The organism is Abyssisolibacter fermentans, from assembly GCF_001559865.1.
Taxonomy (GTDB): domain Bacteria; phylum Bacillota; class Clostridia; order Tissierellales; family MCWD3; genus Abyssisolibacter; species Abyssisolibacter fermentans.
The window spans coordinates 1-52,633 of record NZ_LOHE01000071.1 but is presented as its reverse complement, the minus strand read 5'-3'; the positions used below and the strand labels follow the sequence as shown (position 1 = coordinate 52,633).

31 protein-coding genes are annotated in these 52,633 nt (G+C 29.5%); 27 read left to right on the top strand and 4 right to left on the bottom strand.

Translation table 11 applies throughout. The features are described 5' to 3' along the window. The 20 genes from AYC61_RS13665 to AYC61_RS13580 form a co-directional block, all read left to right on the top strand. Positions 1-421 (top strand): IS3 family transposase (locus tag AYC61_RS13665; RefSeq protein ID WP_156456470.1); only part of this gene is annotated, 421 nt, incomplete at its 5' end. 330 nt (positions 422-751) lie between these two features. Then, positions 752-1,738 (top strand): phosphotransferase enzyme family protein, encoded by a 987-nt coding sequence (locus AYC61_RS13660; RefSeq protein ID WP_066503491.1) that lies wholly within the window; start codon positions 752-754, stop codon positions 1,736-1,738. 700 nt (positions 1,739-2,438) lie between these two features. Continuing rightward, the gene (locus AYC61_RS21890; protein ID WP_242866800.1) at positions 2,439-2,612 is read left to right on the top strand and encodes a hypothetical protein; all 174 of its coding nucleotides are present in this window, start codon (positions 2,439-2,441) and stop codon (positions 2,610-2,612) included. A gap of 18 nt (positions 2,613-2,630) precedes the next feature. Continuing rightward, positions 2,631-4,820, top strand: coding sequence for an accessory Sec system translocase SecA2 (gene secA2 / locus AYC61_RS13655; protein WP_338026055.1), 2,190 nt, complete (start codon positions 2,631-2,633; stop codon positions 4,818-4,820). Positions 4,821-5,378: 558 nt separating this feature from the next. Further along, on the top strand, positions 5,379-5,816 hold the full coding sequence (locus AYC61_RS13650; protein ID WP_066503488.1) for a phage tail terminator family protein: 438 nt from the start codon (positions 5,379-5,381) through the stop codon (positions 5,814-5,816). Next, positions 5,816-6,883: a phage tail sheath C-terminal domain-containing protein gene (locus AYC61_RS13645; protein WP_066503482.1), complete on the top strand. Its 1,068-nt coding sequence runs from the start codon at positions 5,816-5,818 to the stop codon at positions 6,881-6,883. The genes AYC61_RS13650 and AYC61_RS13645 overlap by 1 nt, the downstream gene beginning before the upstream one ends. Positions 6,884-6,895: 12 nt before the next feature. Then, complete coding sequence (locus tag AYC61_RS13640; protein ID WP_066503480.1) at positions 6,896-7,339, top strand: phage tail tube protein; 444 nt, start codon at positions 6,896-6,898, stop codon at positions 7,337-7,339. Between the two features lie 11 nt (positions 7,340-7,350). After that, a complete protein-coding gene (locus AYC61_RS13635; RefSeq protein WP_066503479.1) occupies positions 7,351-7,749 on the top strand; it encodes a phage tail assembly chaperone in 399 nt (132 codons plus the stop codon). A gap of 20 nt (positions 7,750-7,769) precedes the next feature. After that, on the top strand, positions 7,770-7,916 hold the full coding sequence (locus AYC61_RS21595; RefSeq protein ID WP_162265468.1) for a hypothetical protein: 147 nt from the start codon (positions 7,770-7,772) through the stop codon (positions 7,914-7,916). 92 nt (positions 7,917-8,008) lie between these two features. Further along, on the top strand, positions 8,009-9,334 hold the full coding sequence (locus AYC61_RS13630) for a hypothetical protein (RefSeq protein ID WP_066503477.1): 1,326 nt from the start codon (positions 8,009-8,011) through the stop codon (positions 9,332-9,334). A gap of 12 nt (positions 9,335-9,346) precedes the next feature. Further along, entirely contained in the window at positions 9,347-9,766 is a 420-nt protein-coding gene (locus AYC61_RS13625) for a hypothetical protein (protein WP_066503470.1), read from the top strand. Between the two features lie 3 nt (positions 9,767-9,769). After that, complete coding sequence (locus tag AYC61_RS13620) at positions 9,770-10,738, top strand: XkdQ/YqbQ family protein (RefSeq protein WP_066503468.1); 969 nt, start codon at positions 9,770-9,772, stop codon at positions 10,736-10,738. Next, positions 10,738-11,067, top strand: coding sequence for a DUF2577 domain-containing protein (locus tag AYC61_RS13615; protein ID WP_066503466.1), 330 nt, complete (start codon positions 10,738-10,740; stop codon positions 11,065-11,067). The genes AYC61_RS13620 and AYC61_RS13615 overlap by 1 nt, the downstream gene beginning before the upstream one ends. Continuing rightward, on the top strand, positions 11,067-11,510 hold the full coding sequence (locus tag AYC61_RS13610) for a DUF2634 domain-containing protein (RefSeq protein ID WP_066503460.1): 444 nt from the start codon (positions 11,067-11,069) through the stop codon (positions 11,508-11,510). The genes AYC61_RS13615 and AYC61_RS13610 overlap by 1 nt, the downstream gene beginning before the upstream one ends. A gap of 25 nt (positions 11,511-11,535) precedes the next feature. Next, entirely contained in the window at positions 11,536-12,576 is a 1,041-nt protein-coding gene (locus AYC61_RS13605; RefSeq protein WP_066503458.1) for a baseplate J/gp47 family protein, read from the top strand. Continuing rightward, a complete protein-coding gene (locus tag AYC61_RS13600; protein WP_202906843.1) occupies positions 12,569-13,102 on the top strand; it encodes a YmfQ family protein in 534 nt (177 codons plus the stop codon). Before AYC61_RS13605 ends, AYC61_RS13600 begins: the two co-directional genes overlap by 8 nt. A gap of 10 nt (positions 13,103-13,112) precedes the next feature. Further along, positions 13,113-14,999, top strand: coding sequence for a hypothetical protein (locus AYC61_RS13595; RefSeq protein ID WP_156456469.1), 1,887 nt, complete (start codon positions 13,113-13,115; stop codon positions 14,997-14,999). Positions 15,000-15,112: 113 nt separating this feature from the next. Further along, positions 15,113-15,766: a peptidoglycan recognition protein family protein gene (locus tag AYC61_RS13590; RefSeq protein WP_066503454.1), complete on the top strand. Its 654-nt coding sequence runs from the start codon at positions 15,113-15,115 to the stop codon at positions 15,764-15,766. A 1,547-nt stretch (positions 15,767-17,313) separates the two neighbouring features. Continuing rightward, positions 17,314-18,144, top strand: coding sequence for a VanW family protein (locus AYC61_RS13585; RefSeq protein WP_066503447.1), 831 nt, complete (start codon positions 17,314-17,316; stop codon positions 18,142-18,144). Between the two features lie 33 nt (positions 18,145-18,177). Beyond that, positions 18,178-19,002: a GNAT family N-acetyltransferase gene (locus tag AYC61_RS13580; RefSeq protein ID WP_066503445.1), complete on the top strand. Its 825-nt coding sequence runs from the start codon at positions 18,178-18,180 to the stop codon at positions 19,000-19,002. A 1,137-nt stretch (positions 19,003-20,139) separates the two neighbouring features. On the opposite strand, the gene AYC61_RS13575 is transcribed toward AYC61_RS13580, so the two are convergent. Further along, a complete protein-coding gene (locus AYC61_RS13575; protein ID WP_066503441.1) occupies positions 20,140-20,691 on the bottom strand; it encodes a 2'-5' RNA ligase family protein in 552 nt (183 codons plus the stop codon). A gap of 345 nt (positions 20,692-21,036) precedes the next feature. On the opposite strand from AYC61_RS13575, the gene AYC61_RS13570 reads away from it, so the two are divergent. The 7 genes from AYC61_RS13570 to AYC61_RS13540 all read left to right on the top strand — a co-directional run bounded on the left by AYC61_RS13570 (position 21,037) and on the right by AYC61_RS13540 (position 48,524). After that, positions 21,037-31,779 (top strand): amino acid adenylation domain-containing protein, encoded by a 10,743-nt coding sequence (locus AYC61_RS13570; RefSeq protein ID WP_066503439.1) that lies wholly within the window; start codon positions 21,037-21,039, stop codon positions 31,777-31,779. A 12-nt stretch (positions 31,780-31,791) separates the two neighbouring features. Next, positions 31,792-40,452 (top strand): non-ribosomal peptide synthetase, encoded by an 8,661-nt coding sequence (locus tag AYC61_RS13565; protein ID WP_066503438.1) that lies wholly within the window; start codon positions 31,792-31,794, stop codon positions 40,450-40,452. After that, positions 40,445-41,161: a thioesterase II family protein gene (locus tag AYC61_RS13560; RefSeq protein WP_066503437.1), complete on the top strand. Its 717-nt coding sequence runs from the start codon at positions 40,445-40,447 to the stop codon at positions 41,159-41,161. The genes AYC61_RS13565 and AYC61_RS13560 overlap by 8 nt, the downstream gene beginning before the upstream one ends. 10 nt (positions 41,162-41,171) lie before the next feature. Next, positions 41,172-45,593, top strand: coding sequence for a non-ribosomal peptide synthetase (locus AYC61_RS13555; protein ID WP_066503435.1), 4,422 nt, complete (start codon positions 41,172-41,174; stop codon positions 45,591-45,593). 95 nt (positions 45,594-45,688) lie between these two features. Further along, positions 45,689-47,164: a serine hydrolase domain-containing protein gene (locus AYC61_RS13550; RefSeq protein ID WP_066503433.1), complete on the top strand. Its 1,476-nt coding sequence runs from the start codon at positions 45,689-45,691 to the stop codon at positions 47,162-47,164. Then, a complete protein-coding gene (locus tag AYC61_RS13545) occupies positions 47,139-47,834 on the top strand; it encodes a 4'-phosphopantetheinyl transferase family protein (protein WP_066503432.1) in 696 nt (231 codons plus the stop codon). Before AYC61_RS13550 ends, AYC61_RS13545 begins: the two co-directional genes overlap by 26 nt. 45 nt (positions 47,835-47,879) lie before the next feature. Next, positions 47,880-48,524, top strand: coding sequence for a hypothetical protein (locus AYC61_RS13540; RefSeq protein ID WP_066503431.1), 645 nt, complete (start codon positions 47,880-47,882; stop codon positions 48,522-48,524). A 104-nt stretch (positions 48,525-48,628) separates the two neighbouring features. On the opposite strand, the gene AYC61_RS21340 is transcribed toward AYC61_RS13540, so the two are convergent. From AYC61_RS21340 to AYC61_RS13530, 3 genes are all read right to left on the bottom strand, one after another. After that, positions 48,629-48,778, bottom strand: a complete 150-nt coding sequence (locus tag AYC61_RS21340) for a hypothetical protein (RefSeq protein ID WP_156456468.1) — start codon at positions 48,776-48,778, stop codon at positions 48,629-48,631. 354 nt (positions 48,779-49,132) lie between these two features. Next, entirely contained in the window at positions 49,133-50,953 is a 1,821-nt protein-coding gene (typA, locus tag AYC61_RS13535; RefSeq protein WP_242866798.1) for a translational GTPase TypA, read from the bottom strand. Between the two features lie 162 nt (positions 50,954-51,115). After that, positions 51,116-52,246, bottom strand: a complete 1,131-nt coding sequence (locus tag AYC61_RS13530) for an AI-2E family transporter (protein ID WP_066503427.1) — start codon at positions 52,244-52,246, stop codon at positions 51,116-51,118. Positions 52,247-52,633 lie beyond the last annotated feature (387 nt).

Below are 52,633 nucleotides of genomic sequence, written 5' to 3'. Positions count from 1 at the left end.
AAGTCCAATATTAGATTTATTAGATAACAGTATAATAGAGTATGAATTATCATACAGAAATACTAATCAGCTTGTATTTAAAATGTTTGATAGAGCTGTAAAAAATAACCCCGATGCAAAGCCAATATTCCATAGTGACAGAGGTTTCTCGTACACTAATAGTGTCTTTAAAAGCAAAATTGATTTTGCAGAAATGACACAAAGCATGTCAAGAATTGGTAAATGCATAGATAATGGTCCAATGGAAGGTTTTTTTGGAATACTAAAATCTGAAATGTTCTATGGCAAGCAATTTGAATCTATGGATAAACTAATTCAAGATATTCATAAGTATATAAAATTCTATAACGAGGAAAGATTTCAAAAGCGATTAGGGTGTTTATCTCCAATTGAATATCGGACTCAAGCACAGTGTACATAAATAAAAACGGTGCTTCATACAGAAACACCGAAAAATATTAATATTCATTTTTATTAAATTAATTGTCTACTTGACATAGGTCAGTTCAATTTTGGCTAGCTTTTTTAGTAGAGAACACAAATATTTACTCGAAAGGGACGGTTTATTTTGAACAAAATGTTTTGCATATATTTGTAGTTAATAAAAATAGTTATATTAAATTAACTATCAATTTCAAAAAAATACCTATATAATAAATATAACAAGGCGCAAAATGTTCTCCACCTTTATAGGTGAAGAGTACCGATTAGATTTAATATTTATGTGTACAATAATTTATGGAGGTGTATGATGGATTATAAAAAAATAGCAAATGAAGTACTTTTGATGTATAAGTTACATAATGCAGAAATTGAATTTATAAGACATAATGAGAATATAACATTTAAAATTTCTGATAGGTTGAATAATAAAAATTATTTATTACGTATACATAAGCCTGCAACAGAAGGTTTGTTCGGGAAGCAGCACACTCGCGTAGGGTTAGAGTCAGAAATTAAGATACTGCAAGAATTAAGTTTAAACAATGAATTTAAAGTTCAAAAACCAATAGCTAATTCTTTAAGTAAATATGTCACTGAATTTTATAACAGTGACTTAGGAGATTCATGTTGCGCTACATTGTTAGAATGGATAGATGGAACGATTCTTAGCAATAGAAATTATAATAATGACAAAATAGCATTATCATTGGGTAAAAAGGTAGGTCTATTACATAAATTTTTTAGTGAATTTAAACCAAACGAAAAATTCGAGAGACCATGTTATGGGTTGGATAGGATAGATTATGCAGTTAGCCAGCTTAAATATGGAGTAGAAGTTAAGATATTCACAGAGTATCAATATGATCTTATAAAAGAAGTGTTAACTTTGGTAAAGAGCCAGCTTAGGGAATTAAAAAGACAAGAGGGTTCATGGGGACTTATACATGCAGATTTACTGCCTGGCAACATAATTATTAATGATGAAGAACTTAATTTTATTGATTTTTGCTTATCAGGATTTGGATTTTACTTGTTTGATGTAGGTAGCATTGCTACTGAATTTGAAAGAAAGTATAGAGATGTATTTTTAGAAGGATATTCCTCAAAATTTGATTTTTCGCATAAAAGTTTAAGATACATTGAAGGACTAGTATTTATGGATATTTTTATAAGTTATGTGTTTTTTATAAGAGACAATAACAAAAATAAATGGATTAAAGACCATGCTAAAAATGTATGTGATACATTGTGCAAAGACTTTTTAAAGGGTAAAGAAGTGTTTTATGATTTGTAAGTTTAGTTTAGTGATATATAAATAATCTATAAAAAGTAAGATTATTTATATAAAATTTAAAATAAATATAAACACCTACTTGGAAAATGTCACCAACCTATATAAAGGCTTGTAAATAATTTTGTGTATGCTTTCTGTAATAGCAAATATTGAAATTCTTTTTTTAGATAAAAAATGTGTTATAATTAAACAAATTTTAACTGTCAAATAGATTACTGCATTAGCAGTTGAAAAAATATGTGTAAAGGAACAAGTGAACTATGAATATTGTAACGTTTACATTACTTATCATGACATGTAGTTTTATAGCTTGTATTTTCTGCTTTACTATTAACTTGTTATCAGGTTCTAATAAAGTTTTATCTGCATGTTCAATGTTATTTCTTTTACAATATCCGAATATAAGAGGAATATATAGCATTTTTTTATTGAAAATGCTACTTAATGTCTGTATAGCATCTTTTTTTAGTTTTTTAACATCTTCAAATCATTTTGTAATTTCATTAGATATAGTTTTTTTCTTTTGTATTTTAATCCCTATATATTTCCATAATTTAAAACTATGTAAAAATTTCCTGTAAAGTAAACAATGTAATCAATGATTTGTTATAACCAGAAAACGCTCGTTAAAAACAGAGTGGATGTTGTTGTGCTTATAATGAGTTTGATTTTAAATTGCTTATTTATGGGAGGAATTTCTATGTTCAAAAAACTGTTAAAATTTAAAAATATAGTCCAAAATATTCATAATATAATTGAATATGATATAGAGCCTTATAGAAAGATTTTAGAGAAAATTAGAGCTATTAAACTTGAATCAGTAAGTGATATTAGGCTTAAAGAAATGTCTCAGGAGCTTATGAACCGAGCTTGAAATGAAGTTTCACTAGATATAATTCTTGTAAAAGCCTTTGCAATTGTTTGTGAAGCATCTCGTCGTGTCTTGAATATGAAACCTTATGATGTTCAGATAATTGCAGCGATTGCTTTACACCAAGGTAAAATAGTTGAAATGAAAACAGGAGAAGGTAAGACTCTAGCGGGTGTAATGCCAGCATACCTTAATGCATTGACTGGTAAAGGAGTTCATATACTTACCTTTAACGATTATCTAGCCAGAAGAGATGCTCAATGGATGGGTCCTGTATATGAGTTTTTAGGACTTTCTGTAGGATATGTAAATGAAGGCATGAGTATAACTGAAAGACAAAAGGCATATTCTTGTGATATAACATATGTTACTGCAAAGGAAGTAGGTTTTGACTACCTGCGTGATTTTTTGTGTTATGAGAAAGACAGGCTTGTTCTTCGTAAGTTCAATTATGCAATAGTAGATGAGGCCGACTCTGTCTTTATTGATGAAGCGAGGATACCTCTTGTTATTGCTGGAGATGTAGCTGAAGAAGAGGAAGAACTTTTTCGTTTATCTAAGATAGTTAAGGAACTTAAACTAGGTGAGGATTATGAGCTTGATGAATACGAAAAAAATATTGCTCTCACTGATGCTGGGTTGATACGTGTCGAAAAAATCCTTGGATGTGATAATCTATATGTCCCAGAAAACTTGGGATTGCTTACTAGAATTAATAGTGCGTTACATGCGGAGGTACTGATAGAAAGAGATAAAGACTATATTGTAAGAAATGGAAGGATTGAAATTATTGATGAATTTACTGGTCGTATTGCAGATAAACGTCATTGGCCAGATAATCTTCAGTCGGCAGTAGAAACCAAAGAGGGATTAAAATCGCAGTCTAAGGGTAAAATTATGGGTTCTATTCCATTACAGTATTTTTTAAGCTTATATCAGAAAATTTCAGGAATGACAAGAACAGCTTGTATTGCTGCAGAAGAATTTAGAGAATTTTACTGCTTAGATGTAGTTGTAGTACCGACAAACAATCCTTGTATACGTAAAGATTATCCTGATGTGATATTTGCAAATAAGGAAGCAAAGCATAAGGTTCTTATTTCGGAGATTGAAAGAATACATGAAACTGGTCAACCTATCCTTATTGGGACTAACAGTGTACAAGAGTCAGAAATGCTTGCAGATGAATTAAATATAATCGGCATTAAGTGTAAGGTACTCAATGCAAAGAACGATGAAATGGAAGCAAAAATAATAGCTAGGGCAGGAGAAGTTGGAGCTGTGACAGTCTCCACTAACATGGCTGGACGTGGAGTTGATATAAAGCTAGGTGGTGAAAGAGAGCAGGAGCGAGATAAAGTGGTTGCTTTAGGAGGACTCTATGTTATTGGAACAAATAAATTCGAAAGCAAAAGAATAGATAACCAATTGAAGGGTAGGGCTGGTCGTCAAGGTGATCCTGGAGAAAGTAGATTTTTTATTAGTATAGAGGATGAAATATTCAAAAAATATAGTTTTAAAAAAATGCTTCCTAAGCTTAACATGCCACAAAAACAAGATGAACGGATTGACGATCCAATATTTAGACGGGAAATGGAAAGTGCACAGAGAGTTTTGGAGGGATATAATTCAGATATTAGGAGACAGCTATGGAAATATTCTTTCATAATGGAACAGCAGCGTAGAATTATCCACAGTAGACGTCAGAATATATTGATGGATAAAGAACCTTTACAGCTTTTATCAACCAAAGCTGAAGAACGGTATTTTTTCCTGCAGAATCAACTGGATGATAAGGTTTTAAGAGATATAGAAAAACAGCTAACCTTATACTATATAAATAGAAGCTGGGCTGAGTATCTAGATTATATGTCTTATGTACGTGAAAGCATACATTTGGTTGCTATTGGAAAGAAAAATCCATTGGATGAATTTCACAAGATTGCTATAGAAGTGTTTGACAATATGATGGATAGAATAGAATGTGAAATAATAAATAAATTCAATACCATTGAAATTAAAGAAAATAGCATAGATGTGGATAAGGAAGGGCTCAAAGGACCTTCATCAACTTGGACCTATCTTATAAACGATAATCCAAATCAGTTTAGTAGTATGAATTTACTAATTAAAGGCACTTCAAGTGCTATAAAGGGAACTCTTTTTTCATTAAAATCTATTTACAATCGCATCTTGAAAAAAAGTATGTGATACTGTACAAAGATCTTCTGAAAGGTAAAGAAGTGTTTTATGATTTGTAAGTTCAGTTTCTAGTATTTTTTAATCTAAAAAAAGTAAGATTATAATTAAATTCAAAATAAATATAGTTAATTAAGGGTGTAACAAAAAGATGGGAGTTCAAAGTATTGAAAATTCATCATTTTGTTACACCTTTTCATTTTTATAAAAAAATTTTTATATTTTTGGTTGTATATTCTTCGAGTTATCGACCTATAGGTATGAAAGCCTTAATAAAAATCAATAGTATACTAATTGTTTAACGCTGCACGTTAGAATTTATTAAAGGAGGGAAATATGGAAACAAAATACTCAACCAGATTAATCATAGAAAATTAAATACTCTATTGTATCTTTCTGTTTATAAGATGTCCATTAAATTCTCGACATACCAACTCGGTATGCCTTCGCATTCACTGGAATCTTTAATTCAGAAACTTACAGCATATTATTCAAAGTTATATGAATAATCAGGGTTAAAGACATCAAAAAAAGATATACAAATATTACAGTTATAAGGGAGTGGTGTAATTGAAGCTAATAGCAATAAAAAATGCTGTAATATACAAACTTACTACAAGTTTTCCAGAGCATAATATTTATGGAGAAGATCCAGGAACTGATATAAATAAACCAGCTTTATTGGTACAATTAAATCCAATTTATATGAATGTGGAAAGCAGGTATCAACGAAGAAAGAATATAAACATAAGTATCAAATTTCACTCTGTAAATGGAACAAATGATGAAAACATAGATATGATAGACAAACTGTATGAAACATTTGATTCTGTTTTAGCTGTGGAAGACAGAGTATTTAATATTCGTACTGCAAGAACCATTGTAAAAGATAATATTCTAAGATATTCTTTTAATTTAGATTTAATAGATAATCTAAAACCATCTGAAGAATATGAACTAATGAAGGAATTAGAAATAAAAGAATTACAGTTGAAGGAGGAAATATAATGGGTTTACCAGATATACAGATTAATTTTAAGACAAAAGGAACATCATTAATTGAGCGAAGTGCAAAAGGGATAGTAGCATTGATTTTAAAGGATGATACTAATCAAGATTTTGAAACAAGAGAATATAAATCTATAGATCAAATTATAGAAAGTGATTGGACACCTGAAAATATAGATTATATAGAAAATACATTTATGGGTATTCCAAACAAAGTTATAGTAGAAAGAATTGCGGTAGCTGATACAGATTATTCTAATGGACTATTGAGACTTAAAAATAAGAAATGGAACTATCTTGCAATACCTGAAATTAAAGATGCTGAGGTTCAGGAAATTGTAACATGGATTAAGAATGAAAGGGAAGTTAACAAAAAAACTTTCAAAGCAGTACTTCCAAATGCAGAAGCTGACAATGAAGGCATAATTAACTTCTGTGCAAGCAATATATACGTAGGAGCTACAGATACAACATATACTGCAAGTCAATATACAGGAAGAATAGCAGGAATATTAGCAGGATTACCATTTACACGCAGTGCCACTTATTATGAGTTAAGTGAAGTAGATAAAATTGATGAGTCATCTGATCCAAATGCTGAAATAGATAGTGGAAAATTAATATTAATAAATGATGGAACTAAAATCAAAATAGGTAGAGGAGTTAACTCTCTTACAACTTTAGCAGGATCTAAAGGAGAAGAATTTAAGAAAATCAAAATAGTAGATGCAGTTGATTTAGTTAAAGATGATATTAGAGATACTTTTGATGGTTCATATGTTGGTAAAATAACAAACACTTATGATCATAAAATATTATTCTTATCAGCAGTGAATGCATACTTTGAAGCTTTAGAAAAACTTGAAGTTTTAGACGAAGCTTTTGATAATAAAGCAGTAATAGATGTACAAGCTCAAAAAACATATTTAATGGCTTGTGGAGTAGATGTAGATGCTTTGAAAGAGCAGGAAATAAAAGAATATAACACTGGCAGTAAAGTTTTTGCAAGTGCTAAAGTTAAATTCCTGGATGCTATGGAAGATTTAACTATGGAAATATTTATGTAGGAGGTAGTGATTATGAATAGACTAAGTGGAAATAGAGTAATAAACGGTACATGGGGAGAAATTTGGTTAGATGGCGACAAAGTTAGTGAATTAACAGGTCTTGAAGCTAAGATAGTCCTAAAAAAAGAAGACGTAAATATGTGTGGAGTATTAGCTAAAGATACAAAGATAACAGGCTGGGAAGGGAAAGGAACTATAAAGCTTCATAAAGTAAACTCAAGAATGGCAAAAATATTGGGCGATAACATCAAAAAAGGAAAAGATGTAAGATGTACTATACTTGCTAAGTTAGCTGATCCTGATACTATTGATGCACAAGCTGAAAGAGTTGTACTAAAAGGTGTAAGCTTTGATGACCTTACTGTCATGAATTTTGAGATGAAAGCATTAGGCAAGGTAGAATGTCCATTTACTTTTACTGATTATGATTTTATTGATTTAATTAAACCGGAATAGGAGGGGTATAAATGAATACTTTGGATTTATTATTACAGTTAGATGAAAGCAAACTAAAAAAGCCTAGTAAAGAAGTGGAAATGAAGAGATTATCAGAGCTGATAGGGGAAAAAGTTATTTTTAAGGTAGAAGCATTAACACCTATTAAGATGGAAGAAATACAAGAGATGTGTATGAATGATGATATGGAGAATATAAATATTACAGAATTACAGCTATTAACATCCATAGAAGGTGTTAAAGAACCAAATCTTAAATCAAAAGAACTTATGGATAAATTTGAAGTATACAGCCCTAAAGATTTAATCAGAAAGATACTACTTCCGGGAGAGATAATTACTCTTTATAACATAATAGGTGACTTAAGCGGCTTTGATGGAGGAGCAGTCGAAGAAGTAAAAAACTCTTAAGTACAGATGGGTTAACCCAGATGATGTATTACTACTGGAACACAAAAGGAATAAGACCGTCTGTACTGTATAACATGCCAAAAGGAGAACTTTTATTAATAATGGCATTTTATGAACAAGAGTTGAAGGATAGAGAAAAAATGATGAAAGCTGAGCTTTCAGAGTAATGATATAAAATGGGGACTTAACTAAAATGCTTAAAGCATTGGTTTTGTCCCTATTTCTGTTTATGGGTATCTGATGAAGGTGGTGATAATTAATGAACAGAAAATTTGAAGAAATATTGGCTGATGCTGAGAAGGTTGAGGCTATAAAAAATGATACAGCAATTGCAGATGAAGACAAGAGTTTAGTGGAAAAAGTAGGAGGAGTATATAATGATTTGTATACACATATTACTAGAAGAACCAAAATACCAAATTATTTTTTTGGAAAAGCAATAAATTTGAATTTAGTTAAGAACAAAAGTGCACAATCATTTGCAAAAAAATTAGGTAATGCAGCTGAGAAAAGTATGAAGTTTGTAGGAAATATACTTAATAAAGACTTTAATAAAGATGCTAATTGGCTTAATAAGTCAATAAACTATAAACTACAAGAACATTATGATGTTATTTCAAATAAAGGAAAAGGTAAGCTTGCCAGATTAAGAAAAGGTACAGATTCTTCAATATTCAAAATGATTAAAAAATCAAAGGACTTAATAAAAAATAAAGCTAATAGTTTAAAAGGATTTGCTGCAAAACCTTTTAAATGGTTTGGCAGCAAGATGTTTGCTAATAAAGGCTTAATAAATAAAATAGCTAAATCACCAATTGCTAAAAAGGCTGGTAATTTGCTTAAACCATTAAAGAACTTTGGTAAGAAAAGTTTAGCCAACTTTTCAAAAGCTTTTTCACCATTAGGGTTAGCAGCTAATCTTTATACATTAAAATATGATGATAGTATTTTTAAAAAAGCATTAGCTGGAATTGATATAGTTGGAGATTTTATACCTGGGGTTTCTCAAATTACATCAACACTAAATTTTGCTGGGTCATTAGCGTATGACATGATTAAGTCCACAGATATTGGTAAGGCAGTAATTAATAAAGCTAATAATGGTTTGAAGTTTGTGGGCGGCGAAGTAGTAAAAGGCTACAAGTTTCTAGAAAATAAATCTCAAGAAATAGTGAAGAGTACAACGACTAGTCTTAAAAAAGCAGGTAGTTTTTTAAGTAAAACATTCAATAAAACAGTAGATGGAATAAAAAGAATGGGTAAGTCCATAAGTCCAGTGATTGGCTATAGAAATAATAAAAAATTGAGTTTTCCTAATATAAAAAGAATTAACCCAAATTTAAATCATCCATCTAATTTTATTCAATCAGAAATAAAGAATGGCACAATTGACCTATATAATAACCTATATAATAATAGATCATTTAACATTAAACCTAATTATAAAAATCAAGGAACAAGCAATCACAATTCAAACAAAAACAACTTTACAATAAATATAAGCGGAAGCAGTCTATCAGTTGATGAAATTGCAAATCAACTTGCTTCAAGAATACAAACAACAATGGAAAATGTTTATGCATAGGAGGGTTAGGTAATGGACATATTTTTATCAATAAACAATAGAGAACAAGTGATAAAGCTGCCTGTCCTTCCAACTGAGTTTAAAATTAATTCAGCTATGAAAAACGAGACTTATGATACTATCTCTCAGGGAGAAATAAAATTAATAGGTATGGAAGCACTAGACAGCATAACTATACAATCTTTCTTTCCAAGTAAGGAATATGCCTTTTTGAGAGATAATGAATATAAAGGCTGGCAGTATGTAGATATTATTGAAAATTGGAAGCTTAGGAGAGTGCCTATAAGATTAACTATAACAGATTCTTCTATAAATATGGCTTGTGCCATAGAAAGCTTTGAATACGGTATGCAGGATGGTTCGGGGGACATATATTATACGCTGACATTAAGTGAATTCAAATTTATAAAGCTCAAACAGAAGGGGGTATAGCTTATGCACAAGTTTTACTGCATTACTAATGGCATACAAACTGATATTACTCCCTTAGTAAGAAGTATTAAATGGAGAAGCAATATAAATGAACTAGGAAATCAACTAGATTTTGAAATAGCATTTAATGACAGCAGATATTTTCCAAGCATTCCTGTAGAGCTTGGAAGTGTAGTTATAATAAAAAATGAAGAAGAGATATTCAGAGGAATAGTTATCTCAAAACAAAATAGTGGTAGAAATGTTGTAAGCTATACCTGTTTTGACTATGCAATTTACTTAAATAAGAGCAAGGAAGTATATCAATTTAACAAAACATCTGCAAAAAAGGCTATAGAAACGATATTAAATGACTTTAAAATTCCTATAGGGAAAATAGCACCTATAAGCACTGTAATTAACAAAATATACAACAATAAATTAGTAAGTGATATTATCAGAGATATAATAAGCACAGCAGAGAAAGAAAAAGGGATTAAATACAGGATGGAAATGAGACAGGGTAAGCTTTTTATAGAAAATCAAGAGGATTTAGTTATAAAAGCAACATTTAAATTAGCACAGAATATACAGGATTATGATGTAACAAGCTCTATATCTAATCCAAGCAGGAAGCAAACTATAGAGAATATGAAAAATAGCATAAAAGTAATAGATACTAATAACAAAGTAATAGAACAAAGAGACCAGAAGTTAATAGATAAGTATGGATTACTCCAAGATGTAATGCTTACAGAACATAAAGATACTGCAAAAGCAAAAAACCTTGCTGAAAAAATGTTAAAGGATTTAGGTAAAGTGATGGAAGAAAACTCTGTAGAAATGATAGGAAATGACAGCGTAAGAGCAGGAAGGCTAATAGAGATAAGAGAACCAATAACAGGTATGAGTGGTCAATATTTGATTAAAGATGTTAACCATACATTAACAAACGGCATACATCGTATGCAGGTAGGATTAGGGGTGAAATAATGGAAGGAATAAGCGAACTTGCAAAACTTTTTAAAGAAAGAGATAATAAACCGTATTTAGGTCCTCAGCTAGGTAAAGTTATTAATCCTCCTCCTGAAATAAAAGTATCTTTAGGCGAAAAAATAATACTTACAAAAGAGCATCTTGTATTGTCAGCACATATTTCAAAGGATTATGAAAGAGAATTTGAAATCGAGAGTGTAGATGCAGAGTGTAGTAAAGGAAAAATAAAATTTACAGATACATTAAAGATAGGAGATCAAGTGATGCTCATTCCTACCACAGATGAACAGAAATATTATGTAATAGATAAGGTGGTGAATATCTAATGCTGCCCAAAATAGCAGAGCTTGAGTTTAAGACAGCTGTAGAAGAAGATTTCAATGATTCAGGGAAATCTTTTTTATTTGACTTTGATAAAGGTGATTTTGTCATAAAAGACGGAAGACTTGTTGAAATAAGTGGAGTACAGGCACTAAAAGTATGGGTAGAGAAAATACTTAGAACAGAAAAATACAGATACAAGGTATATGAAAGAAACGATAAAAATGAGTATGGAGTAGTATTGGAGGATTTAATCATAGGTAATAATTTTCCGCAGGCGTTTATAGAAGCTGAGCTGAAAAGAGAGATAACAGAAGCACTTACCAAAAATCCAATGATACAGTCACTGTCAAATTTTAAAATAGTAAAAAGAAATCCAAGGCTGATAGTATCTTTTAAGGTAAATTTAGCTGATGGAAATAGTTTTACAAGCAATATGACTCTTTAAAGCTTAATTTAGGAGGTGAGTATGGATGAACAGTAGAGAAAAGATACAAGATAGAATGTTAAATAATATAAGTGATACATTTGATAAGAGCAGAGGCTCTTTTTTTTATGATGCACTAATGCCTGTTTCAATAGAACTCGAAGACGCATATAAAAAACAAGAAGAAATATTAAACAAAGGCTTTGCAGCTACAGCAGTAGGTAGTGATTTGGATAAAAAGGTATTAGAGCAGGGATTAACAAGAAAACAAGCGACAAAAGCGACAACAACAGTGACAATAACAGGTACAAAAGGAGCAGCAATTAATAAGGGAGATAAAGTAGCAAGTGATACAGTCAACTTTATAATACTTGACAGCTTAGTGATAGATGAAACAGGAAAGGCACAAGTATCAGTAGAGTGTGAAGAAAGCGGAAGCATAGGAAATGTTCCAAGAGAAGCAATAAAATATTTTCCTATTACAATATCAGGACTAAGCAGTGTAATAAATGAAAATGAAGTAACAAACGGATATGATGGAGAAACTGACGAAGAATTAAGGCAGAGATACTTTGACAAAGTACAAACACCAGCAACAAGTGGAAACAAACGACACTATAGAAATTGGGCAAAAGAGGTAATAGGAGTAGGAGATGTAAAAGTGTTCCCGCTTTGGAACGGCAATGGAACAGTAAAAGTAGTGATAATTGACAGCAACAAGACAGGAGCAGAGCAAGAATTAATAGATGAAGTAATTAAATATATAGAAGATAGCAGACCAATAGGAGCATCAGTTACAGTAGAGAGTGCAAAAGAGGTATTAATCAATATCAATGTAAAACTGTCTATAGACACAAATAATTACACTCAAGATGAAGTAATAAAAAATATAAAAACCAGTATCACAGAGTATTTAAAAGGACTTGCATTTACAGAAAATCAAGTTAGTTATGCAAAAATAGGAAGTCTAATATTAGCAAGTATTGGTGTATTGGATTATTCAAATTTAACAGTGAATAACAGCACATCAAACATAATAACAGCAGAGCAGGAAGTCGCAGTATTGGGGGCGGTAACAGTTGGCTAATAGATTAATGAGTTATCTGCCCAATTCCTACAAAACTTCTCATGTAATGGTAAGCATTGCTGATACAGAAAACAATGAATTACAGGATTTCAAAGCTAATCTAGAAGGTGTGCTAAATCAATTTTTCATAGAAACAGCAGATTTTACACTAGAAAGATGGGAAAAAGACCTCGGTATTCCAGTAAACAACAGCAAAGACTTAGAATACAGAAGAAGCGTAATAAAATCAAAGCTAAGAGGAAAAGGAACAATAACAATAAATCTTATCAAAAACGTTGCAGAAAGTTATTCAAATGGAGAAGTAGAAGTTACAGAGGATAATAAGAACTATAATTTCATAATAAAATTTGTTGGGATAAAAGGAATACCACCTAATATGGATGATTTAAAAAAAGCAATAGAAGAAATAAAACCCGCACATTTAGGCTTTGACTTTGAGTACACCTACAACACATGGGACATGGTATCAGACTTAACATGGGAAAGTGCCTTTGTTAATACATGGGAAGAATATAAAACTATATAGAGGTGATATAATGCAGGAAACAATTAATTACAAATTAAAAAAGCCTGATGTTACTGATAATGTTAACATTAATGATATTAATACAAATATGGATGTAATAGATGAAGAAATAAAAAGAAATGTTGATATCTTGGCAAGTAAAGTGGATAAGGTAGAGGGTAAAGGGCTTAGTGCGAATGATTTTACAGATGTAGAAAAAAATAAGCTTCAATATATAGAACCAGAAGCAAATAATTATGTGCATCCTGAGAAACATTTAGCAAGTATTATTATAGAAGATAGTGAGCATAGATTTGTTACAGATGAAGAAAAGGAAAATTGGAATGGAAAGGGAGATGCTTCTGAATTAAATAAGATACAACAGAGAATTGCAGAATCATATACACAAATAACTGAACTAGAGCAGATTATTTATAATATAAATACAAATGTGCAGAAACAAAAAGATGAGATTAATGCAATAACTGACACTGTAGCTAATAATTTAGGTTCTATTTGGCAATTACAATCTAATGCGTTACGAAATATGGAGAACATGAAATATTCCTATGGAGGATTATTTAATGATTCATTTATTGCAGAATCAGATGGTGGGATTGGTGTTAATAGTAATGCTAGTTCAATAGGCACTTTTACTCAATGGGTAAGTGATGAACATTCAGTTTATTCGGGGAGATATGATGTATCATTGGATGGGGAATATATAGTTTCGTTATCAGGTAGTAATAAAAATACTGTAAATATTATTAGGGTTTCTGATGGTGTTGTAGTAGCTACATTTTCTTTTGATATGTCATATTCTTTTGATCATGATTGTATAAAGTGGAGTGCGGGAGATACTATTATTGGTACTTGCTGGGATAGCAATAGTAATAGTAGTTTAATATTTGCATATAAATTTGATAGAAATAAATTAAATGTAACTAATATTAAAAATATTGATATAAATGATGTTAGATTTACCTGTATTGATATAAGTAGAAATTCCCAGACCAATGTAAATATAATTGCTGGAGACCATAATGGTAATTATGTTTATTATTATAAACTAGATTTATTAAATTCTTCCATAGTATATATATCTAAGTGTTATGTTTTTTCTAATCAATATGCTGTATTTATAAATTATGATGCTACAAAGGCTTATGTTTCTTCCAGGTTTAATGGTTTATCTGGCTGGACATATTGGATTATTTCACTTGATATTACTTCTAGTGATATAAAAATCCATAAATATTTAAAATTTGATGAAGCAAGCGATTTAGAATGGATGGGTATTTTAGCAACTAACAAGGCAGGTGATAAAGTAGTTACTCAATATCACTATCAAGATGATCGTTATTATATTGAATTAAGAGATTTTAATACTTTATCTGTTATTGATTCAAGTATTATACGAAGTTATAATGGTAGTCCTGAGTTTGGAAGATATGTTATTACTGATATTTCTAGCGGTTATGATTTATTATCATTTTCCACAAATGATAGATCAAGGTTATATGATATTTCTGATAATAATTTGACTGAAATAGTTTCTACTCCACAACAAGGTGATGCTTTATTTAGTGTATATAGCAATACGGTTATTTCTAATACTTCAAAAGCAACTTTTTACCTTTGCCCTAGACATAAGTTTGTAAATACTTTTAAAAACAAAATTTTAAACTTTACACCAACTCAATTATATGTCTTACGAGAAGAAATACCTATAACTTCATTGCTTAAATTAGAAATATCATTTGATGGAGGTGATAATTGGTTTGTAGTTAATACATTTGAAGAAAAAATCGATATACCAGAAAATAAAAGGGGAACAAATGTTGTAGCTAGAGTTACTGTTAATGGACAATCTTGGTCAGATACTCACATGAATTATCTAGTTATATTATTAGATTAGGGTATTTATAGCAAACTACTTGGTACACTTTTTTGATGACATATCAGTTAATATGATTATTACTTAATATTAATAGGTTAAAATTCAATAACTGAATCAAAACAAAAAAGAAGGTGATTAAAATAAAAATAATACAAGATTTCATAGACAAAAGATACAACAAAATGCTTCCAAAGTATATAACAATACATGAAACAGGAAGCTATAATATTGGAGCTGATGCTAAAAGACATAACAGGTATCTGCACAGCATAGATACTGATAATAAATGTTGGCATTTTACTGTTGATTGTACAAGCATATATCAGCATATGCCTATTGATTATAACTGCTGGCATGCAGGTGACGGGCTTCGTGGGAAAGGCAATAGAGAGAGTATATCTATTGAGATGTGTGTTAATGAGAATGGAGATTATGAAAAGACCCTTGAAAACACAATATGGCTTTGTAGAAAATTGATTGCTGAAAATCCATCTATAAAGGATGTTGTCCAGCATAATTACTGGAAAAGCTCAAAATACCCAAACGGCAAAGACTGTCCTCATATTCTCAGAAGTACTGACAGATGGGGAGAATTTAAAAGAGTTATCTATGAGGATAAGAAGCATTGGGCAGAGGTGCATTATGAAAGTTTATTAGATAAAGGAATAAAAATACACGAAAAGCGTTTTGATGATTATATGACAAGAGGTGAGGTTTTTGCCTTATTAGATAGGATACTTGAAAGTAAATCTTTAGGGAGTAGTAACTCAAAGTTTTTGTATTGAAGCTTTATAAGACATTTTTTACTTAGAGCTGCCTATATTTTTCTGATTTTATGAAGATGAAAAAATATAGGCAGTAATTATGTAATTCAAAAACGTGATGTGTTCTAAGGCAAAGCTTTACATGAGATAAATTTGTTAAACAATTTGTTTTGGCTCTTTACTATATTGTGAGGAAGCCATGCAGGAATCTTTCTCGTAACGGTAGTGTACGTGTATTTTCTGATTTGAAGTGAGAGGAAAAAACACGCGCACCAATGTTCCTTAGAAAGATACTCTCCATGTCTCCTAGTATATGAAAGTTTTATTTTACAACAAGGGTTAGAAAATTGTTAAAATAGCTAGGGTAAACCTTTGAGGGAAGTGTAACTCAATGTTTTTGTGTTGAAGCATTCAAGACATTTTTTTTACTCGGAGATGCTTATATTTTTCTGATTATATAAAGATGAAAAAATATAGGCATCAATGGCGTGATCAAAAAATGTCATGTAGCTTCTATTAGGTTTATTGGTAGTACTCTTTAGAGTAATGCTTTGTGAGTGTTAAAAAGAAAGAGTTAGGTAATTTTCACTCAATGGTGAGGGTAACTATCTGAGAATCTTTGCTGGGTTCCCATAAGGAGCAGTTTTTTTATTATATAAAAGCGTTGAAAAAACTGCTTCTTAAAGTCACCTTACAAAGAAACCTCAGATAGTTACCTAGTGACTATATTGGTTGTATTTGTAGCTGTTTTTCTAGGGTTATTTGCAGTAAAAATAGCGAAATAGCGATAAAATATTTATTGAAATTAATTGTAATGGCAATGCAACAGAAATTAATCCTAAAAACATATTAGTATTGATTAAGGTCTTAATTTTTATTTTAAGCATTAATCAACAGCTATAAAAATATAACCAATATGTAACTAGGAAATCTCTAAGGTTTCTTCGGTAGGTGACTTTCAAGAGCTTGTTTCTCAACGTTTTTAAGTAGAGAACCAAAATCTAAGATTTTGAGTGAATCACTTACTCATAGGAACGTAGTGAGTAGTGAGTTTCTTATTTATTTAGAAACAAGCTCTTGTCGGAACCGTAGAAGATTCTTAGAGAGTTCCAATACCAATGAGTTATGGAATACAACTATTTAGTTACATTGAAATTCCTACAACGCTTGACAATAAAGAAAATACCAAAAAGTAAATAGAAGCGGGTAAGAGATTTTTTGTAAACGACATTGAAGGGGATATTTTAGCATTATTAAAATCGGAAAAATATGCCCTTCTCCGAGTTAGAAAAATCTCTTATACTGCTGAACCAAAGAGTAACAAGCTACACGACCTACAAAGGATAGCAGTAGAAAATATATATAAGTAATAAACATCAACGTGAAAAGTTACTCTTATGCATATCCTAAATATTCAAAATATCCTAACTCAAAGGATAATACTCATCCAACAAAACTCTTATCATGGAATTAAACTCCAAACCCATTCCCATAATATGATATAATATAATAAATATGCAATTATCTTAAATTGGTTTATGTATTACTGTGTTGAAAAGAGGAATTTTATGTATAGAAAACCATTTTGTGAATTTAATCCTTTTACCTATAGATTATCAGTTACAAAAGGCATTTTATTAAGAAAAGCTAAGTATTTATTTGATGGGAATAAATATGTTAGTACATTTGAAACTAAAAAACTACCAGTAACCATATATAAACATAAATCATTGATTAGAAGACGTCTTGGTAATGTGGATATGAAGCTTCAAGAAAATAAAGCTGAAAATTTAGAATTAGCTGCGCCTAGAGTTAATGGTATAATAATTAAACCTAATGAAGTTTTTTCATTTTGGAGGTTAGTCGGTAACTGTACTAAAAGAAAAGGTTATAAAGAAGGATTAGTTATAAAATCAGGTAATGTAAACAGAGGAATAGGTGGTGGAATGTGTCAGTTTACCAATTTAATTCATTGGATGGTTTTGCACAGTCCTTTAACAATAGTAGAGCACCATCATCACAATAATATAGATATGTTTCCTGATTACGGCAGACAAGTTCCTTTTGGAACAGGCACTTCTATTATGTATAACTACTTAGATTATCAGTTTGTAAATAATACAAACCAGACTTTTCAGTTAATTACATATACTACTGATGAATACTTGTGTGGAGAGTTGAGAAGTGATAAACCAATAGAACACTCTTATCATATAGTTGAAGAAAATAATTATTTCGTCAAAGAGAAAAATGGATATTACAGAAATAATGAGATTTACAGAAAAGAGATTGATAAGAAAACGGGAAATACAATTAACAAGAACTTAGTATTACGAAATCATGCAAAGGTGCTATATGATGAGGAATATATAACAGCTGGTAAGATACGTGCTTATTAAAGTTTGATTGATTTTGGGGGAGGAGATTATAATATGATATATGAACTAAAAAAAGAGGAATTTTATAAATTAAATAACCTTTTGGATATTCCAATGTGTAATTTAGACATAAAAGCTGTGATTAAATTAAATAATCATGGTAGGATATTTGTTGACAACATAGAGAATCCAAGGTCAGCAGTGATTTGGTCAAAGGGAATAGAAGGATATTTCTTTATTGGGGACGAGAATAATACTGTATTTAATGATTCTTTAAATGATTTTTTTGATAAAGAAATAATACCTATGTCTAAAAAATTTGAATATAACTGGATAGAAATGAGTGGTACCTCTGATGAGTGGAATGATACAATAGAAAGAGTATTTAAAAGCAGACCAGAGTTTGGTAAGTCTTATCAATACATATATACATATGAAAATCTTGAGGAATTTGATTTAGAAGCACCACAAATAGAACTAGAAGCAAATATTGCAAAAATAGATAGAGATATATTAGATAGTGGATATGAAAATCTAAAATTTTTAAAAGATAATATTTTTGCTTGGTGGGATAATATAGAGGATTTTTTTGAAAAAGGTATAGGCTATTGTATAATATATAGAAATAAAATAGTAAGCAGTTGTATGACAAGCTTTGTAGCAGATGATTGGATGGAGTCTCATATAGAAACTGTAGAAGGATATAGAAGAAAAGGCTTTGCTAAAAGGGCAGTGTATGAATTTTTGATGTACTGTAAAGAACATAATATTAAAGCATATTGGGATTGCATGGCAACTAATATAGGTTCTTATTCAACGGCAGAAAGCCTTGGGTACAAAAGAAAATTTACATATAATCTATATGAATTCAAAATATAAGAGCTCACAGTTTTAGAACAGAAGCCGTACAAGACATTTTTTTTACTCGGAGATGCCTATATTTTTATGATTGTATAAAGATGAAAAAATATAGGCATCAATGTCGTGGTCAAAAAATGTCATGTAGCTTCTATTAGGTTTGTTGGTAGTACTCTTTAGGGTAATGCTTTGTGAGTGTTAAAAAGAAAGAGTAAGGTAATTTTTACTCAATGGTGAGGGTAACTATCTGAGAATCTTTGCTGGGTTCCCATAAGGAGCAGTTTTTTTTATTATATAAAAGCGTTGAAAAAACTGCTCCTTAAAGTCACCTTACAAAGAAACCTCAGATAGCTACCTAGTGGCTCTATTGGTTGTATTTGTAGCTATTTCTCTAGGGTCATTTGTAGAAACACTAGTGATAGCTATAAAATACTTATTGAAATTAATGTATTAGAAGTTGCAACTAAAATTTCTTCTAAAAGTAACTACAAATAAATTTTGAATTATGAAAAATGCTGGAATAGCCTAAGGTCTTAATGAGAAGATTTTTTTATTTAAAGCACTAATCAACAGCTATAAAAATATAACCAAAAAATAACTGGGAAATCTCTAAGGTTTCTTCGTAAGGTGACTTTCAAGAGCTTGTTTCTTCAATGCTTTTAAGTAGAGAACCAAAATCTAAGATTTTGAGTGAATCACTTACTCATAGGAACGTAGTGAGTAGTGAGTTTCTTATTTATTTAGAAACAAGCTCTTGTCGGAACCGTAGAAGATTCTTAGAGAGTTCCTACACCAATGAGTAGAGAAAATAAATAAGTATCTTTGTTGTAAATCCTGCAAAGCTTGACCCTAAAGAAAATACCAAAAAGTAAATAGAAGCGGGTAAGAGATTTTTTGTAAACGACATTGAAGGGAGTATTTTAACATTATAAAAACCGAAAAAATACACCCTTTTCCGAGTTAGAAAAATCTCTTGTATCGCTGAATCAAAAAGTTATGAGCCATATGACTTACAAAGGATGGCAGTAGAAAATAAATTTTTAGCCAATATCAATGTCATATAAGTTACTCCTTTATCTACAACCAATTCATTTAACCATTATAGATTAATCTCGATATAGAATATAGGCAGAAGCAAAAACCAACCTTGAAAATCGCCTATACATTTTCCTTCAACTCCACAACCTCAATATACTTAACAGGATAAAATTCAATAAACGCAACTTTTTCAACTCTTGCTGTAAAAGGCTTAAATAACGAATCTAATAGTTCTAAACTTTTCATTTGATTTTCAGGTGTAGTTTTAAAAGTCATTGTGCAATGAGGTATCCAATTCTCCGGATTATAATATTCATCAAACCACTTATTATATCCATTGTCACAAAGCTTATTATAAAACTTTTCATGATAGTCTAATAATTGTTTAGTTATTTTCGGACTAATAAAGCTTACTCCACTGTTTCCTGCAAACATTCCTAAGGTAGAAAGTGTTAACTCAAATTGAGGTATATTATTAAAATAATCTATAACTAACTGTTTAAGATGCTTTACATCCTGTAAATCATCATCAAAAACTCCAAAAGAAATATGAGGATGCTCACCATATTTGTACATAAATGAACTAAACCCATTATCGTGCAGTTCTTTCCATAGATTAATTAATTTATTTTCACTCTCCTTATCAAAATAAATTTCTAAACCATATCCCATATCATAAACCTCCTGAATTGATAATAATCTAATTATAACATATGAGTCTAAATGACTATTCCAATAAAATTAAATATAATTTCATTTCAAATTCTACTAAATTCTACTAAATTCTACTAAATTCTACAATGATTTATCCATATTGTTACACAATTTTAACCAAAAAAATATAAAATAACAAAATGTTACATAAAAATTGACACAATAATACAAAACATGCTATTTACATAAAATTTTGCAATATGATATAATTTATATATTATAATGATGTAATTTACCAAAATAGACTTGATTTTCTGTATAATCTGGGTTTAATGATTTTAATCATCAAAAAGGAGGAAAATGATGACACAGCTAGAGAAAATCGATAAAAACAATATTGAGGATATTTTATCTTTGACACCTATGCAGGAAGGAATGTTATTTCATTATCTAAAAGAAAAAAACACAGATGAGTATTTTGAACAATTGTGCTTAGTAATAAGTGGCTTGGTAGAATATGAAATATTCAAGAAAGCTTGGGAATATGTAACACAGTCCAATGAAATGTTAAGAACTATATACAAATGGGACAAACTAAAAAAACCCGTTCAATTGGTTTTGAAACAAGTAAATATTAATATAATAAACTATGATTTATCTACTGAGAGAGATAAAGATATTAAAATCAATGAGATAAAACAAAGGGACAGGAAAAAAAGTTTTAATCTAGCAGAAGTACCATTTCGGATAACATTGATAAAAATAGATAATGACAGATATCAAATGATAATAAGTAATCATCATATACTCTATGACGGATGGAGCACAGGAATAATTTTAAGAGAATTCTTTAATACATATGACAAAATAAAAAATCAAGAATATATAGCTAAAACTACAAAGAATAAATTCAAACACTTCATAAAACACATACAAAGTATAGATAGTAAAGTTCAAGAAAAATATTGGAAAAACTATCTTAGTGACTTAGATAATACAACTTACATTTCAACTATAACAAATAAACAAAACAAATTTGAACTAGGAAAAATTCAATATAAATTCCCACAAAATATCGAGCAAGACATTAATAAATTTATAAGAGAGAATAATATCACACTAGCAGCGTTATTATATACTGCTTGGGGTATTATCTTACAAAGGTATACAAATAATGATGATGTCATATTTGGCAGTACTGTATCAGGGAGAAATACACGAATTGATGACATTGAAAATATTGTAGGCTTATTTATAAATACACTCCCAATGAGGATAACAGCAAATGATTCAACTGCATTAGATGTGCTTAAGGAAACGAATAAATATATATATGAAAGAGAAGAATATGAGACTACCTCATTAGTTGACATTGAAAAATACAGCAATTTAGATGGAAAATTGTTTAATAGTATTGTAGTTGTTGAGAATTATCCTCTTGACAGCTTTTTAAAAGAAAATAGTTCTAGCTTAAAGATAGACTCATATTCAATGTTTGAAAGAACAAATTATGATTTAACATTAGGTATAGAAGTTTTTAACGGTATAAATATCAACATATTATATAACAAAGCTTCATTTTCTGAGTTTTGTATAAATAATATAGCTGAAAATTATAAGTGTGCAATAAATAGTATCATAAAAAATAAGCTGTCAAAGATTAATGATATAGATATAGTAAATGATAAAGATAAACAAAAACTATTATGTGAATTTAACAATCAATCATACCATGAATATGACAAAGAAAAGACTATATATGAAATGTTTGAACAACAAGCTGTGTTAAATACTGATAATACAGCATTAGTATTTGAAGATATCAAAATTAGCTATGGACAGTTAAATGCAAAATCAAATCAATTGGCAAGATTACTTAGAAATAAGGGAGTAAAGGAAAATACTATTGTTGGAATAATGACTGAGCGTTCTATAGAAATGATAATAGCTGTATTAGCAGTATTAAAAGCAGGCGGAGCATATTTACCTATAGATCCACAATATCCTAAAGATAGAATCAAATACATGATAGATGATACAAAGCTCGAGATAGTTTTAAAACAATCACTTATAACATTTGAAAATGATGATAAAATTCAGGTCATTAATGTAGATAACCAACAAGTATACAGTGGAAATGATACAAATTTAAATAAAATAAACAGATCAGACGATTTAGCTTATGTTATATATACATCAGGATCAACAGGTAAACCTAAAGGGGTAATGGTAGAGCACAAGAGCATAACAAGTGCTATTATGTGGCGAAAAGATGAGTACAAGCTAAATGAAGATGATGCTGTTTTGCAGTTATTTTCATATGTATTCGACGGGTTTTTAACTAGTTTCTTTACTCCTATAGTATCAGGAGCAAAGGTAATACTAGTAAATGAGAAAACTGCAAAAAATCCTACAGCTATAAAAGAAGAAATTATAGCAAACAAAGTAACACATTTTATAGCTGTTCCTACACTGTATTCGGCAATATTAGAAGTTTCTCAATCTCAAGATTTAAAATCACTGAGAACAATTACACTCGCAGGAGAGGCAGTTACTAGTAAGTTAGTCAAGATGAGTAAAAATTTAAATAAAGGCATTGAAATAATAAACGAATACGGACCAACAGAAGCAAGTGTTGTTGCTACTATGGCAAATGATGTAGAAGCTGACAGCATAACAATAGGAAAACCTGTTGCTAACAAAAAAATATATATATTAAATAAATACAACAAATTACAGCCAACTATTGTAGAGGGTGAGCTTTGCATTGGCGGAGATGGACTGGCAAGATGTTATTTAAATAGAGATGAGCTAACAGAGTGTAAATTCATAGAAAACCCTTATGTGAAGGGCGAGAGAATATATAAAACAGGCGACGCTGCAAAGTTTCTATCAGATGGCACTATCAAATTAACAGGTAGAATTGATGAGCAGGTTAAATTAAGAGGTTTTAGAATTGAACTGGGTGAGATAGAAAACAAATTGTTAGATATCCCAAATATAAGACAAGCTGTTGTAATGGTCAGAAAATTAGATAACAACAAACACTTATGTGCATATGTTGTAACTAACAGTGAGCTTGATATTCAGGATATTAAGGATAAATTATCACAAGAATTACCTAAATACATGATACCTTCAGGTTTTATTAAGCTAGATAAAATACCTGTTTTAAATAGTGGTAAAGTTAATAAAAAAGCATTAGCTGAATTAGAGGTTGAAATAGAGACAGGTTATGAATATGTAGCGCCAAGCAGTGAGCTTGAAATTAAGCTTGTCAATATATATAAAAGTGTACTCGAAGCTGATTCAAAAATAGGTATAAAAGATGATTTCTTTGAGATAGGGGGACATTCACTAAGTGCAACTAACTTAGTTTCAAAAATTCACAAAGAGTTAGATTTTCAAATACCGCTTAAAGAATTGTTCAACAATCCTACTGTACAAAAACTTGCTTTGTATATCGAAAGTACAGAGAAGAAAGAGTACCAATCAATTAAACCTGCATCAAAGAGATCATATTATCCACTATCTTCTGTTCAAAAAAGGATGTATGTTCTTAATCAATTAAATAAAGACAGCATTAATTATAATATGATGACTGTATTGTCGCTTGACGGAAAGCTTGATGTAGAAAGATTTAATAATGCATTTAAAATGATAGTATCAAGACATGAGAGTTTAAGGACAAGTTTTTCAGTTATAGATGGAGAGCCTGTTCAAATTATACATGATGAATTAGATTTTAATGTAGATTATATACTGGTTAATGATAATAACGTAGACGATATAATAAAAAGCTATATTAAGCCTTTTGACTTAAGTAAAGCACCACTTATGAAATTAGTTTTAGCGAAAGTGTCTGATGAAAAACATCTCTTAATTATAAACATGCATCACATAATATCAGATGGAGTATCAACAGAAATACTTGTATCAGAATTTTTAAAGATGTATGACGGACAAAAGCTTGAAGATATTAATATACAATACAAAGATTACGCTGTTTGGCAGCAAGAGTCATTGTTAAATGAAGAAAGCAAAAATCAAGAACAATATTGGTTAGATAAATTTAAAGGTGAGATACCTGTATTAGACTTGATGACTGACTATCCAAGACCAACAGTTCAAAGTTTTGAAGGGGACGATATGGACTTTGTGATAGATAGTGAGTTAACGAAGGCTTTGAAAAAATATTCAAAAGATAGTCAGATTACAATGTACATGATTTTGCTTGGTGCTTTTAATATACTATTGTCTAAATATACATGGCAGGATGATATCATAGTAGGTACACCTATTGCAGCAAGACATAATGAGCAGTTAAGCAATGTAATAGGTATGTTTGCAAATACAATAGTAATGAGAAATAACCCAGTAGGAAATATGACTATAGAAAAATTCTTTTTAAGTGTAAAGGAAAACTGTTTAAATGCTTATGCAAATCAAGACTATCAATTTGAGGATTTAGTTGAAAAGCTAGGCATAAATAGAGATACGAGCAGAAATCCAATATTTGATGTCATGTTTTCTATGCCTAATATTGATATTACAGAGGTAAAAATAAGAGATATAAAAGTGAATCCATATGAGTTTGAGAATAAAACATCGAAGTTCGATATACTCTTAACAGTAGTAGAAGGCAATGAAAATGTTAAGTGTAATTTCGAGTATTGTTCAAAGCTATTTAAAAAGGAAACAATTAAAGATTTAAGTGTACATTATGTAAATATTCTAAGGGCGATTGTAAATGACACTAGTATTACTTTAGATGAAATAGATATGGTTTCAAGCGAGGAAAAGAAAGAGATATTAGAAGTTTTTAATGATACTACTTTAGATTATCCAAAGGATATAACAATTCAAGAATTGTTTGAACAGCAAGTAAGAAAGACACCGGATAAAGTCGCAGTCGTATATGAAGATAAGAGTTTAACATACAGACAGCTAAATGAAAAGGCAAATCAACTCGCAGGATATTTAAGAAAATTGGGTGTAAAAAAAGATCAATTAGTTGGCTTGATGGCTGAAAAATCACTAGAAATGATAGTAGCTTTGATTGCAATTCCAAAAGCAGGATGTGCTTTTGTAGGTATTGCACCTGAGTATCCAAATGATAGGATTGAGTATTTACTAGAGGATTGTAAAGTAGATATCTTATTAACACATTCTTATTTACTTGATCGAATAAATTTTGAAAACAAGACTGTAATATGCTTAGAAGATGAAAGCATATACAAAGGAGGTACACACAATTTAGAAAACACAAGTACTCCTACAGATCTGATGTATATAATTTATACCTCTGGTTCTACAGGAAAACCAAAAGGTATAATGATTGAGCAGAGGACAATAATAAATTTGCTTCATTGGGAATTTGCAAAAACAGATATAGAATTTAATAAAAAGGTACTGCAATTTGCCACAATAAGCTTTGATATATGCTATCAAGAGACATATTCTACATTATCAAGTGGTGGAGAGCTGTATGTTATCAGTAACGATAAGAAGAAAGATGTAAACAAACTTCTTGAGTATGTAGATGTAAATGATATTGGTGTAATTTTCTTACCTACATCATATCTAAAATTTATTACAAGTGAAAAAACATATATAAATAAATTATCAAGAAAATTAAATCATATTGTACCAGCAGGCGAGCAGTTAATAGTTACAGAAGACTTTAAAAAATATTTGAGAGAAAATAATGTAACGCTTCATAATCACTACGGACCATCAGAGGCTCATGTAGTTACAGCTTATACAATGAAGCCTGATAAAGATATTGAGGCAATACCTCCAATAGGAAGTCCGCTTAGTAATACAAGGATATATTTATTTGACACTAATTCTAAATTAGTTCCAGTAGGTGTAAGAGGCGAGGTTTGTATATGTGGTAATGGTGTAGCAAGAGGATATTTATATAGACCAGAGCTGACAGAAGAAAAATTCGTTAAGAGTCCTTTTAACCCTAATGAAAAGATGTATAAAACAGGAGATCTTGCAAGGTGGCTGCCTGATGGAAATTTAGAGTATATCGAAAGAATAGATAAACAGGTAAAGATAAGAGGTTATAGAATTGAGATAGGTGAAATTGAAAACATACTTAAAAAGCACAGCAGTATAAAAGATGCATTAGTTGTGGCAAAAGATAATGAAGATATGTATAAGTATTTGTGTGCTTATATAGTAGGTGAAAATGATGTTTCGGTAAAAGAGATTAGGGATTATTTATCATCTGAATTACCTGAATATATGATACCGTCATATTTTATAAAAATTGATAGTATTCCTTTAGATCAAAACGGAAAGGTAAATAAAAAAGCACTACCTGAACCTGATGGACATATAGAAACTCAGGTCAAATATGAAGCACCTAGAAATGATATCGAAAAAACAATTTTAGAAATAATGAAAGAAGTGCTTGCTATAAAACAAAAGATAGGAATTAACGACAAGTTCTTTGATTTAGGAGGACATTCATTAAAGGCTATCACGTTTGTTTCTAAAATTCATCAAAGTCTTAATATAGAGCTTCCGCTTCAAGAAGTCTTCAGAAGACAGAGTGTAAAAGAGATAGCAGGCTTTATAAATCAAACAACTAAAAGTATATATAGTTCAATTATACCAGTAGAAAATAGAGAGTATTACCCATTATCTTCAGCTCAGATGAGAATGTTTATTTTGAATAAATACAATCAAGCAAACACAAGCTACAATATGCCTTCAGTATTAGAGTTAAAGGGCAAATTAGATATAGATAAATTAGAGCATATATTTAAAGAAATAGTTAGAAGACATGAAAGCTTGAGAACCAGCTTTGAACTAGTAGATGGTCAACCAATTCAGAAAATACATGAAGACATAGATTTTAAAATTGAGCTTTATATGAATAAAGGTGACAAAATTAACAGCATAATAAATAAATTTATAAGACCTTTTGATTTAAGTACTGCACCATTATTTAGAGTTGGGATAATAGAGGCTAAAAAAGATAGATATTTACTGATGCTAGATATGCATCATATTGTATCTGATGGGGTTTCTACAGGCATTTTAGTATCAGATTTCATAAAACTCTATAATAACGAGAAGCTTCATGAGCTTAAAATACAGTACAAAGATTATGCTGTTTGGCAGAAGGAAATATTTAACGATGAAAGAATGATAAGACAAGAAAAATATTGGTTAGACAGATTTAGTGATGATGTACCTGTATTAGATATGGTTACAGATTATCCTAGACCAAAGCTTCAAAGTCTTGAAGGTGACTATATTACTTTTAAAGCAAATCAAAACCTTAAAAATAGGATAAACAAACTAGCAAAACAGGAAAATGCAACGATGTACATGACATTACTTACTGCTTATAACACTTTACTATACAAGTATACACATCAAGAGGACATAGTTGTAGGTTCTCCTATTGCGGGAAGACCTCATGCAGATTTAGAGAATATATTAGGAATGTTTGTAAATACGCTGGCAATGAGAAACAATCCTACAGGCACTAAAACATTTAGAAAATTTTTAGGAGAAGTAAAGCAGAATGCATTAAATGCTTTTGAAAATCAAGATTATCAATTTGAAGAATTGGTTGACAAGCTAAAGCTAGATAGGGATATGTCTAGGGGTACATTGTTTGACACAGTATTTTCACTTCAAAATATGGGCATAAACATAACAGATTTAGATGACATAAAGATAGAGCAGTATGAATTTGAAAACAAAACAGCTAAATTTGATTTTAATATAGATGCAGTTGAAAATGATGATGATATAAGCTTTAGACTACAGTACTGCACTAAATTGTTTAAAAAAGAAACTATGATAAGATTTGCTAATCACTTTATAAATATACTTTATGAGATTTGTGATAATCCTGAGATTAAATTAGATGAAATAAAGATGATTTCAAATAGTGAGAAGCAAGATGTTTTATCCATACTTGATAACTCAAATGTAACATACCCAAAAAACAAGACTATACATTCAGTATTTGAAGAGCAGGTAAAAAACAACCCAAATAAGACAGCTGTTATATGTGGAAAAGAGAAACTGACATACAGTGAGCTTAATAAAAAAGCTAATAAATTAGCAAAGATTTTAAGAAATAAAGGAGTAGCAAAAGATTCTATAGTTGGAATTATACTTAACAGGTCAACAGATATGATTACTGCTATGATAGCAGTACTAAAAGCTGGTGGAGCTTATCTGCCAATTGATACGCAGTATCCTGCTGATAGAGTTAATTTTATGCTAGAAGACAGTGATGCTAGAGCTTTGATTATTTCTGATGAAATAGAATTAGAAAATATAAATTACAGCAGAGATGTTATATATATAAATGAGCTTAAAAATTATGAAGTCGAAGAAACAAATTTAACTGATAATACATTACAAAATGATTTGGCATACATTATATATACATCTGGTACAACAGGTAAGCCAAAAGGTGTTATGGTAGAGCATAAAAATGTCATAAGACTGATGTTTAATGAAAAGAATCATTTTGACTTTGATGAAAATGATGTATGGACTATGTTCCATTCGTATTGCTTTGATTTTTCAGTATGGGAAATGTACGGAGCTTTATTATTTGGAGGTAAATTAGTAATTGTACCAAAAGAAACTGCTGTAAATCCAAAGGAATTTTTAGAGCTTTTACAATCAGAAAGGGTAACAGTTTTAAATCAAACTCCTTCTGCATTTTATAACTTAATAAATGAAGATGAAAAGCATCAAAGAATGGATTTAGCTATAAGATATATCATATTTGGAGGGGAAGCATTAAATCCAAACAAGTTGATAAATTGGAAAAATAGATATCCGAATACGAAATTGATAAATATGTATGGAATTACAGAGACAACTGTACATGTAACTTATAAAGAAATAACTGATGAAGATATAAGAAACGGTATAAGTAATATAGGTAAACCAATCCCAACTTTAAGCGCTTATGTAATGGATAAAAACATGAACATATTACCTGTTGGTATTGCAGGAGAGCTTTATGTTGGAGGAGACGGTGTTGCTAGAGGTTATATTAACAGAGAAAAGTTGACATTAGAGAAGTTTGTCCCAAATCCATATATACCAAATACAATAATGTACAGATCAGGAGATTTAGTCAGACTGCTTGACAGCGGTGACTTAGAGTATTTAGGAAGAATAGATAAACAGGTTAAGATTAGAGGATACAGGATTGAATTAGGAGAGATACAAAGTAGACTTCAAAATCATGAGGATATAAAAACTGCTGTTGTTATAACAAGAAATAACAGCAGCAATGAAAAATGTATATGTGCATATATTCAAGTTGAAAAAGAGCTTACTGTTGCTGATCTTAGAACATATTTATCAGCTTATTTACCTGAATATATGATACCTGCATACTTTGTAGAGATTAATGAAATACCGCTTACTTCTAACGGAAAGATTAATGTCAAAGCATTACCTGAACCTGATAACAGCTTAGATACAGGAGCTAAATATGAAGAAGTGAGAAATCAAACAGATAGAGTTTTAATGCACATTTGGCAGGATTTATTAGGGATAAGTGGAGATATTGGCATTAATGATAATTTCTTTGAATTAGGAGGACATTCACTAAAAGCTACAACATTATCAGCAAAAATTCATAAGAGCTTAAATGTAGAAGTTCCACTACAACAGATATTTGCTTCACCTACTATCAAGGAATTATCAGATTATATCATCATAGCAAATAAAAGCAGATATGATGCAATAAAGCCTTTTGAAAAAAGAGAATACTATCCGCTTTCTTCATCACAAAAGAGAATGTATATATTAAATCAGATAAACAGTGAAGGTACAAATTATAACATGCCTTCGGTATTAGAGATGAAAGGAAAGCTGGATATAGATAGATTAAAAAATGCATTCAATACACTTATAAAAAGACATGATGCATTAAGAACAAGTTTTAAAATGATTGACGGAAAGCCTATACAAATTATTGATGATGCTATGCTTTTAGATATAAGTTTGATAGATATTAAAGAGGAACAGTTAGAGGATAAGATAAAAGCTTTCATCAGACCTTTTGATTTAACTAAAGCACCTCTTATCAGAGTAGAAGTATTAAAAATAGATGATGAAAAATTTTTTATGCTAACTGACATGCATCACATAATATCTGATGGTGTTTCTACAGTGATATTAATAACTGAATTTTCAAGACTCTACAACGGAGAAGCTCTTGAGGAAATTAAGCTACAATACAAAGATTATGCAGTATGGCAAAATGAATTAATGAAAAGTGATGACTTTAATAATCAAAAAAATTACTGGTTAGATAGATTTTCAGGAGAAATTCCGTTATTAGATATGAAATTAGATTATAACAGACCTTCTGTTCAAAGCTTCAAAGGTGACAGTATAGACTTTATTATTGATGCAGATTATACTAAAAAATTATACATGCTGGCTAATGAAAACAAGGGAACTTTGTATATGGTACTTCTTGCTGTATATAATACGCTGTTATACAAATATACAGGACAGGAGGATATAATAGTAGGTTCACCTATAGCAGGAAGACCTCATGCAGATTTACAGAGTATTATAGGAATATTCTTAAATACCTTGGCATTTAGAAATTATCCAAGTGGAGAAAAAACGTTTAAAGAGTTTTTGTCAGAAGTAAAGCTGACAGCATTAGAGGCTTATCAAAATCAAGATTATCAATTTGAAGAATTAGTTGAAGTACTTAACATAAAAAGAGATAAAAGCAGAAATCCGCTATTTGACACTATGTTTAATCTTAGAAATATGGACGAGATAAATATTAAATTAAAGGATTTAGAAATATCACCATATAAGCAAAAGCTTGAAGGTACAAAGCTTGATATAGAATTAGCAGGATTTGAAAGAGATAATGAGTTGATATTTACATTGGAATATTCAACAGATTTATTCAAAAGAGCTACAATGAAGGCTTTTGTTGATGATTTCATTAGAATCATAGATATAGTTATTAATAATCCTGATATTATGCTTTCTGATATAGAAATTATTTCTAAAGAAGAAAAGCAGGATATATTAGATGATTTTAATGAGGATTTAGAAGACATATTTTAAGGGGGTTGAAATATGACTAATCAAAGAACTATGCAGTATGAAATGATGAATGTATTTGAAAAATATGGTGATAAGACAGCTATTGAATATGGTAATAAAGCTATTACGTATAAAGAATTAGATGAAAAATCAAATATTACTGCAAATTATATATTAAATCAGGGGATTTCCAAAGGTACATTTATTGGTGTACTAATAGATGATAAGCTTTGCATGATTAATACAATCATAGGAATAATGAAAGCTGGTTGTGTTTTTGTGCCGCTTGATAGTGCTTATCCAGATGAAAGAATAAACAATATGCTACTTGCATCTGAGCTTAAATACGCATTTGTAGACCAGCAGAATAAAGAAAGATTAAATAAAGAGAGCCTAAATATTTATAAAATAGATGAGGAATTTTATAGAGAAAACAGTGAGTATACATATGCTCCTGAAGTCTTCTATAGCCCTGATGATAAAATATATGTTTATTTTACTTCTGGTACAACAGGTAAACCTAAAGGAATATTAGGTAAAAATATTAGTTTGCTTCAGTTTATAAAGTGGGAGATAAAAGAATTTGGCATTAATTCTGATTTTAGAATAAGTCAATTCACATCACAGTGTCATGATCCATTTATGAGAGATATATTTACAGCTTTATGCTCAGGGGCGACAATATGTATTCCATCAACAAAAGAACTTATTTTGGATACAGAGAGTTTAGTGAATTGGATAAATGACAGTGAAGTCAATTTGATACATTGTACTCCAAGTTTATTTAAAGTTTTTAATAGCGATAAATTAAATAATGATTTTATAATGCTCAAATATGTTTTATTAGCTGGTGAAAAAGTTACTCCAAATGAAGTGAAGAAGTGGTATAAGAAGTTCGGAGATAGAATTCAGTTAGTAAATTTATATGGACCTACGGAAACAACATTAGCTAAGTTATTTTATAGGATTAAACAAGAAGATGGGAATAGAGAAAATACACCTATAGGAAAGCCAATATCAGGTGCAAAGGTTATAATACTTGATAAAAATATGAAAATTTCAGGCAAAGGTAAAGTAGGAGAGATATATATTAGGACTCCATACAGAAGCTATGGATATTACAATGATGAGGTCAAAAATCATGAGAAATTTATAGTCAATCCATTTAACAATAATCCTACAGATATTATATACAAAACAGGCGATTTAGGCAGAGTAAATGAAAATGGAGATATTGAATTTGTAGGTAGAGTTGACAGGCAGATTAAGATAAGGGGTTTTAGAGTTGAGTTAAATGGTATAGAAAATGTGCTTTTAAGAAACAAAAACATAAAAGATGCAGTAGTAGTTTATAAGAATATTAAGAACGAAGAAAATGCAATATGTGCTTATATAGTCAAAGAAGATGACTCCTTAATAAAAATAGATGATATAAAAAAATATCTAAAGCAAAGTTTACCAAGCTATATGATTCCAGCGTTTTTTATGTTCTTAGAAAAACTGCCTCTTAATAATAATGGAAAGATAGGTTATAGTAATTTACCTATATTTACGTTTGATGATAAAGAATATACTGCTCCTAAAAATGATGTTCAAAAGAAACTGCAAAATATATTTGAGAGAGTATTAGGCATAGATCAAATATCTATAGATTTAGGTTTTTTAGATGCAGGAGGACACTCATTAAATGCAATGAAGCTTATATCTAAAATATACAAGGAATTTGGCTATAATATCAGTCTAAAGGATGTCTTTAACAATCCTACAATAGAGGATTTATCTAAGATTGTTAATGAGAGTAATAGAAAGTATGATTTGAATATAGAAAAAACCCCAGAAAAAGAATATTACCCACTTTCTTCTGCTCAAAATAGGATGTTTATATTGAATAGACTAGATGTGAAAAGCACTAATTATAATATGCCTTTAATATTTGAGGTAGAAGGAAAACTTGATAAAGAGAGATTTGAAAATGCTATTAATACTATAATAGAAAATCATGAAAGCTTCAGAACAAGTTTTAAGATAATTGATGGAAAACCTGTTCAAAAAATAGATGAGAATGTAGATTTTAATATAAGTTATTTATATTTAGAAGATAAAAACATTGATACAATTATTGATGACTTCATAAGACCTTTTGATTTAAGTACTGCACCGCTTTTGAGAGTGTGTATAGTAAAAACAGAAGAAAACAAGTATTTAATGCTTACAGATATGCATCATATTATTATGGACGGTGTTTCAAGAAGACTGATGTTAACGGAATTTTCAAAGCTATATATGGGAGATAATTTACCAAAGCTTAATTTACAGTACAGAGATTATGCTGTTTGGCAGAATAATATGATAGAGACCGAAAACTATAAAAAACAAGGAGAGTATTGGATAGATAAGTTTAGTGATGAAATACCTGTATTAAATTTGGAAACTGATTTCAAAAGACCTCCTGTGCAGAGCTTTGAAGGTAATAATATAGAGTTTGTTATAAACAGTAGATTGACAAAGTCATTAAATGATATTGCTAAAGACAATAAAGCTACTTTGTATATGGTACTGCTTGCAGTTTATGACATACTTTTATACAAATACACCAATCAAGAAGATATTATAGTTGGAACACCAACTGCTGGTAGAAATCATCCTGATTTAGAAAATATACTAGGCATGTTTGTTAACACTATTGCAATGCGTAATTATCCTAGTGGCAAAAAAACATTTAGTGAGTTTTTGTCAGAAGTAAAAGAGAATGCATTACAAGCTTTTCAAAATCAAGATTTTCAATTTGATGAAATTGTTGATAAATTGGATTTAAAAAGAAATACTAGTAGAAATCCACTGTTTGATACAATGTTTGTTTTACAAAACATGGAGCAGTCAGAGTTACTATTAGATGGACTTAACATATCGCCATACAAGTTTAAAAATATTATTTCAAAGTTTGACTTATTGTTTAATGCTGTAGAAGCGAACGGACAGCTTCACTGTATTCTACAATACTGCAACAAACTATTTAAACATGAAACAATAGAGAGATTTCTAAAGCATTTTCTTAATTTGCTTGATGATATCACTAAATATCCAAACAAAAGATTAAAAGATTTAGTTATTACAACTGATAATGAAATTGACACAATAAAAATTTTTAATAAAGAGCATGATGAATTCTGTACTGAAACAATTCATGAGTTATTTAAAAAACAGGTAGAAAAAACACCTAATGATATTGCTATAGTAGAAGATGATGTAGAAGTGACTTACGGTGAGTTAAATGAAAGAGCAAACAGATTGGCAAGAGCATTAAGAGGAAAAGGAGTTAAAACAAATAATATTGTTGGTCTGATAATAAATCGTTCTATTGATGGGATAGTAGGAGTTTTGGGAACGTTAAAAGCAGGTGGAGGAATACTTATACTTGACTCTAAACTACCTCAAAGCAGACTTGATTACATGATTGAGGATGCAGAGGTTAAGGTTTTATTAACAAACAATGAGAATAAAGATAAATTTAATATTAAAAATATAGATGTCATAAATATAAATGATATAAAAACAGATGATTATGAAGCATGTAATCTAAATGTACCTAGTAACGCACTAGATATTTTTTATTTGATATATACGTCGGGTACAACAGGACTTCCAAAGGGAGTAATAGTAAATCACAGAACTATAGTAAATTTGGTACATCATCAAAACAAGTACACAAATTTAGAGTTCTGCAAGAAAAGAGTGACACATTTTGCTGCATTAAGCTTTGATGCTTGTTATCAAGAAATATGTTCAACGCTTTTAAATGGGGGAGCACTTTATGTAGTCAATGATACTGTTAAACATGACATAGATCAATTCCTTGAATTTTTAAATATAAATAGGATAGAAACAATGATACTGCCAACTGCATATTTTAGACTGCTTTCAAATTATGATAAATATGCAGGAAAGCTTCCTGAGAGTATAAATCATATTATAGTAGCGGGTGAACAACTGTTAATACCTGATAATCTTAAGAAAATACTACGTGATAAAAAAATATATATACACAATCATTATGGCCCTAGTGAAACACATGTTATAACTACTTATACAATTGACTATACAAAGACCATACCAAGCATACCTAACATAGGTAAGCCAATAGCTAATAATGATATATATATACTTGATAAATATGACTCGATTCAGCCTATTGGTGTTCCTGGTGAGCTTTGTATGGCTTGTGATTTCTTAAGTCAGGGTTATATTAACAGTGATAAGTTAATGAAAAAGAAATTTGTCATGAATCCTTTTAATAATGAACAGAGAATGTATAGAACAGGTGATTTATCAAGATGGATGCCTGATGGTAACATTGAATATTTAGGCAGGATTGATAATCAGGTAAAAATACGAGGTTTTAGGATTGAATTAGGAGAGATAGAGAGTAAGCTTGAGAGCAATAGCAAAATAGATCAAGCTGTAGTAATTGCTAAGCAAGAACAGGACATGGACAAGTATTTATGTGCATATATAGTCAAAAAAGAAGAAATAAGCACTGCACAGATGAGAGATTATTTACAGCAAAAACTACCTGAGTACATGATTCCTTCTTGTTTTGTAGAGCTTGATAAAATACCTATTAACAAAAATGGTAAAGTTGATAAAAGAAAACTTCCTGAACCTACTGCTGTGATTGTTGAGAATAGTGATTATACAGCTCCAAGTAGTGATACTGAAAAACGACTTGCCCAGATTTGGCAGGAGGTTTTAAAAACTAAGAGTTTGATTAGCATACATGATGATTTCTTTAAGCTTGGCGGACATTCATTAAGAGCTATAGCGCTATCAGCTAAGGTATATGAAAGCTTTGGTGTTGAGCTTCCACTTCAAGAAATATTCAAAGCACCTTCACTAAAAGCTATGGCTAGATACCTTGATAATACTGAAAAAGGTGTATATAACCTATTAGAAAAAACAGAAAAAAGAGCTTATTATCCGCTTTCATCTGCTCAGTATAGAATGTATATATTAAATAAATATCATGAAGAGTCAATTGCTTATAATATGCCATTTGCTTTAAAAATAGATGGAAACTTAGATATAGATAAATTAGAAAAAGTATTTAATAAAATTGTAAAAAGACATGAGAGTTTAAGAACCAGCTTTAAGATAGCTGACGGTAAACCTGTTCAAGTTATAAATGATGATATTGAATTTAAAATTAAATATACAGATAATCAATTAAAACAAGATACTTTAATAAATAATTTTGTAAAGCCTTTTGATTTAGGCAGAGTACCGTTATTTAGAATAGAAATTGCAAAGATTGATGAGTCATCACATTTATTAATGATGGATATGCACCATATTATTTCAGATGGTGTGTCTCTAGGGATTTTGATATCTGAATTTACTAAGCTTTATAATGGCGAAAAGCTTGAAACTGTAGAGAATCAATACAAAGATTTTGCTGTATGGCAAAACAAATTATTAGAATCGGAAGCTTTAAGAGAGCAGGAAGAATATTGGCTTAGTGTATATAAAGATGATATACCTAAGCTTGATTTACAAACAGATTATCAAAGACCTGATATTTTAAATAATGCTGGAGATAGCTTTATATTTAGGGTTGAAAAAGAAGTTAAAGAAAAACTGTTGAAGTTAGCAGGTGAGTATAATGCTACTTTATATATGGTGCTTCTTTCAGCATATAACGTACTATTACAAAAATATACGCACCAAAATGATATTATAGTAGGTTCTCCTATTTCAGGTAGACAAAATGTGAAGGTACAAAATATCATAGGTATGTTTGTAAATACATTGACTTTGAGAAATCAACTAAATGGAAACAAGACATTTGAAGAATTTTTAGTACAAGTTAAACAAAATGCGCTAGATGGTTTCAAAAACCAAGATTATCAATTTGAAGATTTAGTAGAAAAACTCAACATAGACAGAGAAATGAATAGAAATATGTTATTTGACACTATGTTTACGCTTCAAAACATGGATATTAACAATATTGAGTTAGAAGGTCTCGAGGTAGAAGTTATTGACTTTAAAAACAAGATAGCAAAATTTGACATAAGTTTAGATGCAATAGAAGATGAAGGTATTTATTTTAATATGCAGTACAGAACGCAGCTGTTTAAAGAAGAAACAATAAAACAAATGAGTGATCATTTTGTAAAAATACTTAATATTATAGCTGATGAACCTCATATTAAGATAAAAGATATAGACATATTAGATACATCTGAAAAAGTAAGAATACTAAACTTCAATAAAAAAGCTATATTTGATGAAAGTTTAACACTGCATCAAATATTTGAAAGACAAGTAAGTGTTTATCCTAATAACACTGCTGTAGTTTATGAAAACGATAGTATGACTTATAAAGAGCTAAATGACAAAGCTAATCAATTAGCAAGATATTTAATAGACTTTGGAGCAAAAACAGGAAGTATCGTAGGGATAATGTTAGAGAGATCACCTAATATGATTATAAGTGTACTTGCAGTATTAAAAGCTGGTGGGACTTATCTTCCTATTGATACTAATTATCCGCAGGATAGAATTAAGTACATGATAAATGATGCAGAAATTAGTGTTTTACTGACTGATAAGAAGTCAAACAGCAAAATTGATATGAAGCAAAGAATTATTAATTTAGATGAATATAAATATACTGGAGACAAAGCTAACTTAAACATTAATGTATCAGCTTCTGCACCTGCTTATATTATTTATACCTCAGGTACTACAGGCAATCCAAAAGGTATAGTTACTGAGCATAGAAATGTTATCAATTATGTACGTGTATTTAATGAGAAATTTGAGCTAAATAAAGATGATGCTACTCTGCAGCAAGCTTCATTTACATTTGACGGATTTGTTGAAGAAGTGTATTCAATGCTTTTTATAGGTGGTAAAATTGTTCTTCCTCCGAACAGATGTGTTAAGGATGTTAAAAAACTTAGGGAATTGGTAATTAAAAACAATGTATCAATATTAAGTTGTTCACCTTTAATACTTAGCCAATTTAATAATCTAGCGCCTATAAAGTGTGTGCATACATTCTTAAGTAGTAGTGATGTATTAAAAAGAGATTATTTTTCAAATATAATCAAGTATTCAAAAGTTTACAACATGTACGGTCCTACAGAAGCTACAGTTTGTACTACTTGTTATGAATGTGATGAGACTGAAAAATCTAATATACCGATTGGTAAGCCACTTGCAAATTATGAAGTATATATTTTGGATGATGATTTAAACCTAATGCCTGTAGGGGTTGCAGGTGAAATATATATTTCAGGTAAGGGTATAGCCAGAGGGTATTTTAACAACATAAATTTAACAAATAGTAAATTCATTGATAATCCTTTTAGTAAAGGCAGTAGGATGTATAAAACGGGAGATATAGGAAGATGGCTATCTGATGGGACGATAGAGTTTATCGGAAGGAGTGATTTTCAATTAAAGATTAGAGGTTATAGAGTAGAACTAAGTGATATAGAATGCCAACTACTGGGTTATGAAAGCATAAACGAGGCTGTAGTTATATCAAGAGATGATGAAGAAGGAAACAAATACTTATGTGCCTATATGACATGTAGTAAAGAATTGACAGTAAAAGAAATTAGAAATTATTTAGATAAGAAATTACCTGAATACATGATACCATCATATTTTGTTAGTCTTGATAAAATGCCAATTACATTAAATGGTAAAATTGACAGAAAAATTTTACCGCAAGAATTTGAAAGTATACCTATTGGAGCTAGTTATGAAGAGCCGAGAAATGTTGTTGAGGAAACGATAGTTAAGTTGTGGAAGAAGGTGTTAAAGACTGATAGGAAAATATCAATAAATGATAGTTTCTTTGATTTAGGTGGAAATTCTATGAAATTAGTAGAGCTTGCATCGTTAATAAATAAAGAGTTTCAGATAGAAATTTCACTTGCTCAGATATTAAAAAATATAAAAGTAAAAGAGCTTTCTGAATACTTAGTAACTAAATTTAAAGAAGATTCAAATGCTCCATATATATTATTTAACGATAATAATGAAGAAAATATATTCTGTTTTCCTCCTGTAACGGGATATGGATTGATATTTAATGATTTTTCTGAAGTGCTGAATAACTATAGTTTATACGCTTTTAATTTTATAGAATCAGAAGATAGAATAGAGAAGTATATAGCAGCTATAAAAGAAATAAAGCCTCAGGGGCCATATACATTAATGGGTTACTGTGTAGGAGGTCGTTTAGCATTTAAAGTTGCCAAGAAGCTCGAAAAATGTGGAGATGTAGTTAAAGATTTAATTATATTAGATGGCTATAGACAGCTTGAAAAGCCTGAAAAGTTAAAACTAGGAGTGCAAGAATATGCAGATGATTTAGCTGTCAGCATAGAAAAAGATACAAGATATACACTGTTTAAAGATGAAATTGTTGTAAAAGCTAAAACTTATTACGAATATAGTATTAATATGCTAGATACAGGTGTATTAAATTCAGATATTCATTTAATAACCGCTGAGGATGCTAGTGAGATAGATGTAAAAGTAAATGGCTGGAAGGATGCGTCTAAAGGTAGCTATAGGGTTTATAAAGGATTTGGAACTCATAATGAAATGATAAATAATAGAAATGCAGAGATTATAGAAAGTATACTTAATAGAAAGAAGGATGAAAACCATGAATAAAATTAAATTATTTTGTTTTCCATATGCAGGAGGTTCATCAGTAGTATATAAGAAGTGGATGAAATATATAGATGACAATATAGAACTTGTGCCAGTAGAATTAGCGGGTAGAGGTTATAGATTTGATGAAGAACTTTGTGACAATATAGGAGATATCGTTGAAGATATGTTTCATAGAATTAAGCATATGACTACTTGTAATTATGCTTTATTCGGGCACAGCATGGGAAGTATAATAGCTCATGAATTGGCACATTATATAGCTTCAAAAGATATGATTAATCCTGAATATTTAATAGTTTCAGGCAGAAAACCACCATTATCTATTGATATGGAATACATATCTCATTTATCAGATGACCAGTTCAAAAGAGAAATTAGTAGCAAAGGCGGAACACCTAAAGAATTTTTTCAAAATAAAGAATTGACGGAGTTGTTTTTACCTATATTAAGAAATGATTTTAAAGTTGTTGAGGAGTATAAGTACACTAGAAAAAGTAAACTTAATTGTAAACTCGCAGCTCTTTATGGTAGTGATGAAAAAATAAATAATAGTGAAATCATGCTTTGGAAAGAGTATACAAATAACTCATTTAAGGCTTTTAAAATAAAAGGAGATCATTTTTTTATCAATGAAAATGCTAAAGATACTGTGTCGGTAGTAAACTCATTACTAAGTAAAAATTATTTGATGAAAAATGCTAACTAGAGGTGATTAAATGGATTTGTATGAATTAACACATCCTCAAAAGAGGATATGGTATACTCAAAAACTGTATGATAGATATCCGTTAAACAATATTGGTGGATGTTTGAAAATACATGGGAAAATCGATTTGAATTTATTAAAGAAAACTATTAACATTATTATTCATAATAATGATGCTTTAAGATTAAGGTTTTGCGAAATAAATGGACAACCCATGCAATATTTTGTCTCGTATCAAGAAGAAAATATAGAATTTTTTGATTTTAGCAAGGATATAGATCCTGAAAAAAATTATATTGAATGGGTAGAAAATATTTTTAACAAGACCTTTAAATTTACAGAAGAACCGCTTTACTATTTTGCTATATATAAAATTAGTGATGATAAAATGGGTGTATTAGCTAAACTACATCATATAATATCTGACGGATGGACAATATATTCGATTATAAGAAAACAAATATGCAGAATATATGACTGTCTTAAAAATAACAGAGAAATAAAAGAAGATTTCTATTCGTATTTAGATTATATAGATAAAGAGAAAAGTTATAAAGATAGTGATAAATTTAAGAAAAATAAGGAATTCTGGCTTCAAAATGTACAAAATATATCAGAAGATTTTATGCAAATAAGATCTTCTGATATTAAAGGAAATAGACAGATTTTCAAACTAAATAATGTTGAAGAATTAAAATTAAAAGAATTTATTGATGATAAGTGGTCTATGTTTGAATTATTTACAGCATTAATTGGTATATATTTTTATAAAACTACAAATAAAGAAAATATAACGATAGGTATGCCTATACTAAATAGATCAGGAGCAAAGGATAAAAAAACAATAGGTATGTTTGTTAGTACTATGCCTTTTAGGTTTAGGGTTGAAGCTAATATTACATTTAATGAATATTTACAAAAAATTAGAAAAGAAATAAGAAAACATTTTAGAAATCAAAAATATCCTTATGATTTGATGATGAGTGATAATAATATAGTCAAACGTGGTTTTGATGGATTATTTAATTTAAGCTTAAATTATTATAATACAACAGATAATGATTATATAGACGATTTCAAGACAGAAATGAAAGAGTTCTATAGTGGATATCAAACATATTCTTTACAGTTGTTAATAAAGGAATCTACAGATAGCAAAATTATATTATGCTTTGATTATAAAAAATGTGATTACACGAATGAAAGAATAATCAGAATTCAGAATATGCTTACTAATATATTAAGTCAATTGACTAATAATATTTTAATCAAAGATATTCAGTTATTAAAAAAAGAAGAAATCGCGAGTATTTTGAAAAATCAAACTAGCTCTGTATATCCAAAAGATAAATCAATCATTAGACTATTTGAAGAACAAGTAAATAAGACAGCTCAAAGCAAAGCTGTTATTCATAATAAAGATTTTTTAACATATAAAGGATTGAATGGTAAATCTAATAAAATAGCTAATTATTTAAAAGAAATTGGCATTGAAAAAGGTGATATAATAGCAGTAATGGGAAAACACTCACCTGAAATAATAGCTGCAATTTTAGGTATACTCAAAACAGGTGGTGTTTATCTACCAATAGATATTGAATATCCGAGAGAGAGAATTAATTACATGCTCAATGATTCAAATGCTTCTATAATGCTGTCAAACATGGGCGAAGAACTTAATTTTGATATAAAGACATTAAATATTAATGATATCCTTGAGAGACAAAATCAAGTAGAAAATTTTGAGTCAACAGCAAAGCCAGATGATTTGGCTTATATAATATATACGTCAGGAACTACAGGAAGACCTAAAGGTGTAATGATTAATCACAGAAGCTTAGTTAATTATATATGTGCTTCAGTTAAAAATTATACGCAGAGGGGTAAAGATGAAGTGTTTGCATTTTATTCTTCTATAGCATTTGATTTGACTATTACATCAATATTTACACCGTTAATATCAGGTAACGCAATTGCTGTATATGATGATGACGGCAGCGAATTTGTTCTTGAGAAAATATTAAAAGATAATATCGTTACAGTTATAAAATTGACACCTTCACATTTATCAATAATAAAAGATATTTTTGTTACAAATACTTCAATAAAAAGAATGATAGTTGGAGGAGAAGCTTTAAAGACTAATCTTGCCAATGATATCTATAACAAATTTGATGGCAGAATTGATATTTACAATGAATATGGACCTACAGAAGCAACAGTTGGATGTATGATTTATAAATACGATATAAATCATGATAAAGAAGTATCAGTTCCTATAGGCAGACCTATAGAAAACGTAAAAATATATATTTTAAGCAGAGATTTGAATTTAGTTCCGAGTGGAGTAATAGGAGAGCTTTATATATCAGGAGATTGTTTATCAATAGGGTACTTAAATAAAGCAGAGATAACAGAAGAAAGGTTTATATCTAACCCTTTCAGTGACAATAGTTTGATGTACAAAACTGGTGACTTAGCTAAGCGTCTAGAAGACAATAATATTATTTACTCAGGAAGAACAGATAATCAAGTAAAACTAAGAGGATTTCGGATAGAACTTGAGGAAATTGAACAATGTTTGATGGAAAATGAAAAGGTCAAGCAAGCTGTAGCTATAGTAAAAAATAACAGTATTTATGCCTATGTAGTATGTAGTGATTTTGACGAAAAAGAATTAAAGCAATGGGTGGCAAAATATGTTCCAAATTATATGATTCCTTCGTTTATTAATAATATTGACCATATTCCGCTTACAGTAAATGGTAAACTGGATAAAGATGCATTGCCGCAAATTAATAAAGATAAAGTTGATTTTGTAAACTGTAGTAATGAGACAGAAAAGGCACTTGTAGAAGTTATGAAGGAAGTGTTAAGAATTGATGCTATAAGCATGGAGGATAACTATTTTTATCTTGGCGGTGATTCGATAAAAGCTATACAAATTTCATCAAGATTAAGAGACAGAGGTTATCATATAAAACCAAAAGACATACTATCTAATGAACTGATAAAAGAAATAGCTTTAAGTATAAGCTTAGAAGATAGTAAACCAAAAGCTAAACAAGGTTTGATTGATGGTGTTATCAAAAAAACACCAATTATGAAATGGTTTTTTGATAATAAATTTGAAAATGCTAATTATTATAATCAATCAATAACAATAGAATTAAAAGAAGTTGTGAATTATGAGGATATAAAAACTGTTATAAAAACGCTAATTAAAAAGCATGATTCCTTTAGAATAAACTATGATAGAAATAAGGATGAGCTATTTTATAATAATAATGTTCTGGATGAAAACAATGTGTACTACTATGACCTAACAAATGATTCTTATGATGTACAAAAAGAAAAAATCAAATATTTGTCAGATAGGTTAAAATCTAATTTTGACATAGAAAATGGTTTGTTATTAAAAACAGGATTTTTTAATTTAGGTGATAGACAGATAATTTTATTTACAGCACATCATTTATCTGTAGACGGAGTGTCATTTAGGATATTCTTAGAAGATTTTTTTAAGAGTTTAAAACAACTAAGCTCAGGGTTAGAAATAGAGTTATCACCAAAAACTCATTCCTATAAAAAATGGGCAAATGAACTTATGGTATATAAAAATACTGATTTCAAAGAGCAGCTACCTTATTGGAGTATGGTGCATAATTGTGATTTTGAATATCCTGTAGATTTTAATAAAGGACAAGCTTTAATAAATAATTCTATAGCAATAAATAAAGTTATCAATAAGGATAAGACAAAAGAATTACTTGATAGAATGAATGCTATTTACGGAATGTCTTTAAGTGAAGTATTAATATCGTCTTTAGCTTTAACATTATCTGATATGACAGATGAAAATGATATCATATTAGAACTAGAAGGACACGGTAGAGAGGATATTAATCCTAGTATAGATACATCAAGAACTATAGGTTGGTTTACAACTATATTTCCAGCTTATTTTACAATAAATTTGGGTAGCGTGAGTGATAAAATAAAATCATTGAAGGAGCAAATAAGAAATATTCCAAATAACGGATTTGATTATAGTATAGAGAAATATTTGAACAATAGATTTAATGATGATGTTAAGAAATATATTAGATTAAATTATTTAGGTGATTTTGATAGTGTAATAAATGAATATTTTGCCTTATCAGATTCAGGAATTGATATAGGCGAGGATAATGAACTAACTTCGCTAATGGATATTAATATTATGAAAATAAATGAGCAGATAAATATTAGCATTCTATTTAGTAGAAATAATTTTGAAATTGAAACTGTTCAAAAAATATTAGATTGTTTTGTAAATAAACTTGATGAAATAGTTAAAAGCTGCGAGAATAAAGAGGGTAGAGAATTTACACCGTCTGACTTTGATTCAGTTGATATTTCGCAAGATGATTTGGATATTTTGTTTATGTAGTGAAGTCGCGTTTTCAAAGAAATCATTAGATGTTTTTCAATGAATGTATTGGTATTTTGCAACTAACTAATATAAAGGTATAAAGGGGTGAAAACATGAAAGCATTTAGAATAATGAGTGTTCTGATTATTTTGGGTTTATGCTTTAGTACTGCTTTAGCAGTAGATTATACAAATGAAGATTTTGATCAATATATAAAAGACAAGATGAAGCAGTATGATATACCAGGGGCAGCTGTAGTTGTAATAAAAGGAAATGAAACGGTGCTAAAAAAAGGCTATGGTTTTGCTGATATTGAAAATAAAATAGAGGTTACAGAGCAAACACTATTTGAATTAGGGTCTAATAGCAAAGCGTTTACAGCGGTTGGGATTTTAAAACTTAAAGATGAAGGATTGCTTAATGTAAATGATTCAGTTGCAAAATATTTGCCGTATCTTAAAATGAAATATAATGGTGAAATTGTAGATTTAAAAATAAAACATTTTCTAAACCAAACAAGCGGTGTTCCTTTTAAAACAATAAATAACATACCAATATCTAATGAAAAAAATGCATTAGAGGAAACTGTTAAAACATTGATAGGTGTAGATTTAATAAGTAAGCCGGGAGAAAAATTTAGATACGCAACAATAAATTATGATGTATTAGGTTTAATTATTGAAAAAGTGACAGGAAAATCATTTGAAGAATATATGAAAAAAGAGATATTAGATGAATTAGGATTAAATGAAACAGTGTTATTTAGAGATGAAAATAATATAGCAAAAGGATATAAATATTTCTTTTTCAGACCGCATAAGTATGAAGCACCAATATACAGAGGAAATAAACCCGCGGGTTATTTCATAAGCAATGCAAATGATATGGAAAAATGGCTTAAAATACAGCTTGGTGGAGATGATAGTAAATTAGGTCAAATAATCTATGATAATAATATAGACAATTTAAAAGTTATTAATGGAGAATTTAATTATTCTTGCGGGTGGTATTATCACAAAGATAAATCTGGGACAGAGGTATGTCATGGAGGTATTAATCCAAATTACACTTCATATGTTGTTTTACGTCCTGATGATGAAGTTGCAGTTGCAGTTCTTACCAATGTTAATTCAACTGGTGTTATTAACATATGTCAAAACTTAGCCACAATGTGCATAGGAGCTTCTCCTCAATATGAAATGGATGATAGTAACAAAAAAATGGATAAGATTTCATCTATAGCGATAATTATTTTGTCGTGTATGATTTTATTTCATTTACATTTATTTTCAAAATTATTTATTGGTATTTTTAAACACGAGAGAAGTTTTACTAAGATGAAACTTAGTAAGATGCTAATATTATCAGTTTTTGGGATTTTCATTATATTAGTTAGTTTTATATTTTGGTTTCTACCGCAAATTATAAGAGATGCATCTTGGCAAGTAACTTCTGTTTTTATGCCAAACAGCTTTAAAGTATCTATTATTTTCTTAGCATCATACATGTGGTTATTATATATATATATTATATTAAAACAAGCTTTTAGGAAGGTCGGATATAATGAAAGTACACATTATAAAGCTTGAAAATTACATTGATGAAGAGTTGTTTAGTGATTTTTTGGAGTATGTTTCTGATAAAAAAGCTGAAAGAATATTGAGGTATAGACATAAGAAGGATCAGCTTAGGTCACTTATTGGAGATGTTTTAATTAGAAATATTTTATGTGATGAATTATCTATAAATAATGAAAATTTAGAATTTGCCTTTAATAGTTATGGTAAGCCATACTTAAAAAACTATAATAAAAATTTCAATATCTCTCATTCAGGTGATTATGTAGTAGGTGTTGTTGATTCGGATTTAGTTGGTATAGATATTGAAGAAATAAGACCAATGAATGATATGTTTGATATAGCAAAATCTTTTTTTACTGAAACTGAAAACAAATGGCTTGAAAGCTTGCATAAAGATAAAAAACTGTTAGGATTCTATAAAATATGGACAGCAAAAGAAAGTTATTTAAAATTATTAGGAGTTGGATTATCAAAAAAAACTAACTCATTTTCCGTTGTTATAGAGGATAATAATAAAATTTATATAAAAGATAAAAATACGTCAAATAATTATTATTGTTCACAAATTATATTAGAAAATAAATACTGTTTAACTGTATGTTCACGAAAAAAGTTAAATTTTATTGATTTTGTGACAAGCAGCCTACTTGACAAAAAAATGAAAAGTAGTAAACTATAGTAAAGGGTTTATTATGCTAATAAGACTAAGGGCAAAGGTGATAAAATGAATGATAGTATTATTTTAAGAATAAGTAATGCTTTAGAGCATATGAAAGCCAACAGCAGAAATTTATCATCACTGAGACAATGGACAAAAAAACTAAAAGACGTAAATGATTTAATAAGCAATCCAAATTTATCTGACAAGATTAATGATGTGATTTTATCCTGTGAAGAAGCTATAACAACCTCAGATTTGTATGAGCGTGAAGGTATTATTTCTTCACAGTACAAGAAAACAAGAGCTATAATGAAATCAATGATCAGGGAAGAACTTGAAAAACTTCAAAATAAAATAGAAGATAAAAATATAGAAGATTTTTGTATATTGAGAAACAATGGTTATGAACTGGTCTTGAAAGGAAGCTTTGATTTTTGTTATTATCATGAATTAGAGATAGTGTTTAGAGATGTACAATTTATGATTTGCCCAGGGCAGATTTTTAGTGTAAATAATTTCAGATTTGCGAATAAAGATGAAATTGATGAAATAATAAAATTTTCAGAAGGTTATGAAACACAAGGTTTTGTAATTTGTTTGGAGCATACCTTGTGGAATGAAAAATACTATATAATTGCTAATGAAGTAGAGACAAAGTGGGAAACTGTAAAATATTACAATGAAAAAGAGGCATATAGTAATAGCTAGTGAATTATATTACTACCAATGAAAACAAGGCTACATATTAAACCTTCTAATATAGGTTAATGTAGCCTTTTTAATGTTATATTATTTTAAGTATTTGGTTTTAACTAAACCTCAGGGTCTATATGCCCAGCTTTATTATGTTCATAATAAAAAGAACTAAGATCATCTTGATTTGGTGTGCAATAACAAATACAAGCTGGTGGTGAGAATTTAACAATAGTACTTGTATTAACTTTCTTTAAAATTTTTTTCATAACTATCCTCCCTTCTTATGTAATCTCGCTAATTTTATTTAGTCTATATATTAGATAATTCGTCGGTTAAATATGTTCCAATTCATTGGTAAAAATTGCATATATGAAATAAACATAATTAGTTTTATAAATACAAGGAATAGATACATGGACTGAGCTTTGATTATACTTAATAGATAATGATGTTTACTGATAAAGATTTGCATATACAACAAAAAACTAAGGCTAGTAGTTGCTAGCCTTAGTTAAATGAATTAAACTGATAATTATATGCTGGTTATATAGATGAAATTATATCACCAGCTTTATTATATACAGAACACAAATTTTTAATTTGGTGTGAATCGTTTATTCTTAAATTCTTTTTTTCCTATTCATATCTTTAACTCGTAATGTTTTAGAAAGTATTTTTTTCCTAATTCTAATGCTTTTTGGTGTAATTTCTACTAATTCATCATCATCAATAAATTCTATAGCTTCTTCTAATGAAAAAATTATAGGTGGTGTTAGGAATAATTTTTCATCTGAACTTGTGGAACGAATACTAGTAAGCTGTTTCCTTTTACAAGGGTTGATATCAATATCTTGTCCTTTAGGATTCATACCTATAATCATACCTTCATAAACATCTACACCTGGTCCAATAAATAACTGCCCTCTATCTTGAGCGTTATATAAACCATATGTTACAGATACTCCTGATTCAGTAGCTATTAATGAACCAAAAGTTCTGTGAGGAATTTCTCCCTTCTGACGGCCATAACCATCAAATATAGAGTTCATTATACCTGTACCCTTTGTATCAGTCATAAATTTAGATCTATAACCTATTAGACCTCTGGTAGGTATAGAAAACTCCATTCTTGTATGACCTATACCATAAGGAAGCATATTGATAAGTTCACCTTTTCTGATTCCTAATTTTTCTATAACAGAGCCTGTATATTCATCTGCTACATCTATAGTTACTTTTTCCATTGGTTCAAGAAGTTTTCCGTTTTCACGTTTGAATAAAACTTCTGGTTTAGAAACCATAAATTCAAAACCTTCTCTACGCATAGTTTCAATCAAAATTGTTAAATGCAATTCGCCTCTTCCAAAAACTTTGAATGCATCAGTTGAATCTGTATCCTCTACTTTTAAACTAACATCTGTCTGCAATTGTCTATACAATCTTTCACGTATTTGTCTTGATGTTACCAAACTTCCTTCTCTACCTGCTAAAGGTCCGTTATTAACAGAGAAAACCATTGACAGTGTAGGTTCAGATATTGTAACAAAGTCAAGAGCTTCAGGTTTGTTAGGATCACATATTGTATCACCTATAGTAATATTTTCAATACCTGATAATGCTATGATTTCTCCTGCATTTGCAGATTCAACTTCGACACGACCAAGACCATCAAAAGACATAAGTTTAGTAATACGAACTTTTTTCTTTAAATCCTCGTGATCTTTATTTACTATTATTACTTCCTGTCCTTTGGCAATTGTTCCATGAGATATCTTTCCGATACCTATTCTTCCAACATATGAATTGTAGTCGATTGTTGAAATTAACATTTGTAGCGAATTTTCAATATCTCCACTTGGAGCTGGTATATGCTTAAGTATAGTATCAAATAGATCTTTCATGGAATCATTTTGAGTATTAGGCTCTAATGAGGACGTACCATTTTTAGCAGAAGCATAGACAATAGGAAATTCTATTTGATCATCTGTTGCTTCTAACGAAATGAATAAATCAAGTACTTCATCTACTACTTCTTCAGGTCTTGCCCCTGGACGATCAATTTTATTTACACATAATATAACTGGTAAATTTAATTCAAGAGCATTTTTTAGTACAAATCTTGTTTGCGGCATAGCACCTTCAAAAGCATCAACTATAAGAATAACTCCATCTACCATTTTTAGTACACGTTCAACTTCTCCACCGAAGTCAGCATGGCCTGGTGTATCAACAATATTTATTTTAGTATCATTATAAGTTACAGCAGTATTTTTAGATAATATAGTTATACCTCTTTCACGTTCAAGAGCATTACTATCCATAACTCTTTCAGCAACAGCTTGGTTTTCACGAAACGTACCGCTTTGCTTTAACATCTCATCAACCAAGGTAGTTTTACCATGATCAACGTGTGCAATTATTGCTATATTTCTAATATTCATTTTTTTTTGCTCCTTTCGATTAACAAACATTAATTATATCACAAAAAATGACATAAAAATAGATTAAATATTAATTTCTTAGTATTATATGTAATTATTAATAATATATAAAAAAATCAGCAAGCAATTAGCATGCTGATTTTTGATGTTTATTTATAAGTTTTATTTCAATTTATCAATTTCAAATTTACTCATGCCTTTTTTCTTTAATCTTTTATCAACTGATTGTTCAACTAAATTTTTAATTAGCACCATAGAAGGAACACCTAAAACCATACCTGGTACTCCCAAGATAGCTCCACCTATAGTAACCGCTATAATTATCCAGAAAGCTCTTGCACCAACTTTTTTACCGACTATCTTTGGACCTAGATATAGTCCATCAAATTGTTGAAGAGCAAATATAAGTATTCCCACCCATATGACTTTTGAAGGGTTTGTAAATAATGTTATTAGAATTGCTGGTACGGCACCTATAAATGGTCCAAAATATTCAATCATGTTAGTTATTCCAATAATTAGAGCAAGTATTGATGCATAAGGAATTCTTGCTATCGAGAATAGTATAAAACATAGAATCCCTATTATAAGAGAATCAATAAATTTACCATTTATATAACTTAAGAAAGCTTCATTACTTTTCTTTCCAATGTTTAATATATAATCAGCTGTTTCTTTTTTATTATAAGCATAGATAAATCTTTTGATTCTAGCTGTTAAATCGTCTTTGTCTAAAAGCATATATATTGCAATGATTAAACTGATTAGCAAACTAATAATACTTGTAGTTATAGATAGTGTTTTATCTATAAAGTTTTGTAAAAAATCAGTTAAAAATACTTTTGATTTTTCTAAAGTCATAGTTAACAGATTATTAGAGTTCTTTTTAACAAGGTCAGCAATTCTTTTATCAACATAAGTATCTAAAAAATGATCAATTGAGTTAGATATTTGTTCAACAGATGGTAAATTTTCTGTAAGAGAAACAAAACTGCTAACTAAATTTGGTATCATAATATACAGTACGAAAAATAAAATTGCAATTAATAAGGCTATTATTATAATTATACTTATACCTTTTTTGATTTTAAATCTTTTGCATAGTATTTTAACCAAAGGATTTAGAAGATATGCTATAATAAATGCTTGTAAAATTGGTTTTATGATGTTGTAAGCCCACTGTATGTAAGCTTTTTGACTGACAAACATGTAAAATAATACTCCAAAGATAATAAGAAACATAACTCTGAGTAATTTTTTTTTGTCATTTTGAGATTGTTCGCTTTCGTTCAAAATTTTCATCCTTTCTTCTTAATATATAAATTATTTTTATTTTCTATTAATAATGTAATTGAATTTTTAATACTTTATGATATTTTGTCTAGTCTATTATATCAAAATTTATTTGATAAAAAAGCTATTATTACTAATTATTTATATAATCCCAGATTATTCATAGAAAATTAAATACTCTACTGCATCCTTCTGATTAGAAGATGCCCATTAAATTCTCGACATACCAACTCGGTATGCCTTCGAATTCACTGAAATCTTCTAATTCAGAACTATACAGCATATTATTCAAAGTTATATGAATAATCAGGGATAATTCTATATATATTATCATGTGTTAAATCATACTATGAGAAAATCGCAGTTATTTATGATACGGTTTACCAT

Excerpts from the sequence above, each read along its gene's own strand:
- AYC61_RS13660 (WP_066503491.1), top strand. The coding sequence starts at position 752 with ATGGATTATAAAAAAATAGCAAATGAAGTACTTTTGATGTATAAGTTA.
- AYC61_RS21890 (WP_242866800.1), top strand. The coding sequence starts at position 2,439 with ATGTTCAAAAAACTGTTAAAATTTAAAAATATAGTCCAAAATATTCAT.
- AYC61_RS13645 (WP_066503482.1), top strand. The coding sequence starts at position 5,816 with ATGGGTTTACCAGATATACAGATTAATTTTAAGACAAAAGGAACATCA.
- AYC61_RS13640 (WP_066503480.1), top strand. The coding sequence starts at position 6,896 with ATGAATAGACTAAGTGGAAATAGAGTAATAAACGGTACATGGGGAGAA.
- AYC61_RS13635 (WP_066503479.1), top strand. The coding sequence starts at position 7,351 with ATGAATACTTTGGATTTATTATTACAGTTAGATGAAAGCAAACTAAAA.
- AYC61_RS21595 (WP_162265468.1), top strand. The coding sequence starts at position 7,770 with ATGATGTATTACTACTGGAACACAAAAGGAATAAGACCGTCTGTACTG.
- AYC61_RS13630 (WP_066503477.1), top strand. The coding sequence starts at position 8,009 with ATGAACAGAAAATTTGAAGAAATATTGGCTGATGCTGAGAAGGTTGAG.
- AYC61_RS13625 (WP_066503470.1), top strand. The coding sequence starts at position 9,347 with ATGGACATATTTTTATCAATAAACAATAGAGAACAAGTGATAAAGCTG.
- AYC61_RS13620 (WP_066503468.1), top strand. The coding sequence starts at position 9,770 with ATGCACAAGTTTTACTGCATTACTAATGGCATACAAACTGATATTACT.
- AYC61_RS13615 (WP_066503466.1), top strand. The coding sequence starts at position 10,738 with ATGGAAGGAATAAGCGAACTTGCAAAACTTTTTAAAGAAAGAGATAAT.
- AYC61_RS13610 (WP_066503460.1), top strand. The coding sequence starts at position 11,067 with ATGCTGCCCAAAATAGCAGAGCTTGAGTTTAAGACAGCTGTAGAAGAA.
- AYC61_RS13605 (WP_066503458.1), top strand. The coding sequence starts at position 11,536 with ATGAACAGTAGAGAAAAGATACAAGATAGAATGTTAAATAATATAAGT.
- AYC61_RS13595 (WP_156456469.1), top strand. The coding sequence starts at position 13,113 with ATGCAGGAAACAATTAATTACAAATTAAAAAAGCCTGATGTTACTGAT.
- AYC61_RS13585 (WP_066503447.1), top strand. The coding sequence starts at position 17,314 with ATGTATAGAAAACCATTTTGTGAATTTAATCCTTTTACCTATAGATTA.
- AYC61_RS13580 (WP_066503445.1), top strand. The coding sequence starts at position 18,178 with ATGATATATGAACTAAAAAAAGAGGAATTTTATAAATTAAATAACCTT.
- AYC61_RS13575 (WP_066503441.1), bottom strand. The coding sequence starts at position 20,691 with ATGGGATATGGTTTAGAAATTTATTTTGATAAGGAGAGTGAAAATAAA.
- AYC61_RS13570 (WP_066503439.1), top strand. The coding sequence starts at position 21,037 with ATGACACAGCTAGAGAAAATCGATAAAAACAATATTGAGGATATTTTA.
- AYC61_RS13565 (WP_066503438.1), top strand. The coding sequence starts at position 31,792 with ATGACTAATCAAAGAACTATGCAGTATGAAATGATGAATGTATTTGAA.
- AYC61_RS13560 (WP_066503437.1), top strand. The coding sequence starts at position 40,445 with ATGAATAAAATTAAATTATTTTGTTTTCCATATGCAGGAGGTTCATCA.
- AYC61_RS13555 (WP_066503435.1), top strand. The coding sequence starts at position 41,172 with ATGGATTTGTATGAATTAACACATCCTCAAAAGAGGATATGGTATACT.
- AYC61_RS13550 (WP_066503433.1), top strand. The coding sequence starts at position 45,689 with ATGAAAGCATTTAGAATAATGAGTGTTCTGATTATTTTGGGTTTATGC.
- AYC61_RS13545 (WP_066503432.1), top strand. The coding sequence starts at position 47,139 with ATGAAAGTACACATTATAAAGCTTGAAAATTACATTGATGAAGAGTTG.
- AYC61_RS13540 (WP_066503431.1), top strand. The coding sequence starts at position 47,880 with ATGAATGATAGTATTATTTTAAGAATAAGTAATGCTTTAGAGCATATG.
- AYC61_RS21340 (WP_156456468.1), bottom strand. The coding sequence starts at position 48,778 with ATGAAAAAAATTTTAAAGAAAGTTAATACAAGTACTATTGTTAAATTC.
- typA (WP_242866798.1), bottom strand. The coding sequence starts at position 50,953 with ATGAATATTAGAAATATAGCAATAATTGCACACGTTGATCATGGTAAA.